General features: G+C 66.2%; 59 protein-coding genes (2 of these 59 running past the window's edge). 37 read left to right on the top strand and 22 right to left on the bottom strand.

What is annotated here, in order from left to right; all coding sequences use genetic code 11:
* Together AC1DYD_RS16020 and AC1DYD_RS16015 are read right to left on the bottom strand one after the other, a co-directional pair.
* Positions 1 to 770: the 5' portion of a VOC family protein gene (locus AC1DYD_RS16020; RefSeq protein ID WP_478173739.1), read on the bottom strand. Its footprint begins 199 nt before the window's first position; the window shows 770 of its 969 coding nt (coding positions 1-770); it begins with the start codon at positions 768 to 770; its stop codon lies off the left edge, out of view.
* 21 nt (positions 771 to 791) lie between these two features.
* On the bottom strand, positions 792 to 2,549 hold the full coding sequence (locus AC1DYD_RS16015; RefSeq protein ID WP_478173738.1) for an FAD-dependent monooxygenase: 1,758 nt from the start codon (positions 2,547 to 2,549) through the stop codon (positions 792 to 794).
* Positions 2,550 to 2,749: 200 nt separating this feature from the next.
* Here AC1DYD_RS16015 and AC1DYD_RS16010 point away from each other — a divergent pair, with 200 nt between their 5' ends.
* Positions 2,750 to 3,718 carry an AraC-like ligand-binding domain-containing protein gene (locus AC1DYD_RS16010; RefSeq protein ID WP_478173737.1) on the top strand — a complete coding sequence of 323 codons (969 nt, stop codon included), beginning with the start codon at positions 2,750 to 2,752 and terminating at the stop codon, positions 3,716 to 3,718.
* On the opposite strand, the gene AC1DYD_RS16005 is transcribed toward AC1DYD_RS16010, so the two are convergent.
* The gene (locus AC1DYD_RS16005; protein WP_478173736.1) at positions 3,687 to 4,595 is read right to left on the bottom strand and encodes a LysR family transcriptional regulator; all 909 of its coding nucleotides are present in this window, start codon (positions 4,593 to 4,595) and stop codon (positions 3,687 to 3,689) included. The genes AC1DYD_RS16010 and AC1DYD_RS16005 overlap by 32 nt on opposite strands.
* A gap of 100 nt (positions 4,596 to 4,695) precedes the next feature.
* On the opposite strand from AC1DYD_RS16005, the gene AC1DYD_RS16000 reads away from it, so the two are divergent.
* Positions 4,696 to 5,553, top strand: coding sequence for a pirin family protein (locus tag AC1DYD_RS16000; RefSeq protein ID WP_478173735.1), 858 nt, complete (start codon positions 4,696 to 4,698; stop codon positions 5,551 to 5,553).
* Positions 5,554 to 5,613: 60 nt separating this feature from the next.
* Entirely contained in the window at positions 5,614 to 6,042 is a 429-nt protein-coding gene (locus AC1DYD_RS15995) for a DoxX family protein (protein ID WP_478173734.1), read from the top strand.
* Between the two features lie 270 nt (positions 6,043 to 6,312).
* Here the strand turns inward: AC1DYD_RS15995 and AC1DYD_RS15990 are convergent, their stop codons facing one another.
* The 5 genes from AC1DYD_RS15990 to AC1DYD_RS15970 are packed head-to-tail and all read right to left on the bottom strand — an operon-like array spanning position 6,313 to position 11,333.
* The gene (locus tag AC1DYD_RS15990; protein WP_478173733.1) at positions 6,313 to 7,272 is read right to left on the bottom strand and encodes a Bug family tripartite tricarboxylate transporter substrate binding protein; all 960 of its coding nucleotides are present in this window, start codon (positions 7,270 to 7,272) and stop codon (positions 6,313 to 6,315) included.
* Positions 7,273 to 7,302: 30 nt separating this feature from the next.
* Positions 7,303 to 8,511 (bottom strand): DUF5624 domain-containing protein, encoded by a 1,209-nt coding sequence (locus AC1DYD_RS15985; protein WP_478173732.1) that lies wholly within the window; start codon positions 8,509 to 8,511, stop codon positions 7,303 to 7,305.
* Between the two features lie 19 nt (positions 8,512 to 8,530).
* Positions 8,531 to 9,613 (bottom strand): hypothetical protein, encoded by a 1,083-nt coding sequence (locus tag AC1DYD_RS15980; protein ID WP_478173731.1) that lies wholly within the window; start codon positions 9,611 to 9,613, stop codon positions 8,531 to 8,533.
* Positions 9,614 to 9,627: 14 nt separating this feature from the next.
* Positions 9,628 to 10,506, bottom strand: a complete 879-nt coding sequence (locus AC1DYD_RS15975) for an amidohydrolase family protein (RefSeq protein WP_478173730.1) — start codon at positions 10,504 to 10,506, stop codon at positions 9,628 to 9,630.
* The gene (locus AC1DYD_RS15970; protein ID WP_478173729.1) at positions 10,503 to 11,333 is read right to left on the bottom strand and encodes an HpcH/HpaI aldolase family protein; all 831 of its coding nucleotides are present in this window, start codon (positions 11,331 to 11,333) and stop codon (positions 10,503 to 10,505) included. The genes AC1DYD_RS15975 and AC1DYD_RS15970 overlap by 4 nt, the downstream gene beginning before the upstream one ends.
* A 134-nt stretch (positions 11,334 to 11,467) precedes the next feature.
* Between AC1DYD_RS15970 and AC1DYD_RS15965 the strand changes: the two genes are divergently transcribed.
* Positions 11,468 to 12,412: a LysR substrate-binding domain-containing protein gene (locus tag AC1DYD_RS15965; protein WP_478173728.1), complete on the top strand. Its 945-nt coding sequence runs from the start codon at positions 11,468 to 11,470 to the stop codon at positions 12,410 to 12,412.
* Here the strand turns inward: AC1DYD_RS15965 and AC1DYD_RS15960 are convergent.
* Positions 12,406 to 12,558 (bottom strand): hypothetical protein, encoded by a 153-nt coding sequence (locus tag AC1DYD_RS15960; protein ID WP_478173727.1) that lies wholly within the window; start codon positions 12,556 to 12,558, stop codon positions 12,406 to 12,408. The genes AC1DYD_RS15965 and AC1DYD_RS15960 overlap by 7 nt on opposite strands.
* Before the next feature lie 124 nt (positions 12,559 to 12,682).
* Between AC1DYD_RS15960 and AC1DYD_RS15955 the strand changes: the two genes are divergently transcribed.
* On the top strand, positions 12,683 to 13,285 hold the full coding sequence (locus AC1DYD_RS15955; protein WP_478173726.1) for an alpha/beta hydrolase: 603 nt from the start codon (positions 12,683 to 12,685) through the stop codon (positions 13,283 to 13,285).
* 40 nt (positions 13,286 to 13,325) lie between these two features.
* Here AC1DYD_RS15955 and AC1DYD_RS15950 read toward each other — a convergent pair whose 3' ends face one another.
* Both AC1DYD_RS15950 and AC1DYD_RS15945 read right to left on the bottom strand, forming a co-directional pair.
* Positions 13,326 to 13,922 carry a VOC family protein gene (locus tag AC1DYD_RS15950; RefSeq protein WP_478173725.1) on the bottom strand — a complete coding sequence of 199 codons (597 nt, stop codon included), beginning with the start codon at positions 13,920 to 13,922 and terminating at the stop codon, positions 13,326 to 13,328.
* On the bottom strand, positions 13,919 to 14,824 hold the full coding sequence (locus AC1DYD_RS15945) for a fumarylacetoacetate hydrolase family protein (protein WP_478173724.1): 906 nt from the start codon (positions 14,822 to 14,824) through the stop codon (positions 13,919 to 13,921). The genes AC1DYD_RS15950 and AC1DYD_RS15945 overlap by 4 nt, the downstream gene beginning before the upstream one ends.
* Before the next feature lie 140 nt (positions 14,825 to 14,964).
* On the opposite strand from AC1DYD_RS15945, the gene AC1DYD_RS15940 reads away from it, so the two are divergent.
* The 3 genes from AC1DYD_RS15940 (at position 14,965) to AC1DYD_RS15930 (ending at position 17,647) form a co-directional block, all read left to right on the top strand.
* On the top strand, positions 14,965 to 15,882 hold the full coding sequence (locus tag AC1DYD_RS15940; RefSeq protein ID WP_478173723.1) for a LysR substrate-binding domain-containing protein: 918 nt from the start codon (positions 14,965 to 14,967) through the stop codon (positions 15,880 to 15,882).
* The gene (locus AC1DYD_RS15935) at positions 15,836 to 16,801 is read left to right on the top strand and encodes a pirin family protein (protein ID WP_478173722.1); all 966 of its coding nucleotides are present in this window, start codon (positions 15,836 to 15,838) and stop codon (positions 16,799 to 16,801) included. Before AC1DYD_RS15940 ends, AC1DYD_RS15935 begins: the two co-directional genes overlap by 47 nt.
* A gap of 99 nt (positions 16,802 to 16,900) precedes the next feature.
* On the top strand, positions 16,901 to 17,647 hold the full coding sequence (locus AC1DYD_RS15930; RefSeq protein ID WP_478173721.1) for a TetR/AcrR family transcriptional regulator: 747 nt from the start codon (positions 16,901 to 16,903) through the stop codon (positions 17,645 to 17,647).
* Here AC1DYD_RS15930 and AC1DYD_RS15925 read toward each other — a convergent pair.
* From AC1DYD_RS15925 to AC1DYD_RS15885, 9 genes are all read right to left on the bottom strand, one after another.
* The gene (locus AC1DYD_RS15925) at positions 17,538 to 18,500 is read right to left on the bottom strand and encodes a LysR family transcriptional regulator (protein WP_478173720.1); all 963 of its coding nucleotides are present in this window, start codon (positions 18,498 to 18,500) and stop codon (positions 17,538 to 17,540) included. The genes AC1DYD_RS15930 and AC1DYD_RS15925 overlap by 110 nt on opposite strands.
* A gap of 24 nt (positions 18,501 to 18,524) precedes the next feature.
* Complete coding sequence (locus tag AC1DYD_RS15920; protein ID WP_478173719.1) at positions 18,525 to 19,133, bottom strand: FMN-dependent NADH-azoreductase; 609 nt, start codon at positions 19,131 to 19,133, stop codon at positions 18,525 to 18,527.
* Between the two features lie 155 nt (positions 19,134 to 19,288).
* Positions 19,289 to 20,077, bottom strand: coding sequence for an enoyl-CoA hydratase/isomerase family protein (locus AC1DYD_RS15915; RefSeq protein WP_478173718.1), 789 nt, complete (start codon positions 20,075 to 20,077; stop codon positions 19,289 to 19,291).
* A 31-nt stretch (positions 20,078 to 20,108) separates the two neighbouring features.
* Positions 20,109 to 21,833: a CocE/NonD family hydrolase gene (locus AC1DYD_RS15910; protein ID WP_478173717.1), complete on the bottom strand. Its 1,725-nt coding sequence runs from the start codon at positions 21,831 to 21,833 to the stop codon at positions 20,109 to 20,111.
* A gap of 226 nt (positions 21,834 to 22,059) precedes the next feature.
* Complete coding sequence (locus AC1DYD_RS15905) at positions 22,060 to 22,845, bottom strand: pirin family protein (RefSeq protein ID WP_478173716.1); 786 nt, start codon at positions 22,843 to 22,845, stop codon at positions 22,060 to 22,062.
* 82 nt (positions 22,846 to 22,927) lie between these two features.
* Positions 22,928 to 23,842: a LysR family transcriptional regulator gene (locus AC1DYD_RS15900; RefSeq protein ID WP_478173715.1), complete on the bottom strand. Its 915-nt coding sequence runs from the start codon at positions 23,840 to 23,842 to the stop codon at positions 22,928 to 22,930.
* A gap of 42 nt (positions 23,843 to 23,884) precedes the next feature.
* The gene (locus AC1DYD_RS15895; protein WP_478173714.1) at positions 23,885 to 25,552 is read right to left on the bottom strand and encodes an AMP-binding protein; all 1,668 of its coding nucleotides are present in this window, start codon (positions 25,550 to 25,552) and stop codon (positions 23,885 to 23,887) included.
* 13 nt (positions 25,553 to 25,565) lie between these two features.
* A complete protein-coding gene (locus tag AC1DYD_RS15890; protein WP_478173713.1) occupies positions 25,566 to 26,354 on the bottom strand; it encodes an enoyl-CoA hydratase/isomerase family protein in 789 nt (262 codons plus the stop codon).
* A gap of 43 nt (positions 26,355 to 26,397) precedes the next feature.
* A complete protein-coding gene (locus AC1DYD_RS15885; protein ID WP_478173712.1) occupies positions 26,398 to 27,000 on the bottom strand; it encodes a MarR family winged helix-turn-helix transcriptional regulator in 603 nt (200 codons plus the stop codon).
* Between the two features lie 210 nt (positions 27,001 to 27,210).
* Here AC1DYD_RS15885 and AC1DYD_RS15880 point away from each other — a divergent pair, with 210 nt between their 5' ends.
* From AC1DYD_RS15880 to AC1DYD_RS15820, 13 genes are read left to right on the top strand one after another with little or no spacing between them, the layout of a single operon-like run.
* Positions 27,211 to 28,389, top strand: coding sequence for an ABC transporter substrate-binding protein (locus tag AC1DYD_RS15880; RefSeq protein WP_478173711.1), 1,179 nt, complete (start codon positions 27,211 to 27,213; stop codon positions 28,387 to 28,389).
* A 26-nt stretch (positions 28,390 to 28,415) separates the two neighbouring features.
* Positions 28,416 to 29,288 carry a branched-chain amino acid ABC transporter permease gene (locus AC1DYD_RS15875; protein ID WP_478173710.1) on the top strand — a complete coding sequence of 291 codons (873 nt, stop codon included), beginning with the start codon at positions 28,416 to 28,418 and terminating at the stop codon, positions 29,286 to 29,288.
* Positions 29,285 to 30,271, top strand: coding sequence for a branched-chain amino acid ABC transporter permease (locus AC1DYD_RS15870; protein ID WP_478173709.1), 987 nt, complete (start codon positions 29,285 to 29,287; stop codon positions 30,269 to 30,271). Before AC1DYD_RS15875 ends, AC1DYD_RS15870 begins: the two co-directional genes overlap by 4 nt.
* Positions 30,268 to 31,056, top strand: a complete 789-nt coding sequence (locus tag AC1DYD_RS15865) for an ABC transporter ATP-binding protein (protein WP_478173708.1) — start codon at positions 30,268 to 30,270, stop codon at positions 31,054 to 31,056. The genes AC1DYD_RS15870 and AC1DYD_RS15865 overlap by 4 nt, the downstream gene beginning before the upstream one ends.
* On the top strand, positions 31,049 to 31,744 hold the full coding sequence (locus AC1DYD_RS15860) for an ABC transporter ATP-binding protein (RefSeq protein ID WP_478173707.1): 696 nt from the start codon (positions 31,049 to 31,051) through the stop codon (positions 31,742 to 31,744). The genes AC1DYD_RS15865 and AC1DYD_RS15860 overlap by 8 nt, the downstream gene beginning before the upstream one ends.
* A 5-nt stretch (positions 31,745 to 31,749) precedes the next feature.
* On the top strand, positions 31,750 to 32,505 hold the full coding sequence (locus tag AC1DYD_RS15855) for an SDR family NAD(P)-dependent oxidoreductase (protein ID WP_478173706.1): 756 nt from the start codon (positions 31,750 to 31,752) through the stop codon (positions 32,503 to 32,505).
* Between the two features lie 11 nt (positions 32,506 to 32,516).
* Positions 32,517 to 32,978 (top strand): bacteriohemerythrin, encoded by a 462-nt coding sequence (locus AC1DYD_RS15850; protein WP_478173705.1) that lies wholly within the window; start codon positions 32,517 to 32,519, stop codon positions 32,976 to 32,978.
* Between the two features lie 11 nt (positions 32,979 to 32,989).
* On the top strand, positions 32,990 to 33,940 hold the full coding sequence (locus tag AC1DYD_RS15845; protein ID WP_478173704.1) for a PDR/VanB family oxidoreductase: 951 nt from the start codon (positions 32,990 to 32,992) through the stop codon (positions 33,938 to 33,940).
* Between the two features lie 23 nt (positions 33,941 to 33,963).
* On the top strand, positions 33,964 to 35,268 hold the full coding sequence (locus AC1DYD_RS15840) for a Rieske 2Fe-2S domain-containing protein (protein WP_478173703.1): 1,305 nt from the start codon (positions 33,964 to 33,966) through the stop codon (positions 35,266 to 35,268).
* Between the two features lie 27 nt (positions 35,269 to 35,295).
* Complete coding sequence (locus AC1DYD_RS15835) at positions 35,296 to 36,564, top strand: Rieske 2Fe-2S domain-containing protein (RefSeq protein WP_478173702.1); 1,269 nt, start codon at positions 35,296 to 35,298, stop codon at positions 36,562 to 36,564.
* A gap of 13 nt (positions 36,565 to 36,577) precedes the next feature.
* Entirely contained in the window at positions 36,578 to 37,396 is an 819-nt protein-coding gene (locus AC1DYD_RS15830) for an SDR family NAD(P)-dependent oxidoreductase (protein WP_478173701.1), read from the top strand.
* A gap of 3 nt (positions 37,397 to 37,399) precedes the next feature.
* Complete coding sequence (locus tag AC1DYD_RS15825; protein WP_478173700.1) at positions 37,400 to 38,344, top strand: alpha/beta hydrolase; 945 nt, start codon at positions 37,400 to 37,402, stop codon at positions 38,342 to 38,344.
* Positions 38,345 to 38,347: 3 nt separating this feature from the next.
* Complete coding sequence (locus AC1DYD_RS15820) at positions 38,348 to 39,196, top strand: TIM barrel protein (protein WP_478173699.1); 849 nt, start codon at positions 38,348 to 38,350, stop codon at positions 39,194 to 39,196.
* Between the two features lie 54 nt (positions 39,197 to 39,250).
* On the opposite strand, the gene AC1DYD_RS15815 is transcribed toward AC1DYD_RS15820, so the two are convergent.
* Positions 39,251 to 39,910, bottom strand: coding sequence for a MarR family winged helix-turn-helix transcriptional regulator (locus AC1DYD_RS15815; RefSeq protein ID WP_478173698.1), 660 nt, complete (start codon positions 39,908 to 39,910; stop codon positions 39,251 to 39,253).
* 115 nt (positions 39,911 to 40,025) lie between these two features.
* On the opposite strand from AC1DYD_RS15815, the gene AC1DYD_RS15810 reads away from it, so the two are divergent.
* Positions 40,026 to 40,469, top strand: a complete 444-nt coding sequence (locus tag AC1DYD_RS15810; protein ID WP_478173697.1) for a DoxX family protein — start codon at positions 40,026 to 40,028, stop codon at positions 40,467 to 40,469.
* Here AC1DYD_RS15810 and AC1DYD_RS15805 read toward each other — a convergent pair.
* A complete protein-coding gene (locus AC1DYD_RS15805) occupies positions 40,466 to 41,155 on the bottom strand; it encodes a GntR family transcriptional regulator (RefSeq protein ID WP_478173696.1) in 690 nt (229 codons plus the stop codon). The two genes, AC1DYD_RS15810 and AC1DYD_RS15805, sit on opposite strands and share 4 nt — an antisense overlap.
* A gap of 154 nt (positions 41,156 to 41,309) precedes the next feature.
* Between AC1DYD_RS15805 and AC1DYD_RS15800 the strand changes: the two genes are divergently transcribed.
* The 15 genes from AC1DYD_RS15800 to AC1DYD_RS15730 all read left to right on the top strand — a co-directional run.
* Complete coding sequence (locus AC1DYD_RS15800) at positions 41,310 to 42,494, top strand: cytochrome P450 (RefSeq protein ID WP_478173695.1); 1,185 nt, start codon at positions 41,310 to 41,312, stop codon at positions 42,492 to 42,494.
* Between the two features lie 8 nt (positions 42,495 to 42,502).
* Positions 42,503 to 43,504: a PDR/VanB family oxidoreductase gene (locus AC1DYD_RS15795; protein ID WP_478173694.1), complete on the top strand. Its 1,002-nt coding sequence runs from the start codon at positions 42,503 to 42,505 to the stop codon at positions 43,502 to 43,504.
* Between the two features lie 34 nt (positions 43,505 to 43,538).
* A complete protein-coding gene (locus tag AC1DYD_RS15790; RefSeq protein ID WP_478173693.1) occupies positions 43,539 to 44,708 on the top strand; it encodes an ABC transporter substrate-binding protein in 1,170 nt (389 codons plus the stop codon).
* A gap of 35 nt (positions 44,709 to 44,743) precedes the next feature.
* Positions 44,744 to 45,610, top strand: coding sequence for a branched-chain amino acid ABC transporter permease (locus AC1DYD_RS15785; RefSeq protein WP_478173692.1), 867 nt, complete (start codon positions 44,744 to 44,746; stop codon positions 45,608 to 45,610).
* 1 nt (position 45,611) lies between these two features.
* Positions 45,612 to 46,598, top strand: coding sequence for a branched-chain amino acid ABC transporter permease (locus AC1DYD_RS15780; RefSeq protein ID WP_478173691.1), 987 nt, complete (start codon positions 45,612 to 45,614; stop codon positions 46,596 to 46,598).
* Positions 46,562 to 47,407, top strand: coding sequence for an ABC transporter ATP-binding protein (locus tag AC1DYD_RS15775; protein WP_478173690.1), 846 nt, complete (start codon positions 46,562 to 46,564; stop codon positions 47,405 to 47,407). The genes AC1DYD_RS15780 and AC1DYD_RS15775 overlap by 37 nt, the downstream gene beginning before the upstream one ends.
* Positions 47,397 to 48,107: an ABC transporter ATP-binding protein gene (locus AC1DYD_RS15770; RefSeq protein ID WP_478173689.1), complete on the top strand. Its 711-nt coding sequence runs from the start codon at positions 47,397 to 47,399 to the stop codon at positions 48,105 to 48,107. The genes AC1DYD_RS15775 and AC1DYD_RS15770 overlap by 11 nt, the downstream gene beginning before the upstream one ends.
* 22 nt (positions 48,108 to 48,129) lie before the next feature.
* Positions 48,130 to 48,528 carry a RidA family protein gene (locus AC1DYD_RS15765; RefSeq protein WP_478173688.1) on the top strand — a complete coding sequence of 133 codons (399 nt, stop codon included), beginning with the start codon at positions 48,130 to 48,132 and terminating at the stop codon, positions 48,526 to 48,528.
* Complete coding sequence (locus AC1DYD_RS15760; RefSeq protein WP_478173687.1) at positions 48,525 to 50,066, top strand: fatty acyl-CoA synthetase; 1,542 nt, start codon at positions 48,525 to 48,527, stop codon at positions 50,064 to 50,066. Before AC1DYD_RS15765 ends, AC1DYD_RS15760 begins: the two co-directional genes overlap by 4 nt.
* A gap of 8 nt (positions 50,067 to 50,074) precedes the next feature.
* Complete coding sequence (locus AC1DYD_RS15755; RefSeq protein ID WP_478173686.1) at positions 50,075 to 50,758, top strand: RraA family protein; 684 nt, start codon at positions 50,075 to 50,077, stop codon at positions 50,756 to 50,758.
* Positions 50,755 to 51,411: an RraA family protein gene (locus tag AC1DYD_RS15750; RefSeq protein ID WP_478173685.1), complete on the top strand. Its 657-nt coding sequence runs from the start codon at positions 50,755 to 50,757 to the stop codon at positions 51,409 to 51,411. The genes AC1DYD_RS15755 and AC1DYD_RS15750 overlap by 4 nt, the downstream gene beginning before the upstream one ends.
* Positions 51,408 to 52,067: a 4-carboxy-4-hydroxy-2-oxoadipate aldolase/oxaloacetate decarboxylase gene (locus AC1DYD_RS15745; protein WP_478173684.1), complete on the top strand. Its 660-nt coding sequence runs from the start codon at positions 51,408 to 51,410 to the stop codon at positions 52,065 to 52,067. Before AC1DYD_RS15750 ends, AC1DYD_RS15745 begins: the two co-directional genes overlap by 4 nt.
* A gap of 19 nt (positions 52,068 to 52,086) precedes the next feature.
* Positions 52,087 to 53,175, top strand: a complete 1,089-nt coding sequence (locus AC1DYD_RS15740) for an amidohydrolase family protein (RefSeq protein ID WP_478173683.1) — start codon at positions 52,087 to 52,089, stop codon at positions 53,173 to 53,175.
* A 13-nt stretch (positions 53,176 to 53,188) separates the two neighbouring features.
* Positions 53,189 to 54,184, top strand: a complete 996-nt coding sequence (locus AC1DYD_RS15735) for a DODA-type extradiol aromatic ring-opening family dioxygenase (protein WP_478173682.1) — start codon at positions 53,189 to 53,191, stop codon at positions 54,182 to 54,184.
* A gap of 411 nt (positions 54,185 to 54,595) precedes the next feature.
* Positions 54,596 to 54,610, top strand: the 5' portion of a protein-coding gene (locus AC1DYD_RS15730) for a TetR/AcrR family transcriptional regulator (RefSeq protein ID WP_478173681.1). Its footprint extends 657 nt past the window's final position; the window shows 15 of its 672 coding nt (coding positions 1-15); the start codon lies at positions 54,596 to 54,598; the stop codon falls past the right edge of the window.

Raw genomic sequence — 54,610 nt, 5'->3', positions numbered from 1 at the left:
AAGTAGTTCGAGCCGAGCACGTGCCGGCCTGTGCCCCAGCCCTGCGAATAGCCGGCCTTGCGCATCTGCTCCGCGCCCGCGCCGACCTCGTCGACGCTCGCCACGTCCCATGCGCTGTGATGCCAGCCTTTGGCGCCGCCCGAGGCGAATGCGATCAGGTGGTGGTCGCAGCCGTGGCGCGCGTGCGTGAACGCAACTGCATCGCCCGAGCGGTCCGACAGACGCAAGCCCAGGGCGTTGCGGTAGAACGCGAGCGACTTGTCGACGCTCGACGTGAACAGCACGACGTGGGACAGGCGTCGAGGATGCACCTGTCTGGCCGCTCCGCGGGTTTGCGAAGCGCGTTGACCAGGGCGGCGTGCAAGTTCCTCACGTGGCGTCAAGCCCGAAGGTGTTGTCTTCGGACCGACCTTGAGTTGGATCAGGTTGCCGTCGGGGTCGAAGAACCACTTGCCCCGCGCGTCCACATAGGGCACCGCGGTGGCGGGCCGCGCGCCTTCTTTCGCCAGTTGGGCGGACAGGCCTTCGAATTCTTCCGCGAAGCAGTTGAGGCTCAGGTAGGCCATGCGTTTATGAGGTCCCTCGTGAATGCGTGCCCAGGTATGCGACTGGCCCATGGCCCTGAGCTCAAGATGGTTCTGGTGGGTAGTCACCAGCAGGCCAAAGCTCGAGAAGAACGCGTGGGCCTCCGTGAGGGAAGGCACCTCGAGGGCGAAGTGATCGATGGAATGAATCCCGAAGCGTGATTCATTGGCAATGTTCCAGGACATGGTTGTCTCCTTTCGAGAGGTTCATGGGTGCATCGGCAGAGCGAGGACGGTTCGCATCGTGTCCTCCAGTCTTTGGGCAGGTGTCTCAGGCATGTCCTGCTGTCGCCAGGCGATGTGACGATCCGGTCGGACGAGCACGCAGCCCGAATCCGACAGTTCGGAGACCCTGTGCCAGCGGCTGTCCACGTCATGCGTGTCGCATTGCGGCCCTCCGATCGACCAGACGTCGATATCGATTCCGAGGCGTCGACCGACCGCGGCGGCCGCGGCGCGCCAGCTTTCGCCGCCGACACCGGTCAGCAGCGTGAAGCGCCCCTTGCCGACCAGGTCCAGCGTGGAAACATTCGTGTTCCCTTGTTGAAGCCACACATGCGGGAGGCTTGCGCCGGGGTATGTCGTGGCGTCGTAGTAGAGCTCTGCATCCCGCTTCGGAACGGGACGCGGGTGGCCATCGGGCACAACGGCGCCGGATTCGTACACGTGGCCCAGTTCCACGCCGTGGCAGTTGAACTGGTAGTTCTGAAGATCGACCGCATCGCGCAAGGCGACACGTCGCTCGCGCCCTCGCGGCGTGTCGCTGAACAGCTCGTCGAGCTTGGCCCAGCCTTCGGCTTCGGTCTGGCCGGCCTCGAAGCCGATGGCTCTGGAGATCGGGAGCATGTTCTCCATCGACCGTATCGCACGATCGACGACCTGCTTCGCCACCGCGTGGCGCTCGTGCGTGTACGTGTCCAGCAGCGCCGGGCCGGCCTTGCCCTCCAGCACCAGGGCGAGCTTCCAGGCCAGGTTGAATGCATCCTGGACGGATGTATTGCTTCCCAGGCCGTTGGTCGGCGGGTGCCGGTGGGCGGCATTGCCCGCGATCAGGACGCGGCCCTTGTTCATGGTTTTGGCGACGACCCGGTTGATCGTCCACTTCGAAACGCCCTTGATGTTGATGGCGACGTTGTCGTCGCCGATGGTCGCGCGGGCACGTGCGACCAGGGCTTGCTCGCTCAGGTCGGGCTCGCCCGCGGCCGGGTCGTACATCGAGACCATCACCCACTCGGTGAATGGCTTCACGCAGATATAGGTCCCGCTGCCGACGAAGTAGTCGTTGCCGGGTTGCGTGATCCAGTACAGGACGCCCGGGCGGTGCGCCGCGTACCGCGTCAGGTCCGCCTCGAGCCAGACATTGAGGGCTGCGCCCAGACCCATCTCACCGTCTGTTTCGAAGCCGATGGAACGCGCGACGATGCTGTTGTCGCCATCGCAGCCAATCGCATAGCGGGAAATGACTTCGAACTCCTCGCCGGTCAGCCGGTCGCGGCAGATCGAGCGGACCGCGTCGTCGTCCTGCGTCATCGACACCAGCTCGGTGTTGAAGAGGAATTCGCCCCCTCGTTCGCGAGCGACGTCGAGCAGGATCGGCTCCATGACGTGCTGCGGGATGTTGCACATCGCACTGGGACTTGCGAGTTCGTAGTCGGCCTTCCGCTCCGRCAGGTTGCCCCAGGTCTGCAGACGCGCGATCTCGGTTCCCGCAAAGCTGGTGGCCCACACGTTGTTGCTCATGAAATGCGAAGGGTTTGCCGCCTGGACGATTCGCTGCTCGATGCCGAGGTCCCGAAAGACCTCGACCGTGCGTTGATTCGTGATGTGAGCCCTCGGGGAGTTGGCAGTCCCTGGATAGCGGGTGATCGTCAGCGTCTTCACACCGCGTGTGCGAAGCAGGCAGGTTGCCGTCAGGCCGGTCGGTCCGGCGCCGACGATGAATACAGGTACTTCGATGGTGCGCATGCTCTGTCTCCTCGTTGATCGACGAATGGACGGCCCGGATTCCACGTTGTCCCCGCAGGCGCATAGGGGTGATTGCTATTGATTCGGGTCAGGTTCTTGATGAACATGTCTCTGGGTCGTCTGGTCTTGGCGACTTTGCCGCTCCCCCGGGAATCCGTCTTGCACCGTCGCGCAATGAAACTTGCATAGGGGCGAACTCGATGTCCGTCACTTTCAGCACCGATTCGGTATCTGCGCGTGAGCAGGTGGACTACTGGCGCGAGGCCATCTGCGACGTGTTCATGCACCTCGAGGTCGACGCGCCGCACGCCGGTGCGCAGGGCTTCGAGGGCCGGATCGTTCAGCACTCCGAAGGCAGTCTCGACTTCTCCGAAGTCCTGGTTGAAAGCCATGCCGTGCTGCGAACCGCACGGCAGCTCCATCGCAGCGACGACGATTCGTTCTTCGTGATGGTTCAGCGAGAGGGCGAAAGCTGGATCGAGCAGGACGGCCGTTCCGGGTGGCTGCGAAAAGGCGAGTTCGTCCTTCTGGATGGCAGCCGCGCCTATGTCATGCGGTTTCCGCACCACATTCACCATGAAGTCCTGAAACTCCCGCGCAGTTCATTGCAGGCCTCGCTGCGCGATCCGGAGCGGTTCACCTCACGTGCGATGTCGGGGGCCAGCGGCGCAGGAAGAATCTTTCTCGGCGTCTTGAACACACTGCACGCCACGGCCGGCGATCTCACCGACGGCACCGCCGCGGGCGTCAGCGATGCATTGGTCGATCTTCTGGGCGCGTCGATCGCTTCCATCACCGAAGCCCGCGTGAAGTTGCCCGGTAACCTCGAGCAATACCACCGGGAGAGGGTGCGCAATGCGGTGCGGGACCGCTTGTTCGACCCCGAACTGTCAGTCGAATCCGTCGCGACGGCGGTCCAGCTTTCGACCCGCTATCTGCACCGCCTTTTCGAAGACGAGCCGCTGACGCTGTCGGCCTGGATCTGGCATGAGCGACTCGATGCGGCGCGCCGGGCCTTGTTGTCGCCGACGAGCCGAAACCAGTCGTTGACCGAGATCGCGTACACGGTCGGATTCAAGGATCCGGCCCATTTCAGCCGGATGTTCAAGGCCACCTACGGTACCAGCCCCCGAGCTTTCAAGATCGAGATGGCGAATCGGTCTTCTTGAGCTGATCGAGGAACCAGCGACCGGCCGGCCCTGGCGGCGAATCCTTGCGGTAAGCCGCCAGCATCGCAATCGGGGGAGTTCGCGGCACGAAGTTCTCGATCTGGATCCGCACCAGGGAACCTGCCTCAAGGTCATGCCCGACCATCGCAAGCGGCATGTGTCCCCACCCGAAGCCCGCGCGCAGGAAGGCATGCTTCGCACCAAGATCCGCCAGACGCCAGATCAATGGCGAGAACACGCCGTACGTCTGTCCATCGGACAAGGTCGTGCGGTCGGTCAGGACCAGTTGCACGTGCTCTTCCAATTCCCGCTGTCTGATGATGCCCTTGCGGCGCGCGAGGGGATGGGTGTTTCCGGTCACCGTGACCATCTCCACGTCGAGGAGCTTCTCGGCATCGACGGCGTCCGGCACCACAGGCATGGATCCGATGATGCCGAGACGGCAAGTTCCCTGGAGCACCGGCTGGATGACCGCGCCCAGTGCTTCGACGTAGAGACGCAGCGGTGTGTGCGGGAATGCTGCGCGGAACAGCCCGACGGCCACAGTCAGAGATTCCATGGGATACATGACGTCCACGACGACCGACAGCTCGGGCTCCAGTCCTTCCGCAATGGTTCGCGCCTTGGCCTTGAAGCCGTCCATTCCGTTGACGACGAGGCGCGCCTCCGCGAGCAGTGCGGTGCCCGGCTCGGTGAGCTGCGGATAGCGCGCCGAGCGATCGAAGAGCTGCACGTCGATCTGCGATTCGAGGTTCGCCAGAGTCTGGCTCACGACCGATTGCGCCCGACGCAATCTTCGGCCCGCCGCCGAAAAGCTTCCTTCGTCCGCTGCCGCGATGAAGGTTCGCAGCTGGTCCATGGAAACGCCGTCTAGCATCTATCGCTCCTATCGATGGGTCTGATCGAAAGATATAGGCTTCCAAAAGGGATGTCCAGCCCATAACCTTCAGGGCATGTCATCACTTGAAAGAACTCTCATGGAGCACGCAGTCAGTGAATCCGTGCACGCATCGACTGTGCAATCACGAAGCATCGTTGCGCGCACCAGGGGCCGCTCGCACGGACCCGTCACTCGGATCGTCAGCCCCTCGGACATCGGCGAGTTGATCAAGCCCTTCGTCTTCCTCGACTACTTCGATTTCAAGCCGAGCGGCGACGCGCTGTTTCCGATGCATCCGCATTCCGGGATCGCGACCATCACCGTTCTGCTTTCCGGCGATCTGCGCTATGAGGACACGACAGGCGCTTCAGGCGTACTGGCCGCGGGCAGCGTCGAATGGATGCGGGCCGGCAATGGCGTCTGGCACGACGCCAGTCCGGCCGGGCTCCAGCGCTTTCACGGGTACCAAGTCTGGGTTGCATTGCCGCCGAGCCTGGAGAACGGCGTCCCGGAAAGCCAGTATCTGCCTTCCGAGGCGGTGCCGCGCCACGGACCCGCCCGGGTGGTGTTGGGCCGGCACGCGGGCATGAGCAGCCGCGTGGCCGCGCCTGAAGGAATGAACCTGCTTCATTTGCATCTGTCCGCGGGTGAGCGCTGGCGCTACCAACCACCCGCTGGCCATGAGGTGGCCTGGGCGCATGTTCATCGCGGAGCGCTCCAAGTGGCCGGCGAGCAGCTCCAGGGTGAGCTCGTGGTATTCGAGGAGGGCGAAGGCGCTCTCGAATTCATCGCCCACGGTGACACCGAATTCATCGTCGGCTCGGCGGTGAAGCATCCACACGACCTGGTCCTGGGCTACTACTCCGTTCATTCGTCGAGCGAAGCGCTTCGACGAGGCGAGGCGGAGATCGCCCGGATCGGCCGACAGCTTCGTGCCGAAGGCCGCATCCGTTGATTTCCCGCGATTGACTTTCCTTTCCAACCACTCACTTTTGAACCCACTCAGGAATACATCATGAACAAGACCTCCCAACAGAACAGTTCCGTCCTCCCGTTTATCGGTCGAATCCTCATGGCCGCGATCTTCATTGTCAGCGGCCTTGGAAAGATCGCCGCTCCCGACGCGACCCAGGGATACATCGCGTCCGTCGGGCTCCCGGTGCCGTTGCTCAGCTACGTGGCCGCCATCGTGATCGAACTGGTGGGTGGCGTGCTGCTGCTCGCGGGCTATCGCACCCGACTCGTCGCGGTGAGCCTTGCCGCGTTCTCGATCATCTCTGCGCTGGTCTTTCATCACGCGCTTGGCGACCAGAACCAGCTGTTCCACTTCTTGAAGAACCTCGCGATGGCCGGTGGATTGATTCAGGTGGCGGCATTCGGTGCGGGTGCATTCAGCGTTGACAACCGCAAGCAAGTGTCTCGCCGCGCGTTGGCCGCGCAGTAGGTCGGGGCACGCCCGATGGTCCTGCAACTGCTCAAGGAGGCTGAAATGAAAGTATGGAACTACATCGAGAAGCATCATGAGGACTTCGGAGTCGCACTCTTCGTTCTTCCGTGCTTGCTGGCGACACTCGGGATAGCTGGGATTGCTTTTGGCCTCGGCCTCCTGTTGCGGTAGGCGTTCCCCGCCAGTTCCGTCGGAAAACGACGCCTGGGCCGGTTGGCGCGAGCGCAGTTGGCTCGGTGACCGGAGGTCCGCTCCCGGGCGCCGTCGTCAGTCGATGCGGATGTTCTTGGCCTTGATCAACCGGCGCATCGCCTGCGCCTCCCGGTCGATGATCGCCGTCGTCTCCTGCGGCGTGGTGCCGATGGGATCCAGCCCCGAGTCGCTGATGAGCCTTGCCATGTCCGGCGCATGCGTGATCGCGACGATCTCCTTGTGAAGTCGTTCGAGGATCGCGGGTGGTGTTTTGGCAGGCGCCCAGAAGCCCAGCCAGGTCAGCACCTCGAGTCCGGGGTAGCTTTCCGATAGCGTGGGGACGTCCGGCAAGGCCGGGCTGCGCTTGTTGCCCGTATAGGCCAGGGCCTTGAGCCTTCCGGCCTTGATGTTCGGCAGCGCAGAGATCGGCGGCTCCATGCCCAGCATCACCTGCCCGGCGATCAGGTCGGGCGCGGCGCTCTGCTTGTAGGGCACATGCAGCAGTTCGATGCCTGCGGCTTCCTGAAACAGTTCGAAGCCCAGGTGCGCCGTGCTGCCCGATCCGTAGGAGGCAAAACTCACCTTGCCCGGTTCCTTTCGGGCCAGCGCGACAAGTTGCGGGATGCTCGCCGCCGGGACCGCGGGGGTGGCGACGATGAAGGAGCCGCCCTTGAGTGCCTGCGTGATGGGTGTCAGGTCGTTCTTCGGGTCGTAGGGCGTTTTGGCGAGCAGGAAGGGCGTCATCGTGAACGGGTTGCTCGTCGAGAACAGGATGGTGTAGCCGTCGGGCGCGGCCTTGGCGACCGCATCGGCCCCGATCGACGAAAGCGCTCCAGGTCGGTTTTCGACGATCACTGGCGTGTCGAGGGCGCGGCTCAGACGGTCCGCGTAAGCGCGGGCAAAGAAGTCGGAGCCGACGCCCACCGGCGTGGGGGTGACGATCTTGATCGGCCGGCTGGGCCATGTGCTTTGGCTCCACGCGGACATGGACAGGCTCGCGGCCAGCACCAGGAGCAGTGAACGTGCGGTCTTCATCGCTGTTTCCTTTGGATGGTGTGCGGTCCGTCAGGCCGCTGCCTGCTGCGGCAATGGCGGATACGTCGTGCCGTCCAGCCCGGGCACGGTCACGCGCGCCGGGTCGTTGCCGTGGGCCTGGAGCTGTTCGACCGCGTAGTCGGTCACGCAGCCCGAGAGCAGTTGCCGCGGGTCTTCGAGCACCACGCGCAGCCGGGTGTTGAGTGCGCGCCAGTCGTCGGGTCCGGCGATGGCCGGCATCTCGGCCACTGCCTGCGTGTCCGGCGTCAGCACAGGGCGCAGGGTCGACTGGGGCTCGTAGCGCGGATAGCCCTCGTACATCAGCGCGCCGAGTTCGCTCACCGCGCGCGTGTGCGCCCACAGGCTGCGCATCGGGCTTTCGTAGGCGCGCAGGGCGGCGAGGTCGGAAACCGCTTCGGGCGGGAAGGTCTGCGCATGCGGCGCGATGAAGAGGCGGTCGAGCGCGAGCTGCTGGCGCGAGGCGCCCAGGATCATGGCGCATACCGAATTCGTGGTCCATGTCACGCCCGCGGTCGGCCGGCCCTGGCGGCCTACGACCAGCGCCATCGCGCGTGACCAGTCGATGCGGTGGTGGTTCAGCCAGGCGATCACGCGGTGGCTGATGTCCATGCCCACGAGGAAGAAGGTCGCGATCATCACGGCATTCATCGGCACCGTGGCGCCGACGGCCGAGCCGCGGGCTTCGAGATAGTGCTCACGCATGTCCGCCGCGGTGAACAGCTCGGGCCGTGCCAGCACGCGCTCGAGATAGCGTTCGGTGAGCACGCAGGAATAGTGGACCAGCTCTGCGATGCGCTGTTCGCGGCCGCGGTAGGCGGCCACGGCGATCACATCGCGCCACAGCGCGGCGCAGTTGGCTTCGCGGGCGCTGCGAGTCGCGGCGATCAGCCGCTCGGCCTCGCGGCGCCAGAGCATGCCGTCCGGGTCCACCCGTTGCATCTGGAGGATGGAGGCAACCGCAGGGCCGTGATGCGAGATGCCGGCCAGTTCCTTGAAGCCGCGGGTCGACAGGCGAAAGCCCTCGACTTCGGGGTCGCGGCCGTGGCCCGGGAACAGGATGAGGTCGGCACTCGTCGCGACGATCAGCGGATCGGCGGCCGTCGCGGCCCCTGTCAGCGCGGCGAGATTGGCGCCGATGCTGAGCGGGCCGCCCGTGTAGGTTTCGAACAGGCGCAGCAGCTCGGGGCTCTGGTGCGCGGCCGAAGAAGAGGGGTCCATGGCGGCAGTTCTCGCTCGTTCACCGGGACAGGTCGAGTCGGTACACACGGCTCGGCGTGCGGAAGCGCACGTCGGCGCTCAGGCTGTTGGCCACGACCAGATGGCGATGCCCGTCGGCCTCGAAGCTGCACGCATCGGTGCCGCCCGAGGTCGGGAAGGTCCGGGCCTGCGTCAGCCGCCCGTGTTGCATGCGATGGACCAGCGACTGGAGCTGCGTGATGGGTGCTTCTCGTGTCCCGTGCAGGAAGTTGATCTGCACCAGCCAGCCGCCGGCGCCGTCCGGGATCCAATCGAACTCGCGGCCGCCCGGCCCGCTCAGTATCTGGTGCGGCACGAAGCGGCCCTCGCTCCATCGATACAGCGTGGTGTCGTCGTGGAGGCAGGCGAACGCCAGCCAGTGGGTGCCCTCGGATTCGAAGTGACAGAAGGCACGGCCGCTCTTGCCCGCGAGTTCCTGGAAGGATTCGAAGCGCTCGCCGTTCCAGCGCAGGAGCTGCGACGGCACGGCATGGTCCGCGTAGGCCAGCAGCTTCTCGCCGCCGATCTCGAAGAAGGCCCAGTTGTAGCCCCAGCCAGAGCGCACTGTCTGGAAAGGGCTGAAGGCTTCGCCGTCCCACTCGAAGATGCAGGACAGGGCATCGGATCCGGGCTCCGCCTGCGCAGGTGACGCGCCCTGGGCGAGCGCAAGGAAGTGCCGCTCGCCGATCCGGAAATGCGTCCATTGCTTGGCAGCCGTGGTCGGCACCTGCTGGAAGATTTCGAATCGCCCGTCGATCAGTTCGAAGATGATCGATTGGGTTTTAAGGGAATAGGGATCCGCACCGGTGCGCAGGCTGGCCGTCGCGACGAAGGCGCGCGTGCCGATGCGCAGGAACTGCGCATCCTCGCCGCCGGGCACCGGCAGCCGCGCGTGTTCGACGAAGCGGCCGTTCTCCCAACGGAAGACGAGCGCATCGACGTCGCTGTCGCCGAGCGTCATCTGCGCGGGCTGTCCGTCAACATCCTCGGCGAGCTGCGGCACGACGAGGTAACGCACGCCGGCGTGCTCGAAGACCTCCACGGCGCGCGCGCCCGAAGTGTCGAGTTCCTGGATGCTTTCCATGATCGGGCTCATGTTCAGAAGCCGAAAAGACGGGCCGGGTTGTCGACCAGCACCTTGCGCCGCGCGACCGGATCCGGGATCCAGTCGGCCAGCAGGTTGAGCAGCTCGCCGGTGTCGCGCCCGCCCTCGGGAATGTGCGGCCAGTCGCTGCCCCAAATGACCCGGTCCGGGACCGCATCGACGATCGCCTGCGCCAGCGGCTTGAGCCGGGCGTAGTTGCCGTCCTTGGCGAGACGGTAGGGCCCCGAGAGCTTGAACCATCCGCGTCCGTCCGCCACTGCGCGCAGCAGGCGGTCGAAGTCCGAGCGCGTGAGGCCGTCGCTTTCGAGCATGTAGCCCATGTGGTCGATCACGAAGTCCGTCTCCAGCGACGGCAGCGCGGGAATGACATCGCGCACCACCCAGCCCGGCGTATAGAACTGCACATGCCAGCCGAGCGGCCGCACGCGGCGGATGCTGCGCTCGATGAATGCCTGCAGTTCGGCCGTGGGCAGCTTCGATCGCAGGAAGAGGTCCAGCCGCAGCGCGCGGACGCGCCGGTCGTGCATTGCGTACAGCGCATCGTCGGTCACGCCGTCCTCCACCATCGCGACCCCGCGGGCGCATTCTCCAGCGGCATCGAGCGCGTCGAGCATGCAGCGGTTGTCGGTGCCGTAGTAGCTGGGTTGGACGATGACGAAGCGGTCGACGCCGAGCACACCGGTTGCGCGCTGGAGCTGCTGCAGGTTGCCGTCGGGCAGCGTGTAGTGCGGATGCGGCACGCGCGGGTAGCACTCTGCCGGGCCGAAGACGTGGACATGCGCATCGCAGGCGCCGGCCGGCACGTCGAACAAGGGGCGCGTCAGCGATTGCGCGTCACGCATGGGCTTGGAAGTGAGGATCTCGTCAGTCATGATGAATGGGAAAGGGCTGAATCTCGATCAGTCTTGCGTGCGGGGTTGTCGGCGCGTACCGCCGTGTAGGCGGCCAGTGCGTTGTGCGCGCGTTCCTGCATGGCCGCACCGAGTACATCGGTGTCGATGCCGGTCATGAGAAAGGGCGCCGCGCCGCGCGCGAGCAACTCGGCGTTCAGTGAGGCATCGGCGATGCCGCCGATCGACAGCGGCTTGCCGGCGCGTTCGCAGGCATCCAGCGCCGCATCGAGCGCCTCGCGCATCAGTGGGTGGCGATAGTCGCCCGGCACTCCCAACTCTGCGCTCAGGTCGTTGGCGCCGATGCTGATCAGGTCGACGCCGGGCGCGCGCGCGATGGCTTCTGCATTCGCGATGCCTTGCGGACTTTCGATCAGCATGTTCACGAGCACCGTGTCGTTGGCCCGCTGGTAGGTCTCGGCTGGCGGCAGCCGCTGAAAGCCGAATTGAGTCAGCGCGGCGATGGCCGAGCGGTGGCCATGGGGAGGAAAGCGGCATGCCGCCGCCAGATCGGCAGCCTGTGCTGCCGTCTCGACCCGCGGAAAGATCAGGCCGGATGCGCCTGCATCGAGCAGCCGCCCGATCGCGCCGTACTCGCGTTCCGGCACGCGCACCAGCGCGAGCAGGCCCAGGTCGTGCGCCGTGGCGCATATCGCGCCGGCGGCGTCCAGGGGAATCGTGCTGTGTTCGAGATCGATCCAGACGGCGTGATGCCCGGTTGCCTTGGCCAACCGCGCAACATCCGAAGTGCGGCACAGCCGCACGCCGAAAGCCGCGACGGGTTCGCCGCGGGCGAGCCGCTGCAGCATCGCATGCCCCGGGAAACGGGGCGCCGCAGGAGTTTCCTGCATCTTGTCTCTGTCAGTCATGCGCTCATGGTAGGCAGACCGAAATATATTTGGAAATACAGATTTAGGCTGGATTTCCATATCCAGAAAGTATCATGGAACTGCGTCACCTCCGGTACTTCGTCGCGGTCGCCGAGGAGCTCAACTTCACGCGCGCCGCGCAGCGCTTGCACATCGCGCAGCCGCCGCTGAGCATGCAGATCCGCGCATTGGAAGAGGAGCTCGAGGTCCGTTTGTTCGAGCGCGACAAGCGGCGCGTCTTCCTGACGCAGGCGGGGCGCCACTTCCTCGACCGCGCGCGAGCCATCCTGCAGCAGGTGGATCTCGCCAAGGGCGAGGCGCGCAGCGCCGATTCGGGCGAGATCGGGCGCATCGCCCTGGGGTACACCGCGTCGTCCATGCTGTCACTGGTGCTGCCTACCGCGCTTCGACGCTTTCGCGAAGAGCAGCCGCAGGTGGTGCTCACGCTGCGCGAGATGACCTCGCTCGACCAGCTCGCCGCGGTGCACGAGCGCGTCCTGGACGTCGGCATCCTGCGCCGCCCGGACGTCGTGGTCCCCGAGGATCTCGCCATGGAGGAGTGGCACCAGTCGCCCCTGATCGCCGCGATACCGCGCGGCCACCCGCTGAGCGGCGGCCCCATCCGCCTGGCCGACCTGCGCGACGAGCCCCTGATCATGTATCCCCGCGATGCGGGCATCGGGTTGTATTGGAAGGTCCATGACCTTTGCGCCAAGGCCGGCTTCCGGCCTCACATGGTGCAGGAGGCGCGCGACGCCTCGACCATCGTCGGGCTCGTCGCCGCGGGGGCGGGCATCGCGCTCGTGCCGAGCGACACCCGCTGCATCCAACTGCAGGGCGCCGTCTATCAGCCCGTGCGTGACAAGGGTGCGGTCTCGAGCCTGTGGCTGGTGCGACGGGTATCGGACCCGAGCCCCTTCACCGCGCTGATGATCGGCATGCTGCGCGCCGAGCGAAAACGCGCAGCCACCCCGCAGGAAGGGCGCGCCAAGGTGCGACGAGGCTCATCGGATCAGTAACCCAGCAAGCTGTCCCAAACACCCATCTGCAGCAGCTTCGGAACCGGGCCCACCGACACATCGCCACTGTTGCCGGCGCCGATGAGGGCCGACATGCCCATGCCCGGGTCCACGCGCGGCCAGGCGACGCCTGAATCGAAGCGCACGTCGGATGAGTCCCGGGCGAAGGAAGTGATCGCACTGGCGAGATTGCCGGCGAGCTGCGCTTCAGGCGCGCCGGCCCCGACCTTGTCCTTGTCCTTGTCGTAGTCCAGCCCGTTCGGCTACAAGGTGGCGATCGTGCAGAACCCGACGATCTCGCTGGCTGATGACGTGGCAGTCACCAAGCGCGTCATCGCTGCGCAGAACGGGCCGGTGATTCTGGTCGGTCATTCCTATGGCGGCGTGGTCATCACCGAGGCGGGTAACGACGAGAAGGTGGCGGGCCTGGTCTACATCGCCGCGTTCGCGCCGGCCAAGGGCGAGTCGGTGCAGTCGCTCATCAAGGATCCGCAACCGGGCGCGCCGGTGCCGCCGATCCTGCCCCCGCAGGACGGCTTCCTGCTGCTCGACAAGGCGAAGTTCGCCGCGTCCTTCGCGGCCGACGTGAAGCCGGAAACGGCCGCATTGATGGCCAACTCGCAGCTGCCCTGGGGCGTGGACGCATTGGGCGGCGCGGTGAGCGAGCCTGCCTGGAAATCCAAACCGAGCTGGTATCTGGTAGCGAAGGACGACCGGATGATCCCGCCGCCAGCGCAGCGGCAGATGTCCCAGCGCGCGGGCGCCCATGTCAAGGAGTCGCCAGGAAGCCATGCGGTCTACGTGTCGAGGCCGCAGGCGGTGGCCGACCTCATCGAACAGGCGGCCAGCAAGGCGACGGTCGCAGCGAGGTAGGCGCGACGGGGCTCCGCCGGAAACCGCCGTCCGGTTCAGGTCAGACGACGACCATCTCCCACGGATCGGTGCCCGGCTGGAGCCGCGGACGCGAGGTGATGCGCTCCATCGCTTCACCGGCTTCATATCGCGCGATCAGCTCGTCGGGGTCGAACTTCACGCCGATGAAGTTCTCGCGATAGGCGCCGCCGGAAAAGAAGGCCTGCAACTCGTCGGCGGTTTCGAAAACGTCGTACTGCAGCTCCAGGCGATTGCCGTCCGGGTCTTTGTAGTAAAGGGAAATCGTCGGACCGTGGTTGATGGTCCAGTAGGGCGCGATGCCTTCATCCTTCAGCCGCCGGTAGGTGGCCAGCAAATCGCCGAGGGACGTATAGGTGAACGCCATGTGATCCATCCCCGCCTGGGTGTCCGTGCGCGCGGCAGGTGCCGTTTGCTCGATGAGTCCGATCCGGTGGTGCTCCTCGTCGTAAGTGAGAAAGCAGACGGACTCGTTCTCGAAGGTGGGTCGGGCTTGCAGCACCGAGAGGTACCAGGTTCTCGATCGCTGGAGATCGCGCGTCCGCAACACCACATGGGCCAGCTTGCCGGGCCGGATCGCCTCGCGGGCGGCGTCGGGGAGTGATCGGAGGGTCGTCATGCGTGTGCTCCTGCCTGTGTTTCCGCGAACGTATGAAAGCGCGACGCCGGCTCAGGAACGACACGGTTCTCGATACTGCCGATGCCTTCGATCTCCACCCGCACGACATCTCCGGCGCGCAGGTAGCGGGGCGGGTCCATCAGCGCGCCGACGCCGGCGGGGCTGCCGGTCGTGAGGATGTCGCCCGGGCACAGCGTCACGGCGGCCGAGAGTTCGGCCACCATCTCTTCGATGCGATGGATCATCTCGGCCGTGTGACCCTGCTGGCGCAGTTCGCCGTTGACCCAGGTGCGCAGATGCAGGTCATGCGGGTCGGAGATCTCGTCGCGCGTCACGAGCCAGGGCCCGAGGGGGCCATGTGTGTCGAACGATTTGCCCAGGGTGTGCGTCGGCGAGCGCAACTGCCAGTCGCGCACGCTGATGTCGTTGACCACCACGTAGCCCGCGACGAACTGCATCGCATCCTCGGCGCGGACGTGCCGGCATGGGGTTCCGATGACGACGCCGAGTTCGCCTTCGTAGTCAAGCTGCCCGGAAGCGCGCGGCAGGAACACGTCGTCGTGCGGGCCGCAAACGCATGTGACCTGCTTGTTGAACCAGACCTGGCCGGGGCCCCTGACGAGCCCATGCCTCGCAGCTTCTTCCAGATGCGATCCATAGTTGCCGCCCAGCGCGAGGAACTTCTGGGGATCCGGGATGGGGGCGCACAGCCGCACCTCGGCGAGAGGAAAGCGCGGCGCATGCACTGCTGCCCGTCGTGCCCAGTCGAGCCCTTCGCCGCGTTGCAGCAGCTCCCGAAGGCCAAGGGGCGCCGCGTGTTGGCCGGAAAGGTCTGCGATGAGGTCGCCTTCGACCAAGCCGATCTTGTGTCGTCCTCCGTGGGAGAAGGTTGCCAGTTTCATGGAATGTGCAGGTGTTGACGAAGCCCGATGATTCCCTCTGTTCGCCAACGCGACAATCGGGTCTGGTCGAACGCTGCGTTCTGCGCATGGAACGCACACACGCGAAAATTGCGGCAAGGCGTTCCGACAAGGAGACAACGATGGAGGACCTGAATGATCTGGCACTGTTCGCGATGGTCGTGGAGCATCGCGGCTTCAGTGCAGCCAGCCGCGAACTGGGCATTCCGAAGTCGCGCCTGAGCCGGCGCGTTGCCCAGCTGGAGGGGCGGCTCGGCGTGCGCCTGCTGCAGCGCAACTCGCGCAGCCTGACGCCGACCTCGGTAGGCCAGGCGTACTACGAGCGCTGCAGGGAAGTGGTCTCGCTTGCCACGTCGGCCAGCGACGTGATCGATGAGGCGCTTGCAGAACCCCAGGGCACGCTTCGAGTGAGCTGCCCGATCTCGCTGGCCCAGTTCTGGCTGACGCCGATTCTTCCGGTGTTCATGCGCGCGCATCCCAAGGTCGTGGTCTCGCTCGCGGTCACCAGCCGTCCCATCGATCCGCTCGATGAATCGATGGACGTGGTGCTGCGTGTGCGTCGTCCGCCCTTCGGGAACTCGGGCCTGATCGTCCGTCCCCTGGCGCGGACCGCCGACGTGCTGGTCAGCAGTCCCGCCCTGCTGGCGCAGTACGGCGAGCCCTCGAGCATCGGCGAACTTCAGCATTGGCCCACACTGTCGATGCCGGCGGCCGGAGACCGGTACAGCTGGCGTCTTCGCGGCATAGGTGGTGTGGCGCAACTGGTGCATCGCCCGCGGCTGATCACCGATGACATGTTCGCCCTCAAGTCCGCCGCGCTGGACGGGATGGGCATCGCGCTTCTGCCGCCGATGATCTGCGCGGCAGAACTCGAAGCGGGCACTTTGCGCGCGATCCTGCAGGATTGGTCTGCCGAGCCCGGCGAGATCCAGGCGGTGTTCCCGTCGCGACGCGGAATGCTTCCGGCGGTGCGCGCGTTCGTCGACTTCCTTGTTGCGCATCCTCCAGGTCGGTCATTCCCTCCGTCCCGGGAGGAGTGAAATCCCGGCGGGCCGGCTACCGCAGAGAAGGTCCGAGCCCTATATTGAGGTCATGGATACACAGACCGAGACACCGATTCAGCCAGCAACCGTCGTTCACCGGGCCATCGCCTATCGCAGCCGGGGCGAACGAAGCCATGGACCGATCACCCGCTTGATGAGCCCTTCGGACGCGGGCGAGTTCCTCAAGCCGTTCGTGTTTCTCGATCGCATCGACGGCACGGACCTGTCCCGGTTCCAGACCGATGGATTCGGGCTGCATCCTCACTCGGGCATCGCGACGCTGACCTGGCTGTTCGAAGGCTCGGCCAACTACGAGGACAACATGGGCCGGCGTGGACAGCTCTCTGCCGGATGGGTGGAGTGGATGCACGCTGGCGGTGGCGCCTGGCACGGGGGCAATTTCGGCGATTCCGACCGCCTGCGTGGCTTCCAGTTGTGGGTTGCATTGCCGGCTCCCGGCGAACTGGGCGAGGCGTACAGCACGTACGTGGGTCCCGATCGCCTTTCCACCGAAGGACCCGTGACGGTTCTGCTCGGTGAATACGGCCAGGCGAAAAGCCCGATCGTCTCGCCGTCGTCCATCAACTACTTCGCGGTCTCGCTGAAGGCCGGAGAGCCCTGGCAGTACAGGCCACCGGCCGGCCATTCGGTGGCATGGGCCGCGGTGAGCGCGGGCGCGCTTCGCTCGCCCGAATCCATCCATGCCGGCGAAATGGTGGCTTTCGAGAAAGGCGAGAAGCCCATCGACTTCGTCGCCGTCGAGGACACCCAGTTCGTGTTGGGATCGGCGGTCAGGCATCCGCATGACCTTGTACTGGGCTACTACTCCGTCCACACCAGCGAAAAGGCGCTCGAGCAAGGTGAAGCGCGGATCCGGGAGATCGGCATCGGCCTTCGCGCGCAAGGCAGGCGCTGAGGGACGTCGCCACGCGTACCGCGTGTGCTAGCGTCTCGCAAAATGCGAAGCACGAAAACCTCGACAGCTCAACGGGGCCGCAAGCCGGACACGCCTGACATGGCGGCGGATGAAGCACCGCGCAAGCGCGGTGAACAGTTGCGCGCGCACGCCACCCGCGCGGCCATCCTCGAAGCGGCGCTCGCGGAGTTTGCCGACAAGGGCTTCCAGGCGGCCAGCATCCGAACCATCGCCGAACGCACCGGCATCCGGCATCCGCTGATCACCTATCACTACCCGAGCAAGGATCTCCTGTGGCAGGCCGTCGCCGAGGACACCTTCGAGCGGATACGCGAGGAATGGGATCAAGGAACCCCGCTCGAGGCCAGCCTTCCAGCGATCGAGCGGCTGCGCGCCGAATATCGAGCCTTGTTCCGGCATACGGTGACGTTCCCCGAATTCCACCTGTTCATGCGACAGGAAGCATCGACCGGCAATCCGCGTCTGCAGTGGATGGCTGAGAAGGTGCTCAAGCCGCTGATCAGCCGCCTGCTTCCACAGATCATGGCCGCGCAGGCGGAAGGTGATCTGCCTCCCGGCGAGCCGCTCCTGTTTCACTACATGATGGTGAGCCTCACGGCGACGCTGTCCGAATTCGGGCCGGAGATGCACGCGACACGCCGTCTGTCGGCGACCAGCCCGAAGGTCGTCGAAGCGTACTGGGCCCTCGTGGAGCGCACGGTGTTTGGACAGGGAATCAGGAGCGACGCGAATCATCCTGGCGTTCGAGGCCGGGGAGCGCCGCGCCGGCTTGGCCTTCGCCCACCAGCCCTTCCGCGACCATCTTCGACACCGCGAACTCGATGAACGCGCTGACGGCGCGTGGCAGCTGGCGTCTGCTGAGATAAACCAGGTAGAGGTCGAGTCCGTTGACGCCGTGACCGGGCAGCACTTCCTTGAGCTGGCCGCTGCGGATGGGGTCCGACGTCATCACCTCGGGCAGCAGCGCGATGCCAAGTCCTGCCAGGGACGCCTTCAACAGGACGAGCGCGGAGTTGGCGTGGAAGCGGCCATGGACGTGGACCTCTTCCGGACCGTTCGGTCCGTCAAGGTGCCAGACCGTGCGGCCGTGGGTTTGCGGCGGCATCGCGAGGCAATCGTGCGCGGCCAGGTCGTCCAGGGACGTCGGCATGCCGTGCGAGGCCAGGTACGAGGGGCTTGCGACCATGCTGACCCGGTTGCTGCCGATGCGCCTTGCAACCAGCGTCGGCTCGGTCACCTTTCCGCCGCGGATGGCCACGTCGATGCCCTCGGCGATCAGGTCTGCGCGTGCATCGCTGAGAGCAAACTCGAGACGAACCTTCGGGTGCGTCGCGAGAAACTCCGCGACCCAGTCGAGCTGGAACCAGTTGAGGAAATCCGCCGGCGCCGCAACACGAACCCGTCCGCTCGGCGTCCGGCTGCCTTCGGACAATTCGAGGGCCGCCTCGGAGAGGGTGTCGACCTGATCCGCGCAGCGCGCGTAGAAGTTCTCGCCGGCATCCGTCAGCGTCAGGCGCCGGGTCGAGCGGTGCAACAGGCGCACGCCGACTTGCGCTTCGAGCTGCTGGATCCGGCGGCTTGCCGAATTGGCAGGCATGCCAGTGCGACGCGCCGCCTCGGCAAAGCTGCCCGCCTTGACGACCTGCACGAACAAGGCGATGTCGTTCAGTTCGATCATGGGCTGGCCAGCCTGGAAACGCTTCTACGCGAACGCCGCGGCGATCTCGCCGTGGGCGCTTTCCAGGGCCTTGGCGCGTGGTTCGTCTCCCGTCGCCAGCCCCTCGGCCCGGATGAACTGGATGTCGGTGATACCGAGGAAACCGAACACGCTCTTCAGATAGTTCTCCTGATGGTCGAACAGGGCAGCAGGTGTGTTGCTTCCATAGAAGCCGCCACGTGATGACGCAATCAGCACCTTCTTGCCTCCAGCCAGCCCTTCAGGGCCCTTTTCGGTGTAGCGGAATGTCTTGCCCGCCACCGCAATGCGATCGATCCAGGCCTTGAGCTGGCTCGAAATGCCGAAGTTGTACATCGGCGCACCGATCACGACAACATCGGCCGCGAGGAAGCTCTCGAGGTCTTGCAGGCCGATATCCACGTCCTGCTGAAGCGCGGAGGACTCGGGCTTCACACCCTGTCCCGCTGCGAGATGTGCGCTCGTGAGGTGGCCGACGGGCTCGGCGACGAGGTCGCGATAGGTGACTTGTGCGTCGAGGTGCTTGGCGCGCGCCGCTGTCACGAGCTTTGCGGTGAGCTGGCGGCTCACCGAGCCTTCGCCAAGAATGCTGGAGTCAATGTGAAGCAGTTTCATGATGTCGATCCGTGAGAGTTGAGGGTGGGTTCTGCCGAACCCTCCAGATGTGAGAAGGCTCGAACAGAATCAAATGTGCGGACCGACTGCTTCTGCCACTAGGCGGTCGGCTCGGATTTCACTCGTCCAGTTTTGGACGTGAGGTGATGCTTGCGCTACTTGCCTTCGAAGGTCATCTCGGAGGGTTCCTTGTCCTCGTCGAAGGCCTTGGCCGTGTGGAGAAACCCGCGCTGCACATCCTGCGTGTGGAAGAGCTCCATCGTGACGTCCGGCATCACCGCGTCGGCAGCAGTGATGCCGCCGCCCGACCAGGTTTTCAGGATCGTGCGCGTGGCCATGTACGAGCGGGTGGGCCCGCTCGCAAGACGCTGGACCAGTGCTTCGGCCTGCGCCTCGAGCCGCGATTCCGGCACGACGTGCGTGGCGATGCCCAACTCTCCGGCTTCCTTGCCGAGAATCGGATCGCCCAGCATGGAGAACCTGGAGGCGCGCGAGCGCCCCACGCGCTCTGCGAGGCGCTGCAAGGCACCGGCGATCGGCAGCATTCCCGTCGTCACCTCGACGCAGCGGAAGACGGCGGCCTCCTCGGCGACGATGAAGTCGCAGGCGAGTGCGAGCTCGAAGCCGCCGCCGAACACCAGGCCGCGCACGACCGCGACGGTCGGCACGCGCAGCGCTTCGATCGCGCGATAGGACGCGTTCACATCGGCAACGAAGGTGCGAAACCAGTGGATGTCCTTGCCCGGCCACTCGCGGACTTCGCCACCCATGCTGAAGTTCGGGCCCTCGGCGCGGACGACCAGGACCCGAACGTCGCTTTCGCTCGCAGCATGCACGGCCTCGCGAAGGGAGACCGCGTACTGGTGGTCGATGCGGTTGTACGGGGGATTGGCGAGCACGAGGTTGCCGATGCTGCCGTGACGTTCGAAACGGATGGTGCTCATGGCGGGTTCTCTCTGGGTTGGATGCGGCGTATCAGCCGGGGATGATCGGCAGCAGCAGATGCGAAGGCCTGTCGGCGTCGCGGTAGACGCGATGGGTCACCGTCTTGCTGCTGCACACGTGATAGGGGATGTATTCCACGTTGGTCATCGCGCCGGTGCCCGTCGGGACATCCATGCTGGCGATCTCCAGGCAGATCCGGTGGCCGGCCTTGAACTGATTGGCCGTGGCCATGATCTCGATCCTGTACTCGACGACGTCGCCGGGCTTCACCGGCGCGATGGCTTGGCGCGTGAGCTTGTGGAACGGCTTCCATGGCGTCGAGCGCTTCTCGTCGAGTGCGCGGTACGACGCCTTGAGCCAGCCGCGGGTGAGTTCCCTTTCAGGAAGGTCGGAGGGCACGTCGCGTTCGCCTTCTCGTGCCGTGCGCACCGAGACGTCCGGTCCGACGTCCTTGAGGATGACGATCCAGTTCGTGTCTTCCTGGTCGATGGCCGCATGCAAGGTGAGGGAGATGGGGCCGGCCACGGTGACATCGTGCGGAAGTGGTTCGGTCATGTAGCGCAGGCGCTCGACCTTCGTGGTGCGCGTCACCGGCATCTGCGTGAACACATCCGGCTCGCGCGCTGAGGCGCCGAGTTCGGCGATGGGGCGGGGCGCTTCGGTGGTCAGCGTTTCCCAGTGCGAGAGGTAGTACTTCTTCCACTGCGTCTCGGGCAGCGGCCAGTCCTGGCCCGTGCGCCACTCGTTGGCGCCCATGAGCCAATAGCGCACCGGCGGTTCATCGATGATCCCGGTGTTCTGGCCCTTGAGCCAATGGTCGTACCAGCGAAGGATCTCGTCGTGGTGCTGGTGGAAGGGGCGCTCCAGATGCGCAGGCCCGGTGAAGAGCAGCTTCTTCGGCTGCTGCACGTTCCGGAAGTAGTTCTGTGCGCCGAGCCAGTGAAGCTTGTAGGTGTACGCATAGGCGCCGGAGCCGGTGTAGAAGGGGATCCTGATCTTCTTGAAGGTCTCTTCCGCGCGCTCGATCACACCTTCGGCCTCCCAGGGCTGGGTCATCATGAGGTACATCACGAAGGTGCGCTGGCCCTTCTGCGTGAGGATGTTGTAGAGGTTGGCGTACTGCTTGAAGTCCGGGTTGCGCATCGCCTCGCGCCACAGCGCTTCCTGCTCCGGCGCAAGCTCCGTAGGCACGTCGCGCGATTCGTGGACCGTGCTGAAGACATCGAGCAGGTAGGGGAAGGTGTGGACCACGCCCCCGGGGTTGAAGTCCCGAAAGCCGAACATCCCGCCGTAGGCGCTGCAGGCGTCGTAGGGAAAGATGGCCTTGAGCGCGGGATGCCCCTGCGCTGCCGCGCGCCACTGCTCGCCGGCGTAGCCGGAGATGCCCACCATGCCCACTTTTCCGTCGGACCAGGGCTGCTGGGTGATCCACTCGATCGTGTCGTAGTGGTCGGTGTCCTCGTGGCCGTAGTGGCCCTCCGACTTCGCGGACCCGCGCGGCTGTGCGATGACGTGGACGTAGCCGTTGGCCACGAACCGGCGTGTGTCTCCCGCCTCGATCGGCCCGAACCACAGCGGCGCGTGGGCCGGCTGCGGCGGCAGGACGTCGGTCATGTCGGGCCCCTGGATGTCCTTGTTGTGCAGCGCGCATGCGTACAGTACGGGGTACGGGCCAGGCGCGTCGGGCCGATAGACGTCCACAGCCAGGCGGGTTCCGTCGCGCATGGTGGCGATGAGGTCGCGTTCTTCAATCATTGCAGTGGTCTCCTGTCTACGAGTCGCAGTCGGTCGTTTTCACAAACAGTACGTTCGTAAAGTATAGGAAGAGTTTCTCCAAACGACCGTTGCTGATGCGGCAACGATGCGTTGTTGCCAATGGCGCTGGTTCCGTACAGGCCTTCCGCCTAGATTTGCGTCGCCCTCGCCGTGCGAGACGCGCATGGCCATTCCGCAATTTCGGCGGGGCGCGAGCTGCGCAGTTTCAGCGCACCTCGACCATCACCACCTCGGCATCCGCCGTGGCTTCAATGACCACCTGCGGGACCTCCCGCACCGCGACGCCGTCACCGGCGTCCACCGCCTCACCGTTCACCTGCAACGTTCCCGATGTAGCCACCAGGTAGGCCTGGCTGGATGGTGAAAGGGAGTGGCTGACGGTCTCGCCTGCCTTCAAGGTGACGCCCATGACCCGTGCATCGGCCCGGATCGGCAATGCTTCATCGTCGCCTGGAAAGCCACTCGCCAGCGTGACCAGTTGACCCGCCCGATGCGTGCGCGGAAATGGCTTCGACTGCCAGCGAGGCTCGGCGCCGGGCCGGTTGGATGCGATCCAGATCTGGTAGAGCTTCAGCGGTGTTTCCCCGCGATTGAACTCCGCGTGCCGGATGCCGGACCCGGCACTGATGACCTGAACGTCGCCGGCATGGGTGCTGCCTTCGCCGCCGGTGCTGTCTCGATGCGAGACCGCGCCCTCGCGAATGTAGGAGACGATCTCGACGTCGCGATGGCCATGCATCGGGAAGCCGGTTCCCGGTGCGATCTCGTCGTCGTTCCACACGATCAACGGTCCCAGGGGTTGATGCGCGGTATTGCCCGTCGGTGTCACGATGAAGTGATGGCGTGCCTTGAGCCACCCGATGTCGTGCGCATCGAGTTGGCCTTTCCGTCTGTGCTGGATCATGGTGTCGAAGTATTGATGCGGAGACACCCGAGCATAGGATTGGCTATCGATATGCCAACCCCGCGTGGCGCAACGGACCTGTGCCACGAATAGAACGGGCTGTGCGCATCAGCGGGCCGCACGAGAGCGCGGCTTCGTCGTTCCATCCGCGACAAGGCAGATAGCGCGACTACTGGAACTGCGGTCCCTTGAAGCCTTCCGCGAGGGCATCCAGCAGGGCGCGCACGGCCGGCAGCATGCCCTTTCGAGAGGGGAAAACGGCATGGACCACACCGGTCTGAGTCGTCCATTTCGGCAACAGGCGGACGAGTTGCCCGCGCTCGATCTCCCGATGGACCATCTGCTTGGGCAAGTGCGTGGCGCCGATGCCTTCTACAGCCGCATCACGCAGCGTGATCAGGTCGTCCGTCACAAGGCGTGGACGGTGCGTGATCGTTCGCGTGGTGCCGTCCTTGGCGGTGAACTGCCACCTGTAGCGCCGGCTCGGGTTGGTCATGGCCAGCGTGGGATAGGGGCTCAGGTCCTCCACCGTCTCGATCGGGCCGAACTGCTCGAACAGGGCCGACGATGCCACCAGGACGAACTCCGACATGGCCAGCGTGCGCATGGCCAGGTCGGAATCTTCGAGCGGCGGCAGCCGGACGCGCAGCGCGATATCGTAGCCTTCCTCCAGCACGTCGACCCGGCGTCCGGTGGGGTCGACGGAGATCTCGACACCAGGGTTCTTGGCGAGGAACTGGGCGAGGATGGTCGAGACGCCGCTGTGCAGCAGGCCCGGCGGGCAGCTCATGCGGACCAGTCCTCGCGGGGCGCCCAGTGCCTGCGTGATGGTGTCGCGCGCGGACTGGACCTCAGTCAGCACGGCGCGACAGTGCGCGTAGAAGGCCTTGCCCGATTCAGTCAGCGAGATGCTGCGCGAGTTCCGGTTGAGCAGCCTGACCTCGAGCTCGCGCTCCAGCGCGGAGATGCGCCGGCTCAGCTTGGAGGTCTGCAGGCCCAGGTCCCTCGCCGCCGCGCTGAAGCCGCCGGCATCCACGACCGCGGCGAAGAAATACATGTTGTTCAGGTCGTTGATCGGCAGCATGGGACGGCAGAAGGTGCACTGAAGCCAATGGGGTGCCCCAGCTTACGCCGTCTTCTCCTGCGCCAGGCCGAGTTCCGTCATCATCAGCTCGCGAATCCTGAACTTCTGGATCTTGCCGGTCACCGTGGTCGGGAAGGTGTCGACGACCCGGACGTACTTCGGCACCTTGTAGTGGGCGATCCGGCCCGTGCAGAAGGAGCGGACCTCTTCCTCACCGAGGAGCTGGTCCGCCTTCGGAATGATCCAGGCGCACAGCTCCTCGCCATAGTGCCTGTCGGGCAGCCCGACGACCTGGACATCCTGCACCTTGGGATGGGTGTAGAGGAACTCCTCGATCTCGCGGGGGTAGATGTTCTCGCCGCCCCGGATCACCATGTCCTTGATCCGGCCGACGATGTTCACGAAGCCATCGTCGTCCATGGTGGCGAGGTCGCCCGTGTGCATCCAGCCGTCCGCATCGATCGCATCCCTGGTCTTCTCCGTGTCGCCCCAGTAGCCCTGCATGACGGAGTAGCCGCGCGTGCAGAACTCGCCGGTCTGGCCGCGCACAACCGTGGCGCCCGTCTCCACGTCGACGATCTTGATCTCAAGGTGCGGCTGGACCTGCCCGACGGTCGTCACGCGGCGCTCGAGCGGCGTGTCGGTCGTGCTCTGGCAGCTGACCGGGCTGGTCTCCGTCATGCCGTACGCGATGGTTACTTCGCGCATGTGCATCTGGTCGACCACGCGCCGCATGACCTCGATGGGGCAGGCGGTGCCTGCCATGATCCCGGTGCGCAGGCTCGAAAGATCGAACTCCTGGAACCGCGGGTGGTTCAGCTCGGCGATGAACATCGTCGGCACGCCGTGCAGCGCCGTGCAGCGCTCGGCCTGGACGGCTTCCAGCACGCTGAGCGCATCGAAGCCGTCGTTCGGATAGACGATGGTGCAGCCATGGGTCACGCACGCGAGGTTGCCCAGCACCATCCCGAAGCAGTGGTACATCGGCACCGGAATGCAAAGCCTGTCCTCCGGCGAGAGCTTCATGCACTCGCCGACGAAGAAGCCGTTGTTGAGGATGTTGCGGTGGGTCAGTGTGGCGCCCTTGGGGAAGCCTGTGGTGCCGCTGGTGAACTGGATGTTGATCGCATCGTCGGGTCGCAGCGTTGCCTGCACATCGCGCACGCGCGGGTCGGCCGGGTCGCCGCTCGCCAGCAGCTCGGAGAACCGTTGCGCACCCGGCTCGTCGGCTGCGCCGGGCTCGCTGTCGATCCACCAGATGTATCGCAGCTGCGCAAGCCGCTCGCTGCCCAGCTCGCGCAGCATGTCCATGTACCGGCTGGTCTTGAAGCGGGGCATGGTGACGAGCGCCTTGCAGCCCACCTTGTTCAGCACGTACTCGACCTCCGATGTGCGATACGCCGGATTGATGTTCACCAGAACCAGGCCCGCCTTTGCCGTCGCGAACTGCATGAGCACCCAGGCAAGGTTGTTGTGCGACCAGATGCCGATGCGGTCGCCGGGCTCGAGCCCGGCACGCAGCAGCGCGCTGGCGAGGCGGTTCGATTCCTCGCGCAATTGGCCGTAGGTCATGCGCCGGTGCTCGTGGCGGCTGACCAGCGCCGGATGGTCCGGCTGCCGCAGCGCCACTGCATCGAAGAAGTCGCCGATGGTCTGCTCGATCAGCGGGGTATCGCAAGCGCCTCGCTCGCAGGAAATCTGGTTGCTCACGGGCAGTCTCCAATCAGCGGCCGAGGAAGACGACCGGCTCGGGCTCGACACCGCGCTTCATCGCTTCGGCACGCGCCGTGCGGCCACGCCGAGCGTCTTCTGTGTTGTGCAGCGGCATGGTCAGGTCGAGCAGCACCGAGTCCGCGCCCGGCACACCGCCCGCAGCCCAGGCCTTCAGCAGTGCACGAATGGCTGCGTAGGAGCGGGTGGGACCATTCGCAAGGCGCGTCACCAGCTCCGATGCGGTGGTCTCCACATCATCTTCAGGAACGACGAACGCGGCAACGCCCAGTTCGCCCGCGGTCGCGCCGGACATCGGCTCGCTGAGCATGATGTAGCGCGCGGCGCGCGAGCGGCCCGCACGCTCGGCCAGGCGCTGCACGCCGCCGGCGACCGGGGCGGTGCCGACCGAGGGTTCGATGCAGCGGAAGGAGGCGTTGTCCGCAGCCACGATGAAGTCGCAGGCGAGGGTCATCTCGAAAGCACCGCCCCAGGCCTTGCCGCGCACTGCACAGACGGTGGGGATCTGCAGTGCCTCGATCGTACGATACGAGTGATGCATCTCGCTGATGAAGGTCCGCCAGTCGTTGAAGTCCTTGTCGATGAAATCGAGGATGTCACCGCCCTGGCTGAAGTTCGGGCCTTCGCCGCGAATCAGCAGCGCGCGAATGTCCGATTCGCTGGCCCGGTGGATGGCCTCTCGCAAATGGTCCGAGAACTCGTTCGTGATGAGGTTGAGGGGAGGATTCGAAAGCACGATGTGGCCGACGGATTCCTGACGTTCAAAGCGGACGACTGTCATGAGGGATCTCCAGAAGTTGAGGGGTTGGAACTTGATACGGGTTTCAGTCCGGCTCGGCCGGATCCAGCTGGTCTTCGAGTGCACTCAGGGTTCGTAGCGCGAAGGCGGCGCCGGCCTGCCTGTCCGCGTCGGTGAACTGCTGCATCGCGGGCGCGAGGACGGAGTGGCGCGCGAGGCTTTCCACGGCTTCTTCCACCACTTGCAGGCCGGAGCGGGTCAGCCGGATCAGGAAGCCGCCGTGATGGCCCGGATCGGGCTGGCGCTCGACATACCCGGCCGTCGCCAGGCGGTCGATCTTCTTCGTCATGGCACCGGACGTGACCAGCAGCGCACGGAAGAGATCGGTCGGACGCTTCACGTAGGGGAGGCCGCCGCGCCGTAGCGCGAGCAGGACACGCATGTCGCTGCCGCTGACGCCGTAGGCATCGCGGCACATCCGGTCGTATGCGCGATCGACCAGCGTCCCGAGACGCATGAAGTAGATGGCCAGCAGGAAGTTGTCGAGCTCGAGTCCGCCTCGCTCGCGCTGCCATTGAAGGGTGACCAGTTCGACCAGGCTTGGCGCCGGTGCTGCGACGGCGCGGCCCGCCGGGCTCCGGGGGCGCCGGGTCCATGCATCTGAGTCTGGTGTCGCAGGGAGTTGCATCGCTGTAGATCTTCCGTGGAAGCTATTCTGTGATTTGTTGGCTCGTGATGCAAGCGACGAATTATCTCTGTACGCAAGTCTGACGTAGGGATTAAGGGTTAATCCTAGTGCGGTCTGGGTGTTCATCAAATATCTTCCATGGAAGACGAACGTGAATTGAGCCGGAAACCCACGTTCGACGAGCAGACCGACCATCGGAGACAACGTCAGATGAACTCAGCGCTTACCCACCTTGGCCGTATCGGCGGCGCCTTGTCACTCACTGTCGCGTGCGCCGTTCACGCACAGGACGTCGTGAAGATCGGCTTCGTCGGTCCCTACACCGGTCCTTTCGCGGTCGCGGGGCAGGGCTACAAGCAAGGCGTCGATGCCTACATCGCGCTTCATGGCGACCAGGCCGGTGGCCGCAAGGTCGAGGTGATCTACCGCGACAGCGCCGGCGCAGACCCGACGCTGGCGAAGCGCCTGGCCGAGGAGCTGATCGTCAAGGACAAGGTGAAGATGCTCGCGGGCTTCTATCTCAGCCCGGAAGTGGCAGCGACTGCGCCGGTGGCGAACACCGCCAAGGTGCCGCTCTTCATCGTGAATGCCGCGACGCCCGGGCTGCTGAAGATGTCGCCGTACTTCGTGCGGGTGGGTCAGTCGATCAACCAGCCCGCAGAGCTCGCGGCCACGCACGCGCGCCAGCAGGGCAAGTCGCGAGGCTATGTCGCCGTCGCGGACTACGGACCGGGGCATGTCGTCGAAGAAGCGTTCAGCAATCGCTTCACCGCGGAAGGCGGGCAGATGGTCGGAAGCGTGCGCATTCCGCTGAGCACCGCCGACTTCGCCCCGTTCGCGGAGCGGATCGCCAACGCGAACCCTGACGTCCTGCAGGTCTTCCTGCCTCCCGGCGCCGCCGCGGTCGGCTTTAGCAAGGCACTGGCCGCCCGCGGCCTGACGCAAAAGCTTTTGATCATCGGCCAGGGCGAGGCCGAAGACGGGGAGCTGCCGCAGTTCGACGACTCGATCATCGGTTTCAAGTCGATCCTCTATGTCGACGCGACCGCCAAGAATCCGGAGAACCTGGAATTCACGGGGTGGCTCACCAAGAACGCAGGGGCCAATGCGCGCCCGAACTCCTTCAACGTGGGTGCGTACGACACCATGCGCCTGGTCTACAAGGTCCTCAACGACCAGGCCGGCAAGCCCTTCGACAGCCAGGCCGCGCTCAACTCGCTCGCGGGGTACAGCTTCAAGAGCCCGCGGGGTCCGGTGACGGTCGACGCCACTTCCCGCGAGCTCGTGCAGAACTTCTACTTGCGCGAAGTCGTCAAGTCGGACGACGGCGTCAAGCGCAATCGAATCATCCGGGTGTGGGAGCAGGTCAAGCCCACGCCGGCGAAGTGAGCGGGCCCCAAGCACAGCTGCACGCCATGGCCGCCGCTACCTTCATCCTCCTGTATGGCCTGTCTTACGGACTGGTCCTCTGCCTCATCGCGCTCGGGCTGGTGATCACGATGGGCCTGATGCGGGTCGTCAATCTTGCGCATGGTGCGTTCGCAGCAATCGGCGGCTACGTCGCGATCCTGCTGATGCAGCGGGCCGGATTGCCCTACGTGATAGCGGTGCCGCTCGCCGTGCTGGCGGTCGCCGCATTCGGCGTGCTGGTCGAGCGGCTGATCTACGTGCGGCTGTATTCGATGAACCAACTGGACCAGGTGCTCGTCACGATCGGCCTGAACCTCGTGACGGTGGCGCTCCTGTCGATGACGTTCGGACCCAACATCGTCCGCCTCGAACTGCCGGCGATGCTGAGAGGAAACCTGGACCTGGGCTTTCGTGAGTTCGAGATCTACCGGGTGTTCGCCGCTGTCGTGTGCGGGGTTGTGATCGCGGGGCTGTGGTGGATGTTCGAGCGGACTTCCACCGGCGCGCGGCTGCGTGCGGCCGTTGACAACCAGAGCATGGCTCAGGCGACGGGAATGAACGTCCCGAGGCTGTTCTCTGCAGTCTTCGCGCTGGGTTGCGGCCTCGCGGCGTTGGGTGGCATCCTGGCCGCGCCGATGCTGCCGATGGAACCGATGTGGCCGCTGAAGTACCTGGTCCTGGTGCTCGTCGTCGTCGCACTGGCGGGCCATGGGCAGGTGACGGCGTCCGTCGCCGTGGCCGCGATCGTCGGCGTCGTCGAGACGGCGGGCCGCTACCTGTTTCCTCAGTACGGAGGCTTCGTCATCTACCTCCTGCTGATTTCGCTGATGGTTGCGCGGCCGGACGGCCTGCTGGTCGGACGTGCGGGGAGGGCATGAACATGAGACCAATTCCCGCCGAATCGATCCTCCATCGCCACCGTTGGAGCGCCGGCGAGTTCGCCTGGTTCGCCGCCGCGCTGGCTTGCTTCTTCGCCTTCCCCGAATACCTCACGCTTGGCACTTCCGTGCTGGTGATGGTGCTGCTGGTCCTGTCCTATGACCTGCTGCTCGGCTTCTCCGGCGTGCTGTCGCTCGGGCATGCGGTGTACTTCGGCCTGGGCGCCTTCGTTTCGGGCTGGATGTCCCTCGCAGGGTGGACGGACCCTGTGGTCGATGCGTTGATCGCCGCTGTCGCGGCAGCTGCGGCGGCGGCCCTGGTCGGTCCCTTCCTGCTGCGGCTGACCGGGCTGCCCTTGCTCATGGTCACGCTGGCGCTCTGTGTGCTGGTCTTCGAGGCGGCGCATCAGGCGACGCGGATCACGGGCGGCGACGACGGTCTGTCGGGCATCCAGTTCGGCGCCATCCTCGGCCTCTTCGAGTGGGGGCTCGGCGGCGCCACGAGCTACCTCTATGTGCTCGCCTGGACGGCTTTGCTGTACGTCCTCATGAAGCGCCTCGTCGCATCGCCATTCGGCGTGATGCTGCAGGGCGTGCGCGAGAACCCGAAGCGCATGCGACTCCTGGGCAACCGAGTGCTGCCCCACCTGGTGATCGCCTACGCGATCAGCGGCGGCATCGCCGGACTCGCCGGCGCGCTCTTCACGCAGGCCAACGCCTTCGTGGGTCTCGGCGTGCTGTCGCTGGAGACCTCGATCGACGTGCTCGTGATGCTCGTGCTGGGCGGCGTCGGAACGCTCTACGGCGCGTTCGTCGGTGCACCGGTGTACATGGTGCTCAAGCACTTCGCGTCCCAGTGGAGCCCGTTCTCCTGGATGCTGCTCATCGGGCTCCTGCTGATCGCGGTGGTGATTCTCGGTCGCGGAGGCCTTGTCGGCACCGCGAGGGCCCTGATCGCGCGCATGCGCAAGGTGCAGCCATGACGCGCGATGCGATCGCCCTCGAAGCGCACGGGCTGTCGAAGCGGTTCGGCGCGCTTCACGTCACGCAGGACGTCAGCCTGACGCTGGAGGCCGGTGCCCGCACGGCCCTGATCGGCCCGAACGGTGCCGGCAAGACCACCCTGGTGAATCTGCTCACCGGCGTGCTGCGCGCCGATGCCGGAAGCCTGCGCCTGTTGGGTGAGGACGTGACCGGCGCGAGCTCGGCCTCGCGAACCCGCAAGGGCCTGGTGCGCACCTTCCAGATCTCCAGCCTGTTTGCGCAACTGAGCGTCTTCGAGAACGTCTTCATTGCGGTCGCCCAGGCGGCCGGGCGAGGCTTCTCGCTGTGGTCGCCAGCCGTGCGCGAAACGGAACTGCTCGAGCGGGCCGAAGCCCTGATCCTTCATCTCGATCTGCAGTCCGATATGCACCGCAGGGTCGGCGAGATCGCCTACGGGCGGCAAAGGCTGGTGGACATCGCGATCGCACTGGCCCTCGAGCCGAAGGTGCTGCTCCTGGACGAGCCGGCGGCGGGCATCCCGAGCACCGAGCTCGGCCTGCTACACGCGGCGCTGGACGCGCTTCCCGCGGAGATCGCCGTGCTGATGATCGAGCACGACATGCACATGGTGCGCCGCTTCGCGTCCCGGGTGGCAGTGCTCGTCAACGGTTCCCTGCTGATGTGCGGTGAGCCGCGCGAGGTCATGTCGCATCCGCAAGTGCAGGCTGTCTACCTGGGTAGCTCGGGCCGGCAGCGATTCGAAGGGAGCCTGGCCCATGCTTGAAGTTCGCAACCTGAGTGGCGGCTGGGGCCCGACGCGCGTCGTCGAGGACCTGAGCTTCGCGCTGACGCCCGGGGAGACCGTGGCGATCGTGGGACGCAACGGCGTCGGCAAGAGCACGCTGCTCGAGCTGCTGGTCGGCCGTGCGCGGCACCGCGGCGGCGCCATCGTGCTGAACGGTGCCGACATCGCGCCGCTGGCCACCCACGAGCGGGCCCGCCGGGGGCTCGGCTTCGTGCCGCAGTCCCGCGAGGTGTTCGCGAGCCTCACGGTGACCGAGCACCTGGCGATCGCGCAGCGCCCGGGAGCCTGGACCGCTCAGCGTGTCGTCGAGCTTTTTCCGCGGCTCGGGGAGCGGCTGTCGAGCTTCGGCCCGCAACTGTCCGGCGGCGAGCAGCAGATGCTGGCCATCGCACGCGCGCTGCTCGGCAATCCGGGCGTGCTGCTGATGGACGAGCCCTTCGAAGGGCTGGCGCCGATCGTCGTCGAGCACCTGGTGCACAGCATCCGGCGGATCGTCGAGATGGGTTCGATGGCCCTGCTGCTGGTGGAGCAGCGGGTGGACATCGCGCTCGAGCTGTCCCACCGCTGCCTGGTCATGGACCGCGGACGCATCGTGCACGAGGGCGAGAGCGCGTCGATGTCGCGGGACGAAGCCGGCATGGCCGCGCTGATGGGCCTTGGGGAGTGAAGCACATGAGATTCGACAACAAAGTGGCCATCGTCACCGGATCCGAAACCGGCATCGGGCGCGCCATCGCGCGGCGATTGGCAGAAGAGGGCGCATGCGTGGTGCTGGCGGACATTCGCGATGCCGGTCCGGTCGCGCACGCGTTGCGCGCCGAGGGCGCCCGCGCCGTGGCATGGAACGTGGACGTATCGGACGAGGCCTCGGTCCAGGCGATGGTCGACGCCACCCTGCGCGAATTCGGCAGGGTCGACGTGCTGGTGAACAACGCGGCGATCGCTTCCGCCCTGCGGCTGCGGCCCTTCGAGCAGATCACGGTGGCCGAATGGCGACGGATGCAGGACGTCAATGCGATGGGCCCGTTCCTGTGCGCTCGCGCCGTCGCGCCCCATTTGCGACAGCAGCGCTCTGGACGCATCGTCAACATCACGTCGGGGACGGCCTTCAAGGGCGCGCCGCTGATGCTGGACTACGTCGCCAGCAAGGGGGCGGTGATGACGATGACGCGCGCGCTGGCGCGCGAACTTGGGCCCGACTTCATCACGGTGAACGCCGTCTCGCCGGGCTACACGCTGAGCGAAGGCAACCTGGCCAACGAGGCGCTTCACAAGGCCTACCAGGCGGCGGCCATCGCATCGCGGGCCCTGCCGCGCGACGCCTGGCCCGCGGACATCGTGGGTGCGGTCGCGTTCCTGGCAAGCGACGACGCCGCTTTCATTTCAGGACAGATCCTGGCCGTCGACGGCGGCTCCGTCTACCACTGAGGTCGATCGATATGAGCGAGAACATCTTTGCCTGGAAGGACGCGTACGAGGTGGGTCACGACGACATGGACGCGACCCACAAGGAGTTCGTCTCGTGCGTGGACGCCCTGCTGGGCGCCGCCGATGACGAACTGGCAGTCCGTCTTGAAGCTTTCGCAGACCACGCGCATCGCCACTTCGCCGAGGAGGACGACGCGATGCGACGCGGCGCCTACAACGCCGGCGGCTGCCACATCGAGGAGCACGCGGCCGTCCTGCGCTCGCTCGACCAGGTGCGGGAGGCCTTGCGCGAGGGGCGGCTCACGGTCGTGCGGACATTCGCCAGGGCACTGGCCGGCTGGTTCCCGGAACACGCGCGCGTCATGGACCTGGGCCTGGCGCGCTGGATGGTGCAAGAGAGGCTGGGCGGCGCGCCCGTCCTCGTCCAGCGCCGCAACGCACCCAAGGTGCATCAAGCCATTGGAGTTCAATGATGGAAGCACTCATGCGAGTGAAAGTCAGCGCCCGCCGGGAGCTGGCCGAAGGCACAGCCGGTTATGAGTTGGCCCCTGTGAACGGGCGTGCGCTGCCGCCGTTCGAGGCCGGCTCTCACATCGATGTGCATCTGCCAGGTGGGCTGGTGCGCCAGTATTCCCTGCACGACCTGCCGAGCGAGCCTTCGCGCTACCGCATCGGCGTGCTGCGGGAGCCGGCATCGCGCGGCGGCTCCGCCACGCTCGTGGACCGCGTCCAGGTCGGGGACGAGTTGGACGTCAGTGTTCCTCGCAATCACTTCGCGCTCGACAAGAGCGCCGAGCGGACGATCCTGCTGGCCGGTGGCATCGGCATCACGCCGATCCTGTGCATGGCGCAGCAGCTCTGGCGGGAGCAGCGGCCCTTCGAACTGCATTACTGCGGAAGAACCATCGGCCGCATGGCCTTCGTCGAGCGCCTGCGGGGCAGCCCCTATGCCGGCCAGGTGCAAGTCCACGTCGACGACGGGCCGAAGGCGCAGCAGTTGGACGCTGCCGCCGTGATCGGATCGCCGAACGCCGGGGTCCATCTCTTCGTGTGCGGCCCCACCGGATTCATGGACCATGTCCTCCAGTCCGCGCGCGAACTCGGCTGGAAGGAGCCGCAGTTGCACCGCGAGTACTTCGCCGCTGCGCCGATCGATCACTCCGCCGACGGGCCCTTCGAGATCGAGCTGAAGCGCAGCGGCGCGCTGATCCAGGTCGCTGCCGACAAGAGCGCCGCGCAGGCGTTGCGCGATGCCGGCGTGACCGTCGAGGTCTCTTGCGAGCAAGGCGTCTGCGGCACTTGCGCCACCCGTGTGCTGGCCGGCCTGCCGGACCACCGCGACCTCTACCTCACCGATGCCGAGCACGAGCAGAACGACTGCTTCACGCCGTGCTGCTCGCGTGCGCGCACGCCCCGGCTCGTGCTCGATCTTTGACCACCCCACAGAAAGGAACTCCCATGTTGAGCAAGCAGGACAACGAAACGATGTGCCGCACCGGACCGGGCACCCCGATGGGCGACGCGATGCGGCGATTCTGGATGCCGGTCGCGCAAGCCACCGACCTGCCCGAGCCGGGCGGCGACCCGAAGGTGGTCGAACTGCTCGGCGAGCGCTTCCTCCTGTGGCGCGACGGCGAAGGCCGGCCGGGCCTGTTCGACGAGGCCTGCCTGCACCGGGGTGCATCCCTCCAGCTGGCCCGTGCCGAGCCCGAGGGGCTGCGCTGCATCTACCACGGCTGGAAGTTCGCCGTCGACGGCAAGGTGCTGGAGACGCCCAACATCGCCGATCCGCGCTTCAAGGAGCGGATCAAGGGCCGCGCGTACCCGGTCAAGGTGGCAGGCGGGCTGGTGTGGGGCTACCTGGGGCCGAAGGACAAGATGCCCGAGTTTCCGGACTACCCCTTCATGGAGCAGCCGGACGAGCGCCGCATCAACGTGATGGCCATCATCAACTGCAACTACGCGCAGGTGATCGAAGGTCTGGTCGATTCCTCGCACCTGACCATCCTGCACGCCGGCGGCCTGGCGGCCACGAATGACGTCGACACGGACTTCGCCAAGAAGACGACCCACATGCAGTTCGATGCCTCGCCCGACATCGAGGCGGACGAGACCGACTTCGGCTTCCACTACGTGGCGCTTCGCACCGTGGGCGACAAGCGCATGGCGCGCATCGCCTCGTTCATCGCGCCGTGCTTCCTCTGCAACGCGAACGGCGATCTCTGGTTCGCGATGGTGCCGGTCAACGACGAGCGCTGCAACTTCTATCACGTGTGGTGGCATCCCGAGAACGCGATCGGCAACGAGCCGCAGCGGGCCCAGCATCTCGCATTCGTCGGGCTCGACGAGCCCACGCTCGAGCGCTTCGGCATGACACCCGACACCTGCGACACCGATGCCGCGATGAGCTGGCGCAACGGCTATGGGCAGGACCGCGCGGCGCAGCGGGCAGGGCACTTCTCTGGCCTGCACTCCTTCACGCAGGAGGATGCGGGCTGCACGATTTCGAGCGGCCCCATCCGCGACCGCTCGCGCGAGATGCTGTCCACGGCGGACCTCGCGATCGCGCAGCTCTACCGCAGCCTGCTCGCCTGCGCCAAGGGCGCGCGCGACGGCAGCGCCATACCCGCCCTCGACGCCGAGGTCGGGCGCGTGGTCGGCACCTCCGGCGAGATCGATGTCGACCAGGATTGGCGCAGCCTCGTGCCGCACCACAGGATTCTCTCGAGCCCGCGTCGCCCCGCTGCACGCGCGGCGGCCTAACGAAACAACTCATCACAGGAGTCGGCCATGCTGAACCGCCAACACAACGAACTTCTTTGCCGGGTGGGCCCGGAAACGCCCATGGGCACCATGATGCGCAGGTACTGGCATCCCGTCTGCACTTCCGCGCAGTTGTCCGAGCGGGATGCCGCGCCGCTGCGTGTGCGCCTGCTCGGCGAAGACTACGTGGCCTTCCGCGACAGTGAGGGACGCGTCGGCGTCATGGAAGAGCTCTGCATGCACCGCGGCGCATCGCTGGCGCTGGGGCGCGTAGAAGAGGGCGGCATCCGCTGCCTCTATCACGGCTGGAAGTTCAGCGTGGACGGCGCTGTGCTGGACACGCCCAACCATGCGGACCCCAAGTACCGCGCGAAGATGAAAGCCCCGGCATTCCCCGTGCGGGAGGAGGGCGGCATCGTCTGGGCCTACGTCGGCCCGAAGGAGCTGGAGCCGGCGTTCTCGCGCCATGCGTTCATGGACGCCGAGCCTGCGCACCGTGTCGTGCTGCGGGTCAACGTCAACTGCAACTATCTGCAGCTCGTGGAGGGCGGCGAGGATTCGTCGCACGTCGGCGTGCTGCACACCAACATGGCCCGGCCCGGCTGGAAGGACAAGGAGTTCACGCGCAACGCGGACGTGGTCAATCCCGCGGCCCTGGCGTCGAACGACCTGGAGCCCAGCCTCAAGATCGAGGACACGGCCTTCGGCTTCCAGTACGTCGCGCTGCGCAAGACGGACGAGCCGGGGACGAGGAATGCGCGCGTCGTGCCTTTCATCGTGCCCTATGGCCGCGTCATTCCGGCAACGGCCTTCCTGTTCACTGTGCTGGAGGTGCCCGCGGACGACACGCACACCAGCACCTACATCATCGTGCACGGCAACTCGCCGGTGACCGAAGAAAAGATCCTCGGCCTTCTGGGGCTGGACAACCCGAAATACTACGACCGCAAGAACTGCGTCTTCACCGCGACCTGGGCCGAAGCCTTCGGCCAGGACCGCGAGCTGATGAAGGAAAGCTGGACCGGCCTGAAGGGCGTGGAGATCGAGGACGCCGCGATCGCGCTGTCGCAGGGCCCGCTGTACGACCGCTCCAAGGAGCACCTGGTGCCCGCCGACCAGGCCGTCATGCGGGTGCGGCGCGTGCTGCTGGATTCCGTGCGGCGTGTGTCGGAAGAGAAGCCGCCGCTGGGGGTCGGGCTGGACCTCTCGGGAGTCAGTGCGTGCGATGCCACCTTCCCCGAGGGCACTGTCTGGCAGGACCTGCTGCCCGCGCACCGCGAAGTCGTTGCGGCCTGAGGAGCATGCCGTCATGACCACGGATACCCCCGACTACAGCGTTCCCGACTATCTCAAGCAACTGCGGCTGGATGGCAAGGCCTTCGTCTTGCTCGGCGCCGGACAGGGCATCGGCGAAGCCACTGCGCACGCACTGGCCCAGGCGGGCGCCCGCGTGCTGTGCGTTGATCGAGAGGAGGAACTCGCCGCCCGCATCGCGAAGGAGGTGAACGGCGTCGCCTTTGCAGGTGATGTCACTTCGCGCGAGATCATGCAGCGCGCGTTCGATGCCGCGGTGCGCAGCTTCGGCGAGGTGCACGGCATCGTCGATATCATCGGCATGGCCGATCTGCGCCCGCTGGTGGAGTTCGACGATGCAGCCTGGAGCCGGCAGTTCGACGTGGTCGTGCGCCATGCCTTCCTCGCGGTGCAGATCGGCGGCGAGCTGATCGCCAAGGCCGGCGGTGGAACGATCACCTTCGTGGGCTCGGTGGCCGGCGACCGGATCATTCCAAGGGAGACAGCCTACGCCAGCTCGAAGGCGGCCCTGCATCACTTCGTACGTGGCGCCGGCGCGGAGTACGCGCCGCGCGGTGTTCGGGTGAACGCGGTGTCGCCCGGGTTCGTGCGGACCCCGCGGCTGAACCAGATGCTCGGCGACGAGGCGTGGCGCGCAGTCGGCGAGGCGATCCCGATCGGCCGCGCCGCGATGCCAGCGGAGATCGCAGGTCCGCTGCTTTTCCTCGCGTCCGGGCTCAGCGCCCACATGACGGGCCAGGTCATCGTGGTGGATGGCGGCTCCACCAACCTCACGCCGTTCCCGAAAGTGTTCGGCGCGCCGAAGAAGGCCTGAGCCATGTCCGCGAGTTCCAAGGACATTCACCCGGCGCTTCGTGAACTGGCGAGGCGCGCCGTGGACCAGCCGAGCCTTGCGCAGGTGACGCCCGCCGAGGCTCGCGCGGGGATCGAGGCGCGGACCGCCAGCCGGCCTCCAGGACCGCCGGTCGCACGGGTGCAGGAGCTGGCCATCCCGGGACCGGGCGGGAGCATTCGTGCCCGCCTGTACGACCCCGGGTCGGCGCCCGGCGTCGTCGTCGCTTTCCATGGTGGCGGATGGCTCATGGGAAGCCGCGACAGTTTCGACGCGATTTCCCGCCACCTGGCCGTGGAGTCCGGGCTGATGGTGGTGAACGTGGACTATCGGCTCGCGCCCGAGCATCCGTTTCCGGCGGCTTTCGAGGATGCGTGGGCTGCCGTCCGGTGGGTGGCTGCGCAGGATGCGGAGCAGGGGTGGCCTGCGGACCGCCTGACGGTCTTCGGCGAATCAGCCGGCGGCAACCTGGCGGCCGCGGTTTGCCTGATGGCACGCGATCAGGGAGGGCCGCGCATTTCGGGCCAGGCGCTGGTCTATCCGGCCACGGATGCACGCCTGATCGCCCCCGCCCTGGACACCTACGCAGAAGGATTTCTGCAGCGCGGTGCCGACGTGCGCTACGCCTTCGAGACCTATGCGCTGAGCCATGGCGTCTCGCCCAATGACTGGCGCCTGTCGCCGCTCCTCGCACCAGGTCACGAGGGGCTGCCGCCGGCCCTGGTCCTCACCGCCGAATGCGACGCGGTCAGGGACGACGGCGAGGCGTATGCGGCCAAGCTGGCGGCGGCGGGGGTCGATGCCACCTGTGTGCGCTATCTCGGGATGCTGCACACCTTCATCGGCATGCGCGCGAGCCTGGGCGCAGCGGCGCTGGCGCAACGCCAGGTGGCCGACGCGCTTCGCGGCTGGGTCGCGGGCGCGGATTGATCCATGAACTGGCGCCTTCGCTACGCCCCGCACCTCGGCTACCGGCCGCCATTCCGTCCGCAATTCGGCGGTCTTGTCGGGACGGATGACCGGGTGGCGCATGTCCGTTTCGCTGCAGAACAAGGTCTCGCGGGGGTCTTGTATGCCTCGGCGCGATCCCGTCCCGTGCAGGAGCAGGAGCGCGTCGGGCGCGCCCTTGCGGATGCAGGTCTCGAAGCGGGTTGCCTGCTGTACACGGGCTTCGAACAGATTCGCGATACGCGCTGGGGGCGCACCGGGCGCGAGGCGCGCGATTGGATCGGGGCGGAGCTGAGATCGGCGGTCGAAGCGGCGGAGCGCGTGGGCGCCACGCGGCTGGTCGTGCTGGGCGGATCGGACCCCGCAGTGACGCGGGAGGCCCAAGTGGAAGCCTTCGTCGACAACCTCCGCTTCGGCGCTGATCTCGCGGGCCGCGCCGGCATGGTGCTGTGCCTCGAAACGCTGGACCGGCAGCGCGTTCCGGGCATGCTCCTGCATCACATCGCGGACGCCCAAGCAATCGTCAGGCGTGTCGCGCATCCTCATGTGCGGCTCGTTTTCGACACGGCGCATGTCCACGCCATGGATGGTGACGTGGTGAGCCGCCTGACGGAGGTCTGGGATGCGGTCGAGGTCATGCAACTGGCGGACAGTCCCGGTCGGCTTCAGCCCGGAACCGGGGAGATCGACTTTGCGGGTGTCCTGCGTCTTGCGGCCACTCGTGGCTACGCGGGCCTCGTGGAGCTTGAATACGACTGGCATCCGCCCGGCGCAGCCACCGAGCGCGCCGGCCTGGAGGCCCTGCGCCGCCTCGATGCCGCTATCGCGATCTAGGCGCCAACTTCATCATCTGCTTCCGAGGAAGATCAGTTGCGCCGAAGCAGAACGCTACTTCTTTCGAGAACGTGGGGAGGGGGTTTCATCCTCCGCATCGGGCTCTGCAAGACCGGCATGCTCCAGGCCAGCGAGCACACGCAGGGCGAACCTTTTTATCGCTTCGCGCTCGGCCGGTGCGAACTGCGACATGGCAGACTTGATGACCGACTCCTTGGCGAGGTGCTCGACCACCTCTTCGACGACCTGGAGGCCCTTGCGGGTGAGCCGTATCAGCACGCCGCCGCCGTGTCCGGGGTCCTGCATGCGCTCCACCAGGCCGCATTCGAGGAGGCGGTCGACCTTCTTCGTCATGGCGCCGGAGGTCACGAGCAGCGCGCGGAACAGGTCAGTTGGCCGCTTGGCGTAGGGCGGGCCGCCCCGCCGAAGCGCCAGAAGGACGCGCATGTCCGAGCCACTGATCCCGAACCGGCGCTCGCACATCCGCCCGTACGCACGCTCGATCACCGTTCCGAGCCGCATGAAGTAGATCGCGAGGAGGAAGTCGGACAGGTCGAGGTCGCTGCGCTCGCGCTGCCACTGGATGGTGATGAGTTCGATCAGGCTGCCGCCGGGAGGCATCGGCGTTGCGTGGCCCACCGCGGGATCGGCGGTGCGATCGCGTGGGGCGGAAGAAGATTTTCGTGCGGTGGCGCCGGCGGCGTTCCTGGCCATGGGGGGTCCTTCGTTCTGTCAGCGGCAATGATACGTTGCAGCGCCGGGACTTCTTCCGCGGAAGCTCCGGCCATAGAGTCTCAACCGAGCCGATGTGCGCTCGTTCATTCAAGTCTTGGAGATCATCATCATGTCGAATATTTCGAAAGCCGGCGCGGGCGCGATTCCCCTGGTGGGCCGTGTGCTTCTGGCCATCCTCTTCATCCTGAGCGGTCTCGGAAAGCTGGCCGCACCGGCCGCGACGCAGGGCTACATCGCGTCGATGAACGTGCCGCTGCCCGTAGTCGCCTACGCTGTCGCCGTCGTGGTGGAAGTCGCCGGGGGCATCATGCTGCTGGTCGGCTACCGCGCGCGGCTCGCAGCGATTGCGCTCGCCGTGTTCACGGCCGCCGCTGCCTTCCTCTTCCACAACAACTTTGGCGATCAGAACCAGTTCATTCACTTCGTGAAGAACATCGCGATCGTCGGTGGCCTGCTGCAGGTCGTGGGCTACGGCGCGGGGCTTCTCAGTCTGGACGCGCGCCTTGCGGGCAAGAGCAGCCGGCTGCAGACGGCCTAGGTGGGGAGCGCCACTTCTCTCGGCCCCTGGCCGATCTGCGCCGGCAAGCCGCTCGCCGTGCTTGCGCGGTGCAACTCCATCATCTCGAGGCAGCGCGACATGTCGCGCCGCACGAGGGAATCGATCAAAAGGTCGTGCTCGTCCACCGTGCGCTGGCGCGCGGTCGATTCGGCCATCTTGCTGGCGATGAAAAGGTCGGCCATCACCCAGAGCCGCTTGACCTCTTCAAGGATCAGACGGGAGGGCGAGAGCTCGTAGATCTTCAAATGGAACTCCCGGTTCAGGCGAACCAGTGGCGTCCAGTCGGCCGCCGACACGCACTCGCGCATCTGTCGGTTGAACTCGCGCAAGTCCTCGATGATGGCCGCATCAGGCCATTCGATCGACGCCAGCAACTCGTTTTCCAGCAACTGAAGGATCCGGCGGATCTGGGCCAGCTCATTGGGCGCCCGCTTGGCCACGAAGTAGCCGGCGTTGGGCCGGTGTCTCAGCAGGCCCTGGTCGGCGAGGACGTTCAGCGCCTCGCGAAGCGGTACCCGGCTGACGCCAAGCTCCTCGGCCATTTCCTGCTGTCGGATCTGCTCGCCGGGGGAGAGCGCACCCGAGACAACCATGGCGCGCAACTGCTGCAGCGCGCGCTCCATGGATTTGGCCGTCTGCGGAGAGTTGGGGCGGGTATGCGGCATGGCTGCGACTCAGGCTGGAAGTCTGTACAGCAGTGTACGCCTTCTGTCAGACAGGATTGAATTCAAAATGAGGGTTAGTCCTCATTGAATGCGAAATTGAATTCAATAAAGTATGTCGAACGGCACCTGAACCCCCGCACCTTGGACCCCCACCATGGCCACTTCGGACTCTTTCACCTTCGATCCGTACTCCATCGACGTCCAGGAGAACCCGTACCCGTACTACGCGGTGCTGCGCTGCGACCACCCCCTCTACTGGTGCGAACGGGCGAACTGCTGGGCGCTGAGCCGGTACGACGACGTTGCGGCGGCATGCAGTGATCCCGCGCGCTTCTCCTCGGCCCGTGGCAACGTGCTCGATGACGATCCGGCCCGCATGGGCAACACCCTGGGCACCAGCGACCCGCCCAAGCACGACCGGCTGCGCGGCCTGGTGAACGCCGCCTTCATGCGCGGCCGCGTGCTCGAGCGCGAATCGCGGCTGCGCGCGATCACGCAGGAATACATGGACGACTTCGTCGCGTCGGGCGGCGGGGACCTGATCCAGCAACTGACGGCGCGCATCAGCACCTCGACCATCTGCGACATCCTCGGCTTCGAGCGGGCGGACCACGTTCAGCTCAAAAAGTGGGTGGACGGGCTGATCTATCGCGACCCGGGCACTCGCCAGCTCCCACCCTCTGGGCAGGAAGCTCGCAAGAAGATGGTCGAGTACGCGCAGGCCACGATCGCGGCCCGCCGCGAGCAGCCGCGCGACGACCTGATCAGCGCCTTGATCGCTGCCGAAGTAGAGGGCAGCAAGCTCACGCCGACCGACCTCATGCACACAGTGGCTACGCTGCTCGGCGCAGGAATCGAGAGCGCGTCCAGCTTCATCGGCAATGCCATGCTGGCGCTTTCGGAGCATCCCGACCAGGCGCGGCTGCTCGCGGCCGACCTCGCCCTGGCGCCGCAGGCCATCGAGGAGATGCTGCGCTACGACACCCCGACGCAACGGTTCCATCGCACCGCGACGCAGGACATCGAGATGCACGGAAAGACGATCCGGGCGGGGCAGAGCGTCCTCGTGATGTACGGATCGGCCAATCGCGACGAGCGCAAGTTCGCCGACCCGGATCGCCTCGACATCACGCGCGCCCCCGGGCGGCACCTGGCCATGGGCCACGGAACGCATTTCTGTCTCGGGGCGCAGCTCGCCAAGGCGATGTCGCGGATCTTCCTCGAGGAGTGGTTCGCGCGAATCAGGGACTTCGAGCTTCACCACGACCGTGTCATACGCATGCACTCACCGGTTTTCCGGGGGCTCAGCGCCATGCCCGTGAGCGTCACGCTCCATTGAGGCGCGAAATGACCACGACCACCCCATCGATGCCGACGGGCCTGACCGTCCGGATTACGGAGATCGTCCGCAAGGCCCAGGGTGTCGTCGCGCTGGAACTGCAGGCCGCGGACGGGGGCATGCTGCATCCGTTCACGGCCGGCTCTCACATCGATGTGGAACTGCCGGTGCAGGACGGCACCGGCAACTCCATCGTGCGGCAGTACTCGCTGTGCAACGAGCCCGGGCAGGTGGACCGCTACGTCATCGGCGTCGGCCTCGACGTAGCGAGCCGGGGCGGGTCTGCATGGCTGCACAACGGCGCGCGGCTGGGCGGCACGTTGCGGGTCAGCATGCCTCGCAATCATTTCCAGCTCGAAGAGGACGCGGAGGACTCGGTCCTCGTGGCCGGTGGCATCGGCATCACGCCGCTGCTCGCCATGGCGCGTCGCCTGAGCACGCTCCAGCGCCGCTGGACGCTGTACTACTGCGCGCGCACCCCGGAGCATGCCGCCTTCCTGCGCGAGCTCGAAGACCTGCCCGGGCGCGTCATTCCAGTGTTCGACGGCGTGCCGGGCGGCAAGCCCATCGATCTCGCCCGAGTCGTGGAGGAGGCGCCCGCGCACGCGCACTTGTATTGCTGCGGACCCACATCGCTCATGGAGTCATTTCAGCGAGCCGCGGCGCAGCGCGCTGCCCGGCAGGTGCACGTCGAGTGGTTCAAGCCACCTCAAGCCGCACCCGCCGCCAATCCGTCTGCGGACGGCCCCTTCCAGGTCGCGCTCGCGCGCAGCGGAATCGAGCTCGACGTTCCCGCAGACCGCTCGATCCTCGAGGTGCTGATGGAAGCAGGCGTGCCGGTCCAGCACTCTTGCTGCGATGGTGTCTGCGGAACCTGCGAGACCCGAGTGCTCGAGGGCGTGCCAGAACACCGCGACCTCGTCCTTCTCGGCGACGAGGCGACGACGACCGAACGAATGATGGTCTGCGTATCGCGCTGCGTCGGCTCGCGGCTCGTGCTGGACCTGTAGCAAGTCCGATTCCCCTTCCACCAAGAGGCGCCCTATGTCGAACTACATCCGAACCGTTGCCACCGCAGCGCTGACCATCGCCTTGGCGCTTCCGGCCCTCGCGCAGGAAACCATCAAGGTTGGCCTGCTGTTCACCTACTCGGGGCCCTCCGGCATCAGCGGCCAGCTCTCCGACAACGCCATCAAGATGTTCGTGCAGAAGCATGGAAGCTCCGTTGCCGGGAAGAAGATCGAGTTCGTCAAGCGCGACACGACCGGGCCGAATCCGGAGGTCGCGAAGCGCCTGGCTCAGGAGCTGATCGTGCGCGAGAAGGTCCAGATCCTGATCGGGCCCGACTTCACGCCCAACGTGCTGGCGGTGGCACCGATGGTGACGGAAGCCAAGGTCCCGACCTTCATCACCGGCGCGGCGACGAGCGGCATCGTGGCGGAGAAGTCGCCTTACTACGTTCGCACCTTCTATGCCGTCCCGCAGATCGTGCGCCCGATGGCGCAGTGGGCCTGGCAGAACGGGGTCAAGAAGCCGTACGTGATCGTGGCCGACTTTGGCCCCGGCCATGAATCGGAAGCGGCTTTCACGAAGACCTTCGTCGATCTCGGTGGCCAGATCGCCGGCAACAGCCGGGTGTCGCTGCGCAATCCGGAGTTCTCGAGCTACATGCAGCGAATCAAGGATGCCAAGCCGGATGCGGTGTTCGTCTTCCTGCCCATCAGCGAACTCGGACCGCAGTTCCTGAAGGCCTATTCGGACTCCGGCCTCAAGGGCGGGAACATCCGGCTCCTGGCCACGGGCGACGTGAGCGACGAGAGCGTGGTCGATGCCGCGGGCGACGCCGCGCTCGGCCTGATCACCGTCGGGACGTACTCGCACGTCCATGACTCGGCACTCAACCGCCGCTTCGTCGCGGAGTACACGCAGAACTACGGCAAGACGCCGCGCCATACCGCCGCCACGGTCGCGGTCTGGGACGCGCTTCAGCTGATCTACGACGGGATCGCCGCCCAGGGGCCGGACAAGTTCGACGCCGACAAGTTCATGGCCTTCGTGAAGGGACGCAGCTTCGAGAGCCTGCGTGGCCCCGTGACGATCGACAAGGCAAGCGGCGACATCACCCAGAACGTCTATCTCCGGCGCGTGGAGAGGCAGGACGGAGTACTCCAGAACGTCGAGTTCTCGACCGTCAAGGACGTCCCCGCCAAGTAGGCGGCAACGAAGCGCAGCACCGACGCCGCACCACCATGACCGCGCTGCTCACCATCATCTTCAACGGCCTGGCCTACGGCGTGCTGCTGTTCATCATCGCCGTCGGCCTGTCGGTGACGATGGGGATGATGCGCTTCGTGAACCTGGCGCAGGTCAGCCTCTCCATGCTGGGCGGCTACGTGACCGTGATGACCGTCGGTTCGCTGGGCTGGCCTTTTCTTGCCAGCCTGCCGCTCGCCTTCGTCTGTGTCGGGCTCTTCTCCATCGTGCTCGAACGCCTCGTGCTGCGCCACTTCTACGGCAGCGACGATCTCACCCAGGTGCTGCTGACGCTGGGCCTCGTCTTCATGTCGATCTCGTCGGCAGCGTACATCTGGGGGCCTTCATTCCGGCCGGTACAGGTGCCGGAGTGGCTGAGCGGGCAGGCATCGGTGCTCGGCCTGGTGCTCGAGCGCTACCGGCTCTTCCTCGTGGTCGCCGGAGGCCTGATCGCCGCCGCCCTCGTGATCGGATTGGAACGCACCCGCTTCGGTGCCATGGTGCGCGCATGCGTCGACAGCCGCCGCGCGGCGTCAGGCTGCGGCATTAACACCAACCGGGTGTTCGCCCTGACATTCGCGCTGGGTGGCGGGCTGGCCGGCCTGGGCGGCGCGCTTGCTGCGAATCTGCTGAGCCTGGACCCCAACTTCCCGCTGCGCTACCTGGTCTATGTGCTGATCGTCGTGTCGGTCGGCGGCATGGGCAACATCCTCGGCAGCCTCGCGGCCGCGCTGCTGATCGGCGCCGCCGACGTGGTCGGCAAGTACTACCTGCCGGCGGCGGGTGGAGTCTTCATCTATGTCCTCACGGTCGCCATCGTCATGTGGCGCCCCCAGGGACTGCTTGGACGAAAGGCGGCGTGACATGCGCGACGCATTGCCCAGCTGGTTCGCCGAGCGCGCACGCTGGAAGGCCTTGGAGTGGGCCTTCTGGATCGTGCTTGTCGCGCTCTACTTCATTCCGCAAAGCAACCTGCCCCTGCTCTCGCAGGTCCTGGTCTGGGGATTGTTCGCGCTTTCGCTCGACTTGCTGCTCGGCTACCGGGGCATACCGTCGCTGGGCCATGCCGCCTTCTTCGGCATCGGCGCCTACGTGGCCGGCTTCCTTGGCAAGTACGGATGGACTGAGCCGCTGAGCGGGCTCGTGGTCGCTGCGCTTGCATCCGGCATCGCGGGCCTGGCCACCGGACGCGTGGTGCGCAACCTGCACGGGCTGGGGCTGCTGATGGTCACGCTGGGCCTGAACATGATCCTGTTCGACTTCGCGCTGCGCTCCACCGACATCACCGGCGGCGACGACGGCCTGCAGGGCATCGTCATCGCGCCCGTGCTCGGCGTGTTCAGGTTCGACATGGCGGGCCGCACCGCCTACCTCTACACGCTAGGGGTCGTGTTCCTCTGCTTCGTCGGCGTGCGCGCACTGGTGAAATCGCCGTTCGGGTTGGCGCTCCTGGGCGCACGCGACAACCCGCGGCGGATGGCCGCGCTGGGCGCACCGATCGAGGGCGATCTCACGCTGACCTTCGGAATCTCCGCCGCGATTGCGGGCCTCGCAGGTGCCTTGCTGACGCAGACCACGCAGTTCGTGTCGCCCGAGGCGCTGGCTTTCACACGCTCCGCCGACGTTCTCGTGATGCTCGTGATCGGCGGCGGCGCCATGCTCTACGGCGGCTTCGTCGGGGCCGCGATCTTCCTGATGATGCGTGACCTGTTGTCCGCATTCAACCCCATCTACTGGTACTTCTGGATCGGCCTGTTGCTCGTCGTCATCGTCTCGGCCTTCCGCAAGGGCATGCTGCCGTCCCTTGCAGCCGGATGGACGTCGTGGAAGCTGCGGAGGGCGCGGGCGTGAATACGAGCGCGGCGCAAGCCGTGGAGGTCCCCGCGCAGGCGCCGGACGCGCACAGCGGCGCCACGACGGCCGGCTGGATCCTCCGGATCCACGGGTTGAAGATGGCGTTCGGCGGCCTGACGATCTTCCGGGGTCTGGATTTCGACCTCCGCCGTGGCGAGAGGCACGCCATCATCGGCCCCAACGGCGCCGGCAAGAGCACCTTCGTGAACCTGGTCACCGGGATGCTGAAGCCCACGGGCGGCGAGATCCTGATCGATGGGAAGGACATGACGGCCGCCAGCCCGCAGCAGAGAGTGAAGGCGGGGCTCGTCAGGACCTTCCAGATCAACACGCTCTTCGCGAAGCTGACGCCCCTCGAGTCCGTCGTGCTCGCGCTGGCCGAGCGCGATGGCCTGGCCCGCCCGTCGTTCCGGCCTGTCCATCGGCACGGGGCGCAGGTCGACGAAGCAGGTGCGCTGCTCGAGCGCTTCGGGCTGGCAGATGCTGTGTACACGCCCACGCAGGCTCTTGCCTACGGCGAGCAACGGTTGCTCGAAGTCGTGGTGGCTGTCGCGCTACGGCCCAAGGCGCTGCTGCTCGACGAGCCCGCGGCGGGCCTTTCCACTGCGCAGGGAGTGGCCCTCTTCGAGCGCCTGTCGCAGGTCGCCGCCGACACGACCGTGCTCTTCATCGAGCACGACATGCACCTCGTCTTTCGTTTTGCCGACCGCGTGTCGGTGTTCGCCGGCGGATCGATGATCGCGCAGGGAACGCCGGACGAGGTGCGTACCAACGAAGAGGTGCGGGGGGCCTATCTTGGTCACTGATGTCCTCCTCGATGTCCGTCGGCTGTGCGCCGGCTACGGCAACGCGCGGGTCCTGCACGAACTCGACCTGCAACTCATGCAGGGCGAGATCCTGGTGGTCCTTGGACGCAACGGCGTCGGCAAGACGACGCTGGTCGAGACGCTGATGGGACTGACCACCTGGCATTCCGGCGAGATCAGCTTCGATGGCAGGCGCGTCGAATCCGCCCCCGCGCATGTGCGCAACCGAGTGGGGCTCGCCTGGGTACCGCAGCAGCGCGAGGTATTCGCTTCGCTCACCGTCGAAGAGAACCTCGCCGTGGTCTCGCGGCCCGGCCACTGGAGCCTGGAAGGTGTCTACCGCTTGTTCCCGCGCCTGAAGGAGCGGCGGAGCAACCTGGGCACCCAGCTTTCCGGCGGCGAGCAGCAGATGCTGGCCATGGGGCGCGCGTTGATGACCAACCCGAAGCTGCTGCTGCTCGACGAGCCGGTCGAAGGGCTCGCGCCGTTGGTGGTGCAGGACATGCTGCTCGCGATCCGCCGCATGCGCGAGGAATCCGGGGTGTCGGTGATCCTCGTCGAGCAGAAGCACGACCTGGCCCTGGCGCAGGGCGGCCGGTGCGTGGTCATCGACCATGGCACCGTGGTGCACGCGGGTGCCAGCGAAGCGCTGCTGCGCGATCAACTTTTGCTCGACCGCCTGCTGGGCGTCGCCGCCTGATCCCGTTCAAGAGAGGAACTCAATGACAACACATCGCCCACGTTCGCTGGAAGTCGCCGGTGTCTCGCACGGCGCCGCGCCGATCCCCTTGGGCGCCAGGGTCGGCAGCACGATCTACTCGTCCGGAATCCCCGGCATCGACCCCGCCACCGGGCAATTGGCGCAGGACGCGGCCGGACAGGCGCGCTTCGCCTTTCAGAACATGCGCGCGATGCTCGAAGCTGGCGGCGCGACGCCGGACGACGTGGTGCGCATCACCGTCTACCTGAAGGACAACGCCGCGCGCGAACACGTCAATGCGCAATGGGTCGAGTGCTTCCCCGATCCCCACGACCGGCCGGCGCGCCACTCGCTGGTCTACGACCTGCAAGGCGGGATGCTGCTGCAGCTCGAAGTCGTCGCTGTACTGGACGCGCCATGAACGATCACCATCGACAAACCCTCGGCGACCTGCTTCGCCGCACGGCCCGGCGCTTCCCCCGGAAGCTCGCGATCCGTTGCGGCAACACGGACTGGACGTACGCCGAGTTCGACGCCATCTGCAACCGGCTCGCACGCGGCCTCGCCGAGAACGGCATCGAGCCGGGCGACCGGGTCGCCGTGCTCGCGCGCAATTCGCATGCCTTCGCGGCCTTGCGCTTCGCGCTGGCCCGGCTCGGTGCGGTGCTGGTTCCGATCAACTTCATGCTCAACGCCGAGGAAACCCGCTTCATTCTCGAACACTCCGGCGCGCGCCTGTTGTGCGTCGATTCGGGCCTCGCGGCCCTGGGCCTCGAAGCCACGCGCGGCACACCGGTCCGGCACTGCCTGTGGCTGCCGGCGGAGGAAGACAGCGTGCCGGTCGACGGCATGCTCCGATTCGACGAGCTGCTGCGCGCCAGCGAGGAGCCGATCGAGCGGGACATCTCCGGGTCGATGCTGCTGCAGATCGTCTACACGAGCGGAACGGAGTCGCGGCCCAAGGGCGCGATGCTGACGCACGACGCGGTGATCGCCGAATACGTGACATGCCTCGTGGATGCCGAGATCGCCGAGGGCGACCGGGTGCTGCACGCGCTGCCGCTCTACCACTGCGCCCAGCTCGACGTGTTCCTCGGCCCCTGTGTCTACGTGGGGGCGACGAACGTGATCACGGCGAGGCCGACGCCGGACAACCTGCTCGCGCTGATGGCGGCCAACGGCATCACCTCGTTCTTCGCGCCGCCCACGGTGTGGATCTCGCTGCTTCGCTCGCCGACCTTCGACGCGACCGACCTGTCGCGACTCGCCAAGGGCTACTACGGGGCCTCGATCATGCCGGTGGAGGTTCTGAAGGAACTCCAGCGGCGCGTGCCGAAGGTGCGGCTGTGGAACCTGTACGGTCAGACGGAGATCGCGCCGGTGGCGACTGTGCTGAAGCCCGAGGACCAGCTGCGGAAGGCCGGCTCGGCCGGCCGCGCGGCGCTCAACGTGGAGACGCGCGTCGTCGACGACCGCATGGAGGACGTTGCCGTCGGGGAGGTCGGCGAGGTCGTGCACCGGTCGCCGCAACTGCTGGGCGGCTACTTCCACGACGATGAGCGTACGCGCGCGGCCTTCGAGGGCGGGTGGTTCCACAGCGGCGACCTGGCCACCATCGACGAGGACGGCTACATCACGATCGTCGACCGCAAGAAGGACATGATCAAGAGCGGCGGCGAGAACGTCGCGAGCCGCGAGGTGGAGGAGGCGATCTATGGCATCGCCGGCGTGTCGGAAGTCGCCGTCATCGGGCTGCCGGATCCAACGTGGATCGAAGCGGTCACGGCCGTCATCGTGACAAAGCCCGGCCAGGTGCTGACGGAGCAAGGGGTGATCGCCGCATGCCGGGACCGGCTCGCCGGCTTCAAGGTGCCCAAGCGCGTGATCCTCACGGACGCGCTCCCGAAGAACCCCAGCGGCAAACTGCTCAAGCGCGAGCTTCGCCAGCGCTACGCATGAGGGAAAGCATGGACGACATCATCACGCGATTGAAGCGGCTGGATTGCTGCGCCGTCTCGGACGCGATGGACAAGCTCGGCATTTCCGGGCGGCTCGCGAGCGGGCTTGAACAACGCGCCACGACGCAACGCATTGCCGGGCGCGCGCAGACCTACCGGCTTGCACCCGCTTCCGACGTCCCGCCTGCACAGGGCTCGCCCAGGCACCTCGGGACCACTGCGATCGAAGCTGCCGCGCCCGGCGACGTCATCGTCGTCGAGCAGCGCACCGGCATCGACGCCGGCAGTTGGGGCGGCATCCTGACTCTCGGCGCCAAGTTGCGCGGCGTTGCCGGCGTGGTCGTCGATGGCCCGGTGCGGGACATCGACGAGGCGCGCGCCTACGGATTCCCCGTGTACAGCACCGCACTCACGGCGCGCACTGCGCGAGGCCGCGTGGCCGAGATCGAATGCAACGGGCCCGTCACGATCCGCGATGTATCGGTCAACCCCGGCGACTACGTGCTGGCCGACGCGAGCGGGGTTGCGTTCATTCCCGCAGACGACGCAGCCCGTGTGCTCGACGCCGCGGAGGCCATCGCGGCGCGCGAGGCTGCCATGGCCAAGGCACTGCTGGCGGGGCGTTCGATCACCGAGGTGATGGGCGCCGACTACGAACACATGCTGCACCAGCCGGAACGAGGAAACCGATGACCGATACCAACGTGGCGCGCGCCGCGAAACTCGACACAGCCACCTTGAGCGATGCCCTGGACCGGCACGGCCTGGCCGGGCAGTGCCATCGCATCAAGCCGCGATCCACCGATTTCCGGATGACGGGGCGTGCGTGGACGCTCCAGTATGGGCCTGCAGCCAATCCGCCGGGGACGGTGGGCGACTACATCGACGAGGTCGAGGCGGGCAGCGTGATCGTCCTGGCCAACAGTGGCCGTGACGACGTGACCGTCTGGGGCGACATCCTCACCGAAGTCGCCCACCGCAAGGGCATCGCAGGCACGGTGATCGACGGCATCAACCGCGACGTCTCGCTCGCGCTGGAACTGAAGTACCCCATCTACAGCCGCGACAACTGGATGCGGACCGGAAAGGACCGCGTGCAGGTCGAGGCGACCCAGATTCCGGTGAACATCGGCAATGCGAGGGTCGCGCCCGGCGACCTGATCCGCGGCGACGCCGATGGCGTGGTCGTGATCCCGAGGAACTTCGAAGACAAGGTGCTCGACTCGGCCGAGGAGATCCAGCGGGCCGAAGACGCGATCCGCGCGTCGGTCCGCGCCGGCATGAGCCTGCGCGAAGCGCGCGAGAAGCACCGCTATCACAGCCTGCAGACGCGGGAGGCGAAGTGAGCACCGAACCGACCGGACCCACGATCCGCAACGAGATCCGGCGCGTCGATGGCGCGGTGGTTGCTGCCGCAGCCACGCTGGGTGCGGCCACGCTGCATGAAGCCGGCGGCCGCATTGGCGTCATGCCGTCCGCGATCAAGCCCGTCTCGCCCGGCTTTCGCGTCTGCGGTCCGGCGGTCACCGTGCATTCGCCGGGCGGGGACAACCTGTGGCTCCATCGCGCGATCTACGTCGCGCAACCGGGCGACGTGCTGGTCGTTCACGTCAGTGGCGAACACGATTTCGGCTACTGGGGCGAGATCATGTCGTGCGCCGCGGCGGCCCGCGGCCTGGCGGGACTCGTCATCGACGGCTGCGTCCGCGACGGCGCCCTGCTGGCGGAATTCGGATTCCCGGTGTTCGCGCGCGGCCTGTGCATTCGCGGAACCGGCAAAGACTTCGGCGCGCGCGGCTGGATCAACCACCCGCAGCTCTTCGGCGACCTGTGCGTCGATGCCGGAGACCTGGTGGTCGGCGATACGGATGGTGTCGTCGTCGTGCCGCGTGATCGCGCGGCGCAGGTCGTCGACGCAGCGCACGAGCGCGAGTCGAAGGAAGCCGCGATCCTGCAGCGCCTGCGCGCCGGCGAGCGAACGCTCGAGCTCTACAACTTCTGAACCCTCACAAGGACCCGCCATGATCATTGATGTCCACGGTCACCTTTGCGCTTCGCCGAAGCTCTATGCCTGGTTCACGCTGCTGCTCGCCAGTCGCGCGACCTATGGAACGCCGCCGCCACCGTTCTCCGACGACGAGATGCTGGCCCTGGCCGAAACACGGCGCAACCTCGACGCCATCGATCTCGCCGGCACGGATGTCCAACTGATCTCTCCGCGGCCCTTCACGATGTTCCATGCGGAAAAGCCCGGCCGCGTGGCGCACCGCTGGAACGAGGGCGTCAACGCCTACATCGCGCAGTTCTGCCGCGTGCTGCCGGACCGCTTCGCGGGGATCTGCGGACTGCCGCAGCCGGCCGGTGAGCCGATCACCACGTCCTTGCCGGAACTGGAGCGCTGTATCAAGGACTACGGCTTCGTCGGCTGCCTGCTCGACCCGGATCCGGGCGAGGGTGACAACCAGACCCCTGCGCTGGGCGACGAGTACTGGTATCCGTTGTACGAAAAGCTCTGCGCGCTGGATGTGCCGGCGCACGTCCACTCGACGGGAAACCAGCACGGGCGCGGAACGTACTCGACGCACTTCATCGATGAAGAGAGCCTGGCCATCCTCTCGCTCCTCAACTCACGCGTTTTTGTCGACTTTCCGAAACTGAAGATCATCATCTCGCACGGCGGCGGCTCCGTGCCCTACCAGGTGGGTCGCTGGCGCGCGGAACGGCTGCATCCCGTCATGGCCAAGACCGTGCACCTGCAGGAATCCTTCGACGAGAGCCTGCGCCGCCTCTACTACGACACCGTCATCCATTCGAAGGACTCGCTGGCGCTCCTGATCAAGCTGGTGGGCAGCGATCGCGTGATCTTCGGCACCGAGAACCCGGGTTCCGGCACGGCGCTCAACCCCGAAACCGGGCGCGCTTTCGACGATATCAAGGCGTTGGTGGAAGAGATCGACTTTCTGACGCCGCAGGACCGCGCCAACATCTACGAGAACAATGCGCGGCGCCTCTTTCCCCGGCTCAAGGCAAAGGGTGGAGCGCCAGCGCAGAAGGGCGACGCCAACAAGTACCTGACCGCCGCCGATGCCCGCAAGGGCATCGGCATGTGACGCCGGGCCATCGATGGCACGCATCGTTCTCGGCATCGGTACCTCGCACAGTCCATTGCTCGTGCTGGGCGGCGCGCAGTGGGAATACCGCTCGCAAGACGACAGGCGGAGCAAGGGGCTGAACACACTGGATGGCCGCATGGTTTCCTACGAGCAGCTCGTGGCGGAGCGCGGCGAGCCCTACTTGAAGCAAAGCGATCCCGCGCGCTTCCCCGAGCTTGCCGCGCGCGCGGAGTCTGCGCTGGACCGACTGGCCGCACAGCTCGAAGCAGCCCATCCCGACGTGGTTCTCGTCGTCGGGGACGACCAGGGCGAGCTCTTCGGGCCCGACAACTTCCCCGCCATGGCGATCTATCGCGGCGCGGAACTGGTCATGAAGGGCGCGGAGCATCTCCAGGGGATGCCGCCGTGGGCAGACTCGAAGTTCTGGGCGGGATACCGCATGGATCTTCCCCACCGCTACCCAGGTGCGCCTGAGCTCGCCCTGCAGTTGATCGAAGGCCTGATCCGCGAGGGCGTGGACGTGACCTCGTGCGACAGCGTTCCGGACCCGGCGCGAAGGGGCTTCGGGCATGCCTTCGGCTTCGTCATCCAGCGGCTCATGAAGGACCTGCCGGTGCCGATGCTGCCAGTGATGCTCAACACCTACTTCCCGCCCAATACGCCGTCTGCCGCGCGCTGCCATGAAGTCGGGCGCAAGCTGGCCGCCGTGCTCGATGGCTTGCCTTCGGATGCGCGGGTTGCGGTTGTCGCGTCCGGCGGCCTGAGCCACTTCATCTGCGAGGAGGCCTTCGATCGCAGGATCGTCAAGGCCCTCCAGGCGCACGACGCCGACACGCTCCGCGCGATTCCGCCAAGCGCGATGCTGTCGGGTTCTTCCGAGATTCGCAATTGGGTGATGGTGGGCGGAATGGTCGAAGCACTTCGCAGCGACTTCACGGAGTACATCCCCGTGCATCGCACGCCGGCGGGTACGGGGATCGGGCTCGCGTTCATGAGCTGGTGCTGACGCAAAGAACGCGGCAGACGTTAGCGCTGGTGCAATGATGCTTTGCGGCCGAGAAGCTCCTGGCGTCGGATCATGCGCAACATGTCCTCGCGTGACATGCCGTAGGTGCCGAACCCGATCGCCGGCAAGGCGCTGCCCACGATCTCAGACCTTCACGAAGTTGGGCCAGTTCCATCTGGGCCGGCTGCGCACTGCGGGCCAAGCCGCGCCCGCGATCTGGAACGCGGTGCTTTCGGCTTGACCGGCGCAACGCGCTCACGAAGTCGTTCGGGCACGCAGAAAAATTGCACCAGAGCCGAGGTGTGAAGGTCCTCGGCAAGCAGGCCGGTTTGAAGCTGATCTGGCGGGCACCGCGGCCCCTTGCCGTCGCGAGGCCATGAAGTATATTCAAGGCCATCAACGAAGGCTTGGATGGCAACTGACAGA

Source organism: Variovorax sp. P4_B11, from assembly GCF_056402355.1.
The sequence above is the reverse complement of the archived record's forward strand: the minus strand, read 5'-3'. Positions and strand labels throughout refer to the sequence as shown.

Bases quoted from the DNA above. Each gene is read 5' to 3' on its own strand.
- AC1DYD_RS15880 (WP_478173711.1), top strand. From the start codon at position 27,211: ATGAACTCAGCGCTTACCCACCTTGGCCGTATCGGCGGCGCCTTGTCA.
- AC1DYD_RS16010 (WP_478173737.1), top strand. From the start codon at position 2,750: ATGTCCGTCACTTTCAGCACCGATTCGGTATCTGCGCGTGAGCAGGTG.
- AC1DYD_RS15835 (WP_478173702.1), top strand. From the start codon at position 35,296: ATGCTGAACCGCCAACACAACGAACTTCTTTGCCGGGTGGGCCCGGAA.
- AC1DYD_RS15885 (WP_478173712.1), bottom strand. From the start codon at position 27,000: ATGCAACTCCCTGCGACACCAGACTCAGATGCATGGACCCGGCGCCCC.
- AC1DYD_RS15815 (WP_478173698.1), bottom strand. From the start codon at position 39,910: ATGGCCAGGAACGCCGCCGGCGCCACCGCACGAAAATCTTCTTCCGCC.
- AC1DYD_RS15980 (WP_478173731.1), bottom strand. From the start codon at position 9,613: ATGGAAAGCATCCAGGAACTCGACACTTCGGGCGCGCGCGCCGTGGAG.
- AC1DYD_RS15915 (WP_478173718.1), bottom strand. From the start codon at position 20,077: ATGAGCACCATCCGTTTCGAACGTCACGGCAGCATCGGCAACCTCGTG.
- AC1DYD_RS15830 (WP_478173701.1), top strand. From the start codon at position 36,578: ATGACCACGGATACCCCCGACTACAGCGTTCCCGACTATCTCAAGCAA.
- AC1DYD_RS15765 (WP_478173688.1), top strand. From the start codon at position 48,130: ATGACAACACATCGCCCACGTTCGCTGGAAGTCGCCGGTGTCTCGCAC.
- AC1DYD_RS15780 (WP_478173691.1), top strand. From the start codon at position 45,612: ATGCGCGACGCATTGCCCAGCTGGTTCGCCGAGCGCGCACGCTGGAAG.
- AC1DYD_RS15850 (WP_478173705.1), top strand. From the start codon at position 32,517: ATGAGCGAGAACATCTTTGCCTGGAAGGACGCGTACGAGGTGGGTCAC.
- AC1DYD_RS15795 (WP_478173694.1), top strand. From the start codon at position 42,503: ATGACCACGACCACCCCATCGATGCCGACGGGCCTGACCGTCCGGATT.
- AC1DYD_RS15805 (WP_478173696.1), bottom strand. From the start codon at position 41,155: ATGCCGCATACCCGCCCCAACTCTCCGCAGACGGCCAAATCCATGGAG.
- AC1DYD_RS15825 (WP_478173700.1), top strand. From the start codon at position 37,400: ATGTCCGCGAGTTCCAAGGACATTCACCCGGCGCTTCGTGAACTGGCG.
- AC1DYD_RS15890 (WP_478173713.1), bottom strand. From the start codon at position 26,354: ATGACAGTCGTCCGCTTTGAACGTCAGGAATCCGTCGGCCACATCGTG.
- AC1DYD_RS15990 (WP_478173733.1), bottom strand. From the start codon at position 7,272: ATGAAGACCGCACGTTCACTGCTCCTGGTGCTGGCCGCGAGCCTGTCC.
- AC1DYD_RS15755 (WP_478173686.1), top strand. From the start codon at position 50,075: ATGGACGACATCATCACGCGATTGAAGCGGCTGGATTGCTGCGCCGTC.
- AC1DYD_RS15995 (WP_478173734.1), top strand. From the start codon at position 5,614: ATGAACAAGACCTCCCAACAGAACAGTTCCGTCCTCCCGTTTATCGGT.
- AC1DYD_RS15735 (WP_478173682.1), top strand. From the start codon at position 53,189: ATGGCACGCATCGTTCTCGGCATCGGTACCTCGCACAGTCCATTGCTC.
- AC1DYD_RS15975 (WP_478173730.1), bottom strand. From the start codon at position 10,506: ATGACTGACGAGATCCTCACTTCCAAGCCCATGCGTGACGCGCAATCG.
- AC1DYD_RS15910 (WP_478173717.1), bottom strand. From the start codon at position 21,833: ATGATTGAAGAACGCGACCTCATCGCCACCATGCGCGACGGAACCCGC.
- AC1DYD_RS15945 (WP_478173724.1), bottom strand. From the start codon at position 14,824: ATGAAACTGGCAACCTTCTCCCACGGAGGACGACACAAGATCGGCTTG.
- AC1DYD_RS15900 (WP_478173715.1), bottom strand. From the start codon at position 23,842: ATGCTGCCGATCAACGACCTGAACAACATGTATTTCTTCGCCGCGGTC.
- AC1DYD_RS15925 (WP_478173720.1), bottom strand. From the start codon at position 18,500: ATGATCGAACTGAACGACATCGCCTTGTTCGTGCAGGTCGTCAAGGCG.
- AC1DYD_RS15920 (WP_478173719.1), bottom strand. From the start codon at position 19,133: ATGAAACTGCTTCACATTGACTCCAGCATTCTTGGCGAAGGCTCGGTG.
- AC1DYD_RS15860 (WP_478173707.1), top strand. From the start codon at position 31,049: ATGCTTGAAGTTCGCAACCTGAGTGGCGGCTGGGGCCCGACGCGCGTC.
- AC1DYD_RS15855 (WP_478173706.1), top strand. From the start codon at position 31,750: ATGAGATTCGACAACAAAGTGGCCATCGTCACCGGATCCGAAACCGGC.
- AC1DYD_RS15760 (WP_478173687.1), top strand. From the start codon at position 48,525: ATGAACGATCACCATCGACAAACCCTCGGCGACCTGCTTCGCCGCACG.
- AC1DYD_RS15840 (WP_478173703.1), top strand. From the start codon at position 33,964: ATGTTGAGCAAGCAGGACAACGAAACGATGTGCCGCACCGGACCGGGC.
- AC1DYD_RS16005 (WP_478173736.1), bottom strand. From the start codon at position 4,595: ATGCTAGACGGCGTTTCCATGGACCAGCTGCGAACCTTCATCGCGGCA.
- AC1DYD_RS15865 (WP_478173708.1), top strand. From the start codon at position 30,268: ATGACGCGCGATGCGATCGCCCTCGAAGCGCACGGGCTGTCGAAGCGG.
- AC1DYD_RS15875 (WP_478173710.1), top strand. From the start codon at position 28,416: ATGGCCGCCGCTACCTTCATCCTCCTGTATGGCCTGTCTTACGGACTG.
- AC1DYD_RS15845 (WP_478173704.1), top strand. From the start codon at position 32,990: ATGCGAGTGAAAGTCAGCGCCCGCCGGGAGCTGGCCGAAGGCACAGCC.
- AC1DYD_RS15750 (WP_478173685.1), top strand. From the start codon at position 50,755: ATGACCGATACCAACGTGGCGCGCGCCGCGAAACTCGACACAGCCACC.
- AC1DYD_RS15740 (WP_478173683.1), top strand. From the start codon at position 52,087: ATGATCATTGATGTCCACGGTCACCTTTGCGCTTCGCCGAAGCTCTAT.
- AC1DYD_RS15775 (WP_478173690.1), top strand. From the start codon at position 46,562: ATGGACGTCGTGGAAGCTGCGGAGGGCGCGGGCGTGAATACGAGCGCG.
- AC1DYD_RS15870 (WP_478173709.1), top strand. From the start codon at position 29,285: ATGAACATGAGACCAATTCCCGCCGAATCGATCCTCCATCGCCACCGT.
- AC1DYD_RS16000 (WP_478173735.1), top strand. From the start codon at position 4,696: ATGGAGCACGCAGTCAGTGAATCCGTGCACGCATCGACTGTGCAATCA.
- AC1DYD_RS15965 (WP_478173728.1), top strand. From the start codon at position 11,468: ATGGAACTGCGTCACCTCCGGTACTTCGTCGCGGTCGCCGAGGAGCTC.
- AC1DYD_RS15970 (WP_478173729.1), bottom strand. From the start codon at position 11,333: ATGCTGCAGCGGCTCGCCCGCGGCGAACCCGTCGCGGCTTTCGGCGTG.
- AC1DYD_RS15800 (WP_478173695.1), top strand. From the start codon at position 41,310: ATGGCCACTTCGGACTCTTTCACCTTCGATCCGTACTCCATCGACGTC.
- AC1DYD_RS15820 (WP_478173699.1), top strand. From the start codon at position 38,348: ATGAACTGGCGCCTTCGCTACGCCCCGCACCTCGGCTACCGGCCGCCA.
- AC1DYD_RS15790 (WP_478173693.1), top strand. From the start codon at position 43,539: ATGTCGAACTACATCCGAACCGTTGCCACCGCAGCGCTGACCATCGCC.
- AC1DYD_RS15940 (WP_478173723.1), top strand. From the start codon at position 14,965: ATGGAGGACCTGAATGATCTGGCACTGTTCGCGATGGTCGTGGAGCAT.
- AC1DYD_RS15950 (WP_478173725.1), bottom strand. From the start codon at position 13,922: ATGACGACCCTCCGATCACTCCCCGACGCCGCCCGCGAGGCGATCCGG.
- AC1DYD_RS15785 (WP_478173692.1), top strand. From the start codon at position 44,744: ATGACCGCGCTGCTCACCATCATCTTCAACGGCCTGGCCTACGGCGTG.
- AC1DYD_RS15985 (WP_478173732.1), bottom strand. From the start codon at position 8,511: ATGGACCCCTCTTCTTCGGCCGCGCACCAGAGCCCCGAGCTGCTGCGC.
- AC1DYD_RS15930 (WP_478173721.1), top strand. From the start codon at position 16,901: ATGGCGGCGGATGAAGCACCGCGCAAGCGCGGTGAACAGTTGCGCGCG.